Raw genomic sequence first — 57,671 nt, 5'->3', positions numbered from 1 at the left:
AATTTGTCGCGTTAATCATCCGATTTTACAGGAATTTAGGAAAATTCTCGATAAAAATTTTAATAACAATATTAATGTATCTTTTATTTTACAATTGTTGCTTGTTTCGGCCCGTTATTGTTTACGATGCCTTGATGATATTAATCGAAAAGTTATTGTATCTGAAAAATTAATACAAAAATCAATCAAGAACAGTGAAGTATATACTTTACTCAATATAAATAAGAGCCTTGTTTATTTCATAAAGGCATTAAAAGTAAATCTTGTGATGATGAGAAAATTGTCAAGAGTACTTGAAATGAATGAAGAAAATGGAAAACGGATGCAAGCCACTCTTAATGAGATGCAACAAGCTCTTGATACATCAAAAATTTACAACGAAAATTTAAGCAATATGATGGACGCATATTCTGCGGCGATTGAAATTAACCTTAGTATTGTAGTGAAAGTTTTAACTGCATTTACGATTATCTTGACGTTTCCGACGATGGTCGCAACGATATATGGGATGAATTTCCCGTTGCCAAGGCAGGATGAAGAATACGCATTATTAGTACTTATGTCCCTTTCTATAGTCATTAGCTTGTTGACAGGTTGGGTGTTTTATAAAAAACGGCTATTTTAGAAGAGAAAGTGAGGAAAAAAGATGCTTACGATATATCAAAGTAATTCAATAGGTCAATTACAGCAGGTATCTGATATTGTTCACAACACGTTGCTCTATCTTGTGGATCCGACAGATGCTGAAATTTCTCAAATTTCAAATAAACTTAATATTCCGAAAGATTTTATTCGTGATTCCTTAGACATCAATGAGCGACCTCGGATTGAAAAAGAAGATTCGTCAATGGTCATCATTCTCAATTCTCCTGTGGCGATAAATGAGGAACGTTTGTACGAGGAAATCCCTTATCGTACGATACCAATCGGGATTATTCATGTAAAGGACCATTTAATAATTGTCACAAAAGAAGACAATCCATTATGCAGAGACATATTTTCAGGAAAGTATGGAACATTTCATACGCATATGAAGACTCGAATAACATTGCTACTATTTGAAGCAATTGCTCAATCGTATCTCGATATTCTTAAGCGTATAAAAGTGCAGGTTGGACGATTACAGCAAGAATTAAAAGAATCACATAACAACCGAGAGCTGTTCGGTCTGATTCATATTAATAAAAGTTTGGTATATTTTTCGACATCTTTACGAGCTATGCGCAATGTGTTTTTACACCTTTCCAAAGGGCAAGATATAAAGCTATATAGTGAGGATGAGGAGATGCTGCATAATGCGCTAGTAGATCTTGAACAAGCAGCGGAAGTAACGGAAATGCGTAGTCTTAGTTTAAGTAATCTAATGGATGCATACGCAGCAATTACGCATAATAACTTAAATAGCGTTTTGAAAATATTGACTACTCTTACACTTGTACTAATGATTCCAACTATAATTGGAAGTGTTTTCTCAATGAACGTTTCATTGCCATTTGAAGAACAGCCAATTATGTTCTTAGTAGTTATTGGAATAATGATGGGAATCAGTGGAAGTCTTGTCTACGTATTTTACAAAACAAAATTTTTACGTTTTTAATATTTTCGTACCGTAGAAAAGAAAGGATGTGTCCCAAAATGCTTTTAATATACAATAGTAATTCCGAGGGTAAATTTGAGCAGACATCAAATATTGGGTATAACAGTTGGCTACATCTCGAAGCGCCAACATCCATTGAAATTGAACGTGTGGTGGCAGCTCTTGCTGTTCCTAGTGATTTTTTGACTGATTCACTAGATTTAGAAGAACGCCCACGAATTGAAGAGCGCAACGGAGCGGTCTTGATGGTTATTCATGTCCCGTACGATCAATTAGATGTCGACAGCTCTTCTCAAGACGTGAAATATCGAACAATTCCTATGGGGATTATTCACACGAAAAATCATATGATTACGATATGTAAAGAAGAGCTACCATTCATGAAAGAACTTTTTAATGGAGAGATGACTCTTTTTGAGACGCATCTGAAAACGCGCAACACTTTAAACGTATTAAGTTTAACGGCTCGAGCGTATATTCATTTTTTAGCGACAATTGAACGGGAAATCACATTAGCAGAAAAAGAACTTGCCAAGTCATATCGTAATAGTGAGTTATACACACTACTATACTTGAATGAAAGTCTTATATATATGGTAACATCACTTAAACAGATGAAATTTACGATGCAAAAAATATTACAGGCTAGCAATCTCGAATTAGATGAAGACGATGCAAGCGTTTTAGACGACGTGCTCATTGAAATAGATCAAGCGTATGAAGTGACGGAAATTAATCAAACTAATTTAAATAATATTATGGATGCATATGGTAACGTGATTCAAAACAACGTAAGTCAAGTCCTTAAATTACTTGCTTCATTTACAATCATATTATCAGTGCCGATGTTAATTGCCAGCATTTATGGGATGAATGTGCCTCTACCTTATCAAAATGCATCTAATGCATTTTGGGTAGTAATCGTCGTAATGGTTTTGTTAACAGGATTGTCTACTTTCGTTTTTTACAAAAAAAATTATTTCTCTCGGTAGCATAGTGGGATAGAGTATCCCATTTTAATTGAAGGATTTTTTGGCCAAGATAAAGACGACATAAGAGTGAAGGTTAGACTCCTTGGGAAAAATGAGCTTAGTTATGTTTAGCAATTATAGTGCCAATTGACAGAAGAAAATATTTTTTTTATAATTCTCGTTAGAAAATAGTAAAAAACGATGATGGAATAAGTACGTATTTGTGCGTGTAAAAGAAAGGGATTTCTTGGCTGAAAAAATCCTCACAATAGCAAATACCGAAAGCTACTCCAGAGTGCAGTTAATCCCTGCCGTTCACTTACGTTACAAGTGCTAAAGAGGTAAGTATACTTTTACTTACAACTAGGGTGGTACCGCGAGACAAACACAAGTCCTCGTCCCTTTTTGGGGATGGGGGCTTTTTTATGTCTATTTGCGTGAAAGTTTACGCCGAAGCAAAATTGATTTGCGGACTCATTTCGTATTTTACAAAACATATTGGGAGGAACTTTTCATATGAAAGCAGTAGAAATTCGCCGCATGTATTTAGAATTCTTTAAAGAAAAAGGTCATCATCATGAGCCATCAGCACCACTTGTGCCAATCAATGACCCATCATTACTTTGGATTAACTCAGGTGTTGCAACACTTAAACCATATTTCGATGGTCGTATCATTCCTGACAATCCACGTATTACAAATGCCCAAAAATCAATTCGTACAAATGATATTGAAAACGTAGGTAAAACGGCTCGACACCATACGTTCTTTGAAATGCTAGGTAACTTCTCAATTGGGGATTACTTCAAAAAAGAAGCTATTCATTATGCTTGGGAGTTCTTAACGGATAAAAAATGGATGGGCTTTGATCCGGAGCTTTTATCTATTACGATCCATCCTGAAGACCAAGAAGCGTATGATGTTTGGCATAACGAAATTGGTATTCCTGAAGAGCGTTTAATCCGACTAGAGGGGAACTTCTGGGATATCGGTGAAGGTCCATCTGGTCCTAACTCAGAAATTTTTTATGACCGTGGGGAAGAATACGGTTCAGATGAAAATGATCCAGAAATGTATCCAGGTGGTGAAAATGAACGCTATCTTGAAATTTGGAACTTAGTGTTCTCTCAATTCAACCATAATCCTGATGGCACATATACGCCACTTCCAAAACAAAATATTGATACTGGTATGGGTCTTGAGCGTATCGTATCAGTTGTTCAAAATGTTCCAACAAACTTTGATACTGATTTATTCATGCCTATTATTGAAAAAATCGAGCAATTAGCAAATCGCAAATACAAACGTCCAAGTGAAGTAGCGCTAAGTGAAATCTTCGGTTCAGAAGAAGATATTAATACTCCATTTAAAGTTATCGCAGACCATATCCGTACAGTGGCGTTTGCCATTGGTGATGGTGCCCTTCCTTCAAATGAAGGTCGTGGTTATGTATTACGCCGTTTACTACGTCGTGCTGTGCGCTATGCAAAACAAATTGGCATTGAAAAGCCATTTATGTTTGAATTAGTACCAACTGTAGGGGAAATTATGAATGATTTCTACCCAGAAGTAACGGAAAAATGCGAGTTTATCCAACGTGTTATTAAAAATGAAGAAATTCGCTTCCATGAAACATTAGACGGTGGTCTTGCTATCTTTAACGAAGTAGTAGAAGCTCAAAAAGCAGCTGGACATGACTATATTCCAGGTGCAGATGCATTCCGTTTATATGATACTTACGGTTTCCCAATCGAATTAACAGAAGAGTATGCGGAAGAAGTAGGCATGAAGGTAGACCATGAAGGCTTTGAAACAGCAATGGAAGAACAACGTGAACGCGCACGTGCAGCTCGTCAAGATGTGGATTCAATGCAAGTACAAAACGAAGTGCTAGCAAACTTGACGGTTGCGAGTGAATTTGTAGGCTATGATACATTAGCGACAGACACAGAAGTTGCAGCGATCATTGTCAACGGCCAAGTATCAAAAGTAGCATCTGAAGGGCAAGAAGCACTAGTTATTTTAGCTAAAACACCATTCTATGCTGAAATGGGTGGTCAAATTGCGGATAGCGGTGTTATTTCTAATGATAGTTTTACTGCTATTGTAAAAGATGTACAAAAAGCTCCGAATGGTCAGCCGCTTCATACTGTACTTGTAGAATCTGGCGAAATGCAAGTTGAAGATGCTGTGAAAGCAGTAGTTAACCGTGAAGAACGTAATTTAATTATTAAAAACCATACAGCAACACATATTATGCAACGTGCATTAAAAGATGTACTGGGCGACCATGTTAGCCAAGCTGGATCATATGTAGGGCCTGATCGTTTACGTTTTGACTTCTCTCACTTCGGACAAGTGACAAAAGAGGAATTACAACAAATTGAACGTATTGTAAATGAAAAAGTGTGGGATGATATAGAGGTCGTTATTGAAGAAAAAGGCATCGATGAAGCGAAAGCTATGGGAGCAATGGCGCTATTCGGTGAGAAATATGGCGATATCGTTCGAGTTGTTTCAATTGGCGACTACTCTATTGAGCTTTGCGGTGGTATTCACGTAAAACGTTCTTCTGAAATTGGCTTCTTCAAAATTGTTTCAGAAGGTGGTATCGGTGCAGGTACTCGTCGTATCGAGGCTGTGACAGGTAAAGTTGCATATGAAGCAGTAAAAGAGGAAGAAGCTTTATTAATCGAAGCGGCAGCATTATTAAAAGCAAATCCGAAAGATCTTGTAACAAAAGTACAAGCATTGCAAGCTGACTACAAAGATTTACAACGCGAAAATGAGGCATTATCACAAAAAATCGCGAATGCACAAGCGGGCGCTATTGTGGACGCAGCGCAAACTTTTGGGGATGTAACTGTTCTATCTACTAAAGTTGAGGCGAAAGACAACAATCAACTTCGTCAAATGATGGATGACTTGAAAGCTAAAATGCCTAAAGCTATTATCGTTCTTGGTGCTGTCGATGGCGAAAAGGTTATGCTATGTGCTGGTGTAACAAAAGATTTAGTTGGTGGCAATTACCATGCAGGAAATATCGTAAAAATGGTAGCAGAAGCATGTGGTGGTAAAGGTGGCGGTCGTCCAGATATGGCGATGGCAGGTGCAAAAGATGCATCAAAACTTGATGAAGCACTACTTTCTGTGTATGATTATGTTAAATCCATTTAACTTCTTTCAGCAGGTGTCCAAACATCCGCTGAAAAAGAGGAACTCAGGCTAAAACCTTCACATCCTGTGAAAACGCCTGAGTGACCAACATCGTGTTGGCCCAAAGCCTCCGGACGCAATTATGCCGAGGCATAATTGATAATACGCCAAAACATGTTATAATAAAGAGAAATTGGAGATGAGCTTTTGCACATCTCCTTATTTCTGAAAGCGAGGTGCTGGTCATGAGTTCATTTGATCAAACTATGAAATTTAATTTTCCAGAAGAATCAATGGAACAGGAAGTCAAGCAGGTAATGTTGAAAGTACATTCTTCATTAGAGGAAAAGGGATATAACCCTATCAATCAGATTGTCGGTTATTTACTTTCTGGTGATCCGGCGTATATTCCTCGCCATCAGGATGCTCGTAATTTAATTCGCAAGCTTGAGCGTGACGAAATTCTAGAAGAGCTTGTTAAGTTTTATATTAAAAAGAACAACGAGGACTAGAAATGAGAATTATGGGATTAGACGTTGGGTCAAAAACCGTTGGCGTTGCTATTAGTGATGCTTTAGGGTGGACGGCCCAAGGTATTGAAACCGTAAAAATTGATGAAGCTAACGGCGAATTCGGCATTGAACGTATAGCTGAGCTAGTAAAGGAATATGCTATAACAGAATTTGTTGTAGGATACCCGAAAAACATGAATAATACGGTAGGACCGCGTGGTGAGGCTTCTGAAAACTATAAAAAGCTTTTAGAAGAAACATTTTCACTACCGGTCAAGCTTTGGGATGAGCGTTTAACTACGATGGCTGCTGAGCGTATGCTAATCGAAGCAGACGTGAGTCGCAAAAAGCGTAAGCAAGTCATTGATAAAATGGCTGCTGTGATGATTTTACAAGGCTACTTGGATAGCAAAAATTAATTGATGAGGTGACAAGCACATGGCACACGAACATAACCATGAAGAAGAATTACATGTACAACACATTACAGTGATTGACGAGAACGGAAATGAACAGCTTTGTGAAGTAATTCACGTACATGAATCAGCTGAATTTGGCAAATCATACGTATTTTACTCTATGGTAGGCGCAGAAGAAGATGAAGATGGCTCTGTAGAAATCTTCGTATCTTCATTCGTTCCATCTGAAAATGGTGAAGATGGTGAATTAACACCAATCGAAACTGAAGCAGAGTGGGATATGGTAGAAGACGTATTAAACGCTTTAGAGGATGAAAACGAGGAATAATCATCGTAATCTTTAAAAGTGTGGAACAAGGATGGCAACAAGCATTCCTTGTTCCTTTTTTACTTTTGAAAGAATAAAGCTGTTTCATCACCAAAAGTTGTGGAAGACATTTTTTTAACTTCTTTCAGCAAATGTTTTTTGTATCGAAAGCGTAGCGACAGGTACAGAAGTCTCCACCTATATAGATGGTGAAATGAATGTGGATTTAAGTTACTTTTCAGCTGGTGTCCAAACCCGCTGAAATAGAGGAACTCAGTCTAAGAACGCCACGTCCTGTGGCAACGACTGAGTGACCAACATCATGTTGGCCTAAAGACTCCGGACGCAATTATGCTGAGGCATAATTGATTATATGCCCTGTATATTAGTTGATTGGAGTGGAGGCTGGGCGACTCCTTGGGGATCAGCGATTAGAGGAACGAAGGCTAAAACCATCACGTCCTGTGATAACGCCTTCGTGACCAACATCGTGTTGGCCCGAGACCCTGGAGCGAGCAACGCGAGTGAAGCGGCTCATCGGACGCCCCCAGGAAAGCGCCCAGCCGGAACGGAAATCAACCATACGTTATGGTGTTGAGCCATATGGCTGTGAGGTTATGTGAGACTATGACGAATCTAGTGAATTAAAGATGATATTTTTGTGTTACCAAAAAAATGACTCGTATCAAAGTTGGAAACATAATTAAGTCTAATTAAGGAGGAAATTATATGAACGAGGAAACGCAAGAATTTCTTATAGTTGGAGAAAATGGCAAGGAGCAAAAGTGTCGTGTTGTTTTCACCTTCGATGCAGAGGAAAAATCATATGTATTGTTTTCGTTAATCGACGAAGAGGGCAATGAAATTCCTGGAGACATTTCTGCTATGACATTTGATTATGATGATAACAATGGAGAAATGACAAATTTACAGCCTGTTGAAACAGATGTAGAATGGGAAATGATTAACGAGGTAGTCCTGACACTTCTAGACGAATTTGAAGAAGAGCCGCAGTTATTTACAATAACAGATGACAATGGGGCAGATCAGGTATGTGAGGTTATTCATACATTTTCATCTGAACAATTTGGCAAATCCTATGTACTATATGTTCTAGCAACGGACGAGCCAATAGAGGAACGCGATATTTTTGCTTCTCAATACGTATCGGGAAATGATGGAACGATTGATGATTTATTACCGATTGAAACAGATGAAGAATGGGCATTTGTTGAAGATGTATTAAATGAATTGTAATTAGAGCTCTGAGTGGTAAATGCTACTCAGAGTTTTTTTCTTTTCAGTTGTCAAGTCGAATTGTATTGGAATGTAAGCGTTTGTACTTATAGTTAAAAAAAGTATATTAAAAATTGTATTTCTAGTAACATCAGATGAGGCTGTCAAAGGTTTTGGTGTCAGTTTGTTGACTAAACCTGGGAAAATTAACTTTGATTTATTAGATGAATTATCTATTTCTGTTTGTCGTGATAGTTGATTTCTAGTATGATAATGGAGTGATAGGGGGGAAACCCGTGAATAACGGTTCAAAAAAACAAGAAATGTTTTCAAAAATGCAAGAAAGAAAATCCGAGGTAAAAATTGTGAGAAAAATCGTTGCTATTGTTGCAATTGCTTTTGTTCTAATAGGAGGGATTGTTGGTTTACTTGGCTATAATTATGTAAAGAGTGCCTTAAAACCAGTGGATCCAGATGCGACTAAAACAATATCAGTTGAAGTACCAATTGGCTCTACTCTAAGCTCTATTTCAACTCTACTAGAGGAAAAAGGGATTATTAAAGATGCTCGTGTTTTTAAATACTATGCTAAATTTAAAAATGAATCCCAGTTCCAAGCAGGAAACTATGGTTTAACACAATCAATGACATTGGATGAGCTAATCGAAAGTTTAAAAACCGGGAAGGTCTACCGTAAGCCAGTCTTTACAATGACAATTCCTGAAGGTTTAACACTTGAACAAATTGGTAATATTGTGGAAAAGAAAACGCCGTACACTCAAAAAGAATTTATGGACTTAGTAACAAGCGAGGCGTTTGTACAAAAAATGAAGGCTAAATACCCTGAGCTTGTAACGGATGCAGTTTTAGCTGATAATATCCGATATGATTTAGAGGGCTATTTATTCCCTGCAACTTATTCTTATTTTGAAGAAAAACCATCATTGGAATCGATTGTAGACGAAATGGTAGGAGCAATGGACAAGGTTGTGAAAAATTACAACGATGTTTTAACTGAAAAGAAAATGTCAGTACATCAATTATTAACATTTGCTTCATTACTGGAAAGAGAAGCTACTGCCCAAACAGATCGAGAAACGATTGCGAGCGTATTCTATAATCGTATCGATCAAGGGATGCCATTACAAACAGATCCAACTGTTTTATATGCACTTGGTTCCCATAAAGATCGTGTACTATATGAAGATTTAGAAGTAGATAATGCCTATAATACTTACAAAAATAAAGGCTTACCACCAGGTCCTATTGCGGGTGCTGGAAAAACTTCAATTGAAGCAGTGCTTAATCCAAGTAAAACGGACTATCTCTACTTCTTAGCGGATAAAAAAGGTATTAACCACTTCTCAAAAACGTACGATGAACATTTACAAAAAGTAGATAAATATATAAAAAAAGCAGAGTAAGTACTTTAAATAGCAAAAATAAATAGCAATAATGTGGATAGAAGGAAAGAAAAATAGCTTTCCTTCTATTTTCATGCTATTATAAATTGTGATTTTTAATCGATCCGCATGGAAAAAATTCAATCTGTCCGTTAATGCGGAATAATATACGTGGTGGCAATTGTTTTGAGCTTATAAAAACAATTGCTCATTTTTGTATGACGAAGTACCAAGACATCACGTTTGGTCTTTTTCTTTTTGTTGCTAAATGATGAAGTACAGACAACGAGTATTGCTCGTTGCCTTTTAACTTCTTTCAGCGGGTAAACATCCGCTGAAAGAAGTTAAAGCCTCCGGCGGATGTCATGGAATCGGAAAGGAATTCTTAGGGGATGTTAGCCTAAAATCATCGCATCCATGCGATAACGGCTAACTGACCTGCATTGGTAAAAACGCCACGTCCTGTGGCATTACCAAAATGACCGACATCGTGTCGGCCCTCGTGCAGGCCCAAGCACAAAGCCGATTCCAGACACAATTATGCCGAGGCATAATTGATATGAGGGTGAACTGAAAAATGGAATTATCAGATGCATATATACAATCATTTATTCAACCACGTAATGAATTGCTTTTAGAAATGGAAGCATTTGCGGAGGAGAATCATGTACCGATTATGCAACTTGCAGGCATTGATGCACTAAATCAACTGCTACGTATTCAAAATCCATCGAAAATTTTAGAGATTGGTACAGCAATTGGTTATTCTGCAATAAGGATGGCAGAGGCTTTACCAAATGTGCATATCGTTACAATCGAGCGTGATTTAGAGCGTGTTACGAGAGCAAAGGCTTATATTGAACGTTCCATAGTATCAGATCGTATTACGGTCATTGAAGGTGACGCCTTAGAGGTGAATGATGAAGCAATTCAAACGACCTTCGATGCTGTTTTTATCGATGCTGCAAAGGGACAATATCAACGCTTTTTTGAAAAGTATGCACCTCTTGTAAAATCTGGCGGAGTTCTGTATATCGATAATATGTATATGCATGGCTTATCAGATTTGGATTTAAAAGATGTACCGCGTCGTAAGCGTACAATGATTCGCAATTTAAAAAACTTTACCGAATGGATTATGCAGCACCCTGATTACACAAGTGCATTTTTACCAGTCGGTGATGGTTTATTATTATGTTTGAAGAGGTGACTATTATGAAAAAACCTGAATTGCTTGTTACACCGCAATCAGTGGACCATGTTAAAGCACTTTTACAGGCTGGAGCAGATGCTTTTGTCATTGGTGAACAACAATTTGGTCTGCGCTTAGCAGGAGAATTTTCTGTTAGTGAAGTGGAAGAAGCTACAAAGCTAATTCATGCAGCGGGTAAAAAGGTTTATGTTGCGGTAAATGCGCTATTCCATAATGAAAAATTGGATGAGCTTGCCGAATATTTAAAAGAAATGCAACGTATTGGTGTTGACCGTTTAATTTATGGTGATCCAGCAGTATTAATCATCCGTCGTGAGCAAGGTGTAACAATACCGCTACACTGGAATCCAGAAACGACTGCAACGAACTGGTTTACGGCAAATTATTGGGGAAAACGCGGAGCAACTCGTGCAGTGCTTTCACGTGAACTTTCTTTAGATGAAGTGCTAGAAATTAAAGAAAATGCAGAAGTAGAGATTGAGGTTCAAGTACATGGAATGACATGTATGTTCCAATCAAAACGTCCATTACTAGGCCATTATTTCTTATATCAAGATAAAGTAATGGAAATTGAAAATCGTAAGGAAAATCGCAATATGTTCCTTCATGATGATGAACGTAATAATAAATATCCAATTTATGAGGACGCTAACGGTACTCATATTTACAGTCCAAACGATATGTGTATTATTGACGAGCTTGGCGAATTATTCGAAGGTGGCATTGATGCACTGAAAATTGAGGGTGTTCTTCAAACACCTGAATATGTGGTCACAGTAACAGAAGCTTATCGTCAAGCAATTGACACATATTATGACGAATCAGAAGATGCGTATGAAGATATTAAAGATGATTTATTAGCTAAAATTGAAGACATTCAGCCTGCCATCAGACCTCTTGATACTGGCTTTATCTTCAAGGAAACAGTTTATTAGGAGGTGGCAAGAACATGGCATTAGTATTAGAACAAAATGACAAAATCCGTGAGATTGTTGACGGTAAACGTGTCATTACAAAAAAACCAGAGCTACTTGCCCCTGCAGGTAGTTTAGAAAAATTAAAAGTAGCAGTTCATTATGGAGCAGATGCTGTATTTATCGGTGGACGAGAGTTCGGTCTACGTTCAAATGCAGACAACTTCTCAATTGAAGAAATGCGCGAAGGTGTTGAATTCGCCAATAAATACGGTGCAAAAATATATGTTACGACAAATATTTTCGCCCACAATGAAAATATGGACGGCTTAGAGCAATATTTACAAGATATTGAATCTGCGGGTGTTACAGGCATTATTGTAGCGGACCCATTAATCATTGAAACATGCCGTACAGCTGCACCAAAGCTTGAAATTCACCTTTCTACACAGCAATCTTTATCGAACTGGAAGGCAGTACAGTATTGGAAAGAAGAAGGCTTACATCGTGTAGTATTAGCACGTGAAGTTGGCGGCGAAGAAATGAAGCTGATGAAAGAAAAAGTCGATATTGAAATTGAGGCTTTCGTTCATGGAGCAATGTGTATCGCCTATTCTGGTCGCTGTGTACTTTCAAATCATATGACTGCTCGTGACTCTAACCGTGGTGGTTGCTGTCAATCTTGCCGCTGGGACTATGATTTATATGAGCTAGAGGATGGCGAAGAAAAGGCACTTTTCGATGATAATCACGCACCTTTTGCGATGAGTCCAAAAGACTTAAAGCTGATTGAAGCAATTCCACATATGATTGAGCTTGGTATTGATTCATTAAAAGTAGAAGGTCGCATGAAATCAATTCACTATGTTGCTACAGTTGTTTCAGTGTACCGCAAAGTGATTGACGCTTATTGTGCTGACCCTGAAAATTTCAAAATTAAACGTGAATGGCTCGAGGAACTAGACAAATGTGCTAACCGTGATACTGCCGAAGCATTCTTCCATGATGCTCCTGGCCACGAGGAGCAAATGTTTGGTGTACATGGCCGTAAAACGACTTATGAGTTTGCTGGTTTAATTTTAGAGCATGACCCTGAAACGAAAATGGTTACAATGCAACAACGTAACTATTTTAAGCCTGGCGATGAGGTAGAGTTCTTTGGACCAGAAATCGAAAATTTCCGTTTTACAATGGGTGAAATTTGGGACGAGGATGGCAATAGCTTAGATGCCGCACGTCATCCACTACAAATTGTTAAATTTAAATGTGATACACCATTAAAACCGCATAACATGATGCGAAAGGAGAATAATTAATGGCAGCGAAGCGTCCAGTCGTCATCGGAATCGCTGGTGGCTCATGCTCGGGAAAAACGAGTGTGACCCGTGCTATTTATGAAGTTTTCCGTGACCATTCAGTAGTTGTAATTGAACAAGATTTTTATTATAAAGATCAAAGTCATATAACGTTTGAGGAGCGTCTAGGTACAAACTATGACCATCCGTTAGCGTTTGATAATGATTTGTTAATTGAACACATAAAAAAATTATTAGTACGTCAACCAATTGAAAAGCCTGTATATGATTATGTAGAGCATACAAGAGCAAAAGAAGTTGTTCATGTTGAACCTGTAGATGTTATTATATTAGAAGGTATTTTAGTGTTAGAAGATGCAGATTTACGTGATTTAATGGATATTAAATTATTTGTAGATACGGACTCAGATTTACGTATTATTCGTCGTATAATGCGTGATATAAAAGAGCGTGGACGTACAACAGATTCTGTAATCGACCAATATTTATCGGCAGTGCGTCCAATGCATAATTTATTTATTGAGCCGACGAAACGTTATGCTGATATTATTATTCCTGAAGGCGGGGATAATGAGGTTGCAATTGATTTAATGGTAACGAAGATTAAAACTATCCTTGAAACCGACAACGTATTGTAATAAGATAGAGTGGTATTGACAATATTTACATGCAAATCTGTACATATTTCAGAAAGGCATGCATACTATTAGGTCAAAGAGTAATTTGAAACCGTTTAAAAATAATAAAATTCGATTAAGTGAATCCTACTAGGCACTTAATCGAGTTTTATGTTTTTATATTGACGAAAACAAGGAGTGAAGAACTTTGGCAAACGAAAAACAATACCCAATGACAGCTGAAGGTAAAAGAAAATTAGAAGAAGAATTAGTAAAATTAGAAACAGAAACACGTAAGGAAATCGTAGAACGTATTAAAATCGCTCGTGATTTCGGGGATCTGTCTGAAAACGCTGAGTATGATTCTGCAAAAGAAGAACAAGCCTTTTTAGAAGGTCGAATTTCTACATTAAAATCAATGATTCGTAACGCAGTTATTATTTCTGAGGATGAAACAGACAACAGTGTTGTTTCACTAGGGAAAACGGTTTCATTTGTAGAAATTATTAATGGAAAACCATCAACGGATGAGGAATCGTATACGATTGTTGGTTCGGCTGAGGCAGATCCAATGGAATTCCGCATTTCTAATGAATCACCAATTGCTAAAGGCTTGCTTGGTCGTGCTGAAGGCGAAGAGGTTGTCGTACAAACACCTGGTGGTGAAATGAAAGTTAAAATTATTTCAATCAAATAATTTTTGTACAAGCAGTTAGCTTATCTTTTGAAAGGAGAGCTAGCTGCTTTTCTCTTCATCCAGCAAATGTTTTTTAAGCGACAGCAATTACGCCAAGGAGAAGTTGCTTCTTGAATCGATATTCTATGTAAGTTTTCACATCAATGGTAAAATCCTGTTCATCACTAAAAGTAGTTGATGACTTTTGTTAAAACGACTACTATGTAAATAAGTTGATCTTCGTTACGACTGGGCGACTCCAGGAAGCTTTGCTCTGCGCGAAAGCGAAGCGTCAGCGGCAAATGTTTTATCTGTGCGAAAGCGTAGCGTCAGCAACAAAGCGCCCAGTCGGAACGGAAATCAACCATACGTTTTGGTGATGATCCAAAAATCATTGAAAATATGCCGAGATATTTCTCTATTAAAAAATATATGAGCACAATTATTTTGCAAGTACTGTTGAACTTGATAGAATATTGGCTAGAGAGGGGGAGACTTCATGAGTGAACGACAAACTCGAAGCAGTCGTCATTTGCAGCCATCTCGTAATAAAAAGCTAGATAAACTATTGAATGTTTTAATTGGTATTGTCGTGATATTAATTATTATAACAGCAACATTTGTGTTTAAATGGCAGGATGATGCAGGAAAGGCTGAGAAAAACGAGCCGAAACAGGAACAGAAGAACGATAAAGAAAATGTGAAGGAAAAGCCTTCTAAAGAGCAAAAAAATGATGAATCAGCTCAAGAGGAAAAATCAGCAAAGGAAGGGTCTACAGATGGAACTCAAACATCTGAACGGGACGCTACTACTGAAAGTACTTCAGACAACCCAATTGTTGACAAGGTCATAACAAATAAAAATTGGGAACCTACACCTACAACACAAACAGGTCAGCATGTGTCTTCTTACGATGGTAAGTCAGTAGACTGGGCTGAAAAGGTAGCAACAGTTACGGCCGTTACAGGCATCGAAAAGGACAATATGATTATCTGGCGTATGGGAAATAACGGTAGCGCCAATTCTGCTATTGCAACAGTTTCAACGAAAGATAAGACAAAAATGTATCGAGTTAGTATGGAATGGGTCGACAACGAAGGCTGGACACCAGTAAAACTTGAGCAACTAAAAACACTAAATGGCGCCTATTGACGAAAATAACTCGTTTGTTTATTTTTTAATAGAGTTGAATAAAGAAGGGAAGTAACATAGACATGAAAATTGCAGTAATCGGCGCAATGGAAGAGGAAGTAGAGCTTTTACGAGCTTCATTAGATCAGGCAAAAAGCTCAACAATTGCAGGCAGTGAATATACAACAGGAACTTATAAAGAGAAAGAGGTAGTTTTGTTAAAAAGCGGTATTGGTAAAGTGAATGCTGCAATGTCAACTACTATTCTATTACATGAATTCAAGCCTGATGTAGTCATTAATACGGGCTCTGCAGGAGGCTATGATGAATCTCTTGAAGTAGGCGCAGTCGTTATTTCAGATGAAGTTCGTCATCATGATGTAGATGTAACGATTTTCGGTTATGAAATGGGTCAGATGGCTGGTATGCCAGCAGCTTACAAATCAGATGAAAAACTTATGAAAGTGGCTGAAGAGGCAGTAGAGGCTGTTGGAGAGCACCAATATGGTATTGGTTTAATTTGCTCAGGAGATGCCTTTATGAATGATCCTGTTCGTGTAGAAGCTGTCCGTCAGCATTTCCCACAAATGAAGGCAGTTGAGATGGAAGCAGCAGCCGTTGCACAAGTATGCTATCAATTTGGTACTTCGTTTGTTGTTATTCGTGCTTTATCAGATATTGCTGGAAAAGAATCGAATATTAGCTTCGATGAGTTTTTACCAATAGCTGCAAAACATTCAACACAAATCGTATTAAAAGCTATCGAATCGTTATAAAAATTTTAAATCAGTGGGGTTTTCTTCATCCCCACTGATTTTTAGTTTTCACCAATCTAAACTACACAAAATAGTCAAAATGAGTGCCTTTGAATGTGAGAAAAATCACAGTTTAAAAGTCTCGCTAGTGCTAAACTGTTGTTAAATAAATCTCTTCATATTTAGATGGGAGGCATTCAAAATGCTATTTTTAACAGCGGGTGCAGTCATTATAACAATGTTACTCGGTACACTTATTTCAGTAGAACTATCAGAATCTGTAGAATTTCATTAAGAGAAAAAGCTCTCTTGCGACATTTAATGACGCAAGGGAGCTTTTTTTAGCTTAATGATTTATGCTAACTTCTAAGGATGGGCTAATTACCGGAAAGTTCGGTATGACATTTGTTAAAACGTTCCCTACAAGTTGATTGGTGTGGAGGTTGGACGCTCAAAGGAAAGCGCCCAGCCGGAGCGGAAATCAACTCCACGTTATGATGATAAGCCTAAGGGTTACTTTTGTAACAAAAAATACAAGATTACTCGCAGAATAATGTAATGGATTTATTGTAATTTTATAATTATCAATTTACAATATATTACTCAATTATCTTTTGATCTCGTTTATATAATTGATAGAGTTTAATAAGTGCTCGCTTTTCAATGCGAGATACATAGCTTCGAGAAATATTTAAACGTGCAGCGATTTCCTTTTGTGTGAGTGCATCCTGCTGGTTAAGACCATAACGAAGTGTGACGATTTCGAGTTCACGTTCGTCAAGCATATGCAAATAATGGTATAGTTGTGCAACATGTTCTTTATGTTCAAGTTTTTCTGTTGCACTCTCTTCATCGCATTGTAAGAGATCGCGGATTTGTAGGGCATTACCATCTTTATCTGTACCGATTGGCTCAAATAGGCTAACATCTTTTTGCACTTTTTTCTGTGTACGCAGATGCATTAAAATTTCATTTTCGATACAGCGGGCTGCATAAGTGGCAAGACGGGTTTTTTTGTCGGGAGTATAACTTTCTACAGCTTTCATAAGCCCAATAGTGCCGATGGAAATATAATCATCAAGCTGTTCATGCTTTGGGTGGAATTTCTTCACAACGTGTGCGACAAGTCTCATATTGCGTTCAATTAGGTCAAGACGCGCTTGCTCATCACCGCCTAAAAATCGTTCAATACAAGCAGCTTCCTCTTCTTTTGAAAAGGGTTTATGGAATGTTTGCCCCTTTAAATAGCCAAGTAACGCTGGGATCTCAAGCCATAACTGCAACATAGATGTAAAAATTCCGCTCATTGAATGATTTCATCCTTTCCCCATTTTTCGACAGTATATGTTATGAAACTGTGTTAAATGAAAAAAAGTGCAACAGCAAATGCGCTGTTACACTTTTTTTAACGTGATTGTACTAATCATTAGTAATGCTAGTATTGGGAATAGGAAAAGATAAAATGCCGGGTGGAACGTATTAGATGCAAAATACGTTAAAGTTAAGATCGTACCTGCAGCTGTAATTGGTAACCCTGTAAAATAGCCGTTTGCTTCAGTAATATTAAAGCGAGCTAATCTCATCGCACCGCAGATGATGTATAGTACTGTCATCGTCATGCCGACGAAACCAAAGTCGACTAAGACAACTTTATACATTAATAATGCAGGCGCCACACCAAATGATATAATATCACTCATAGAATCTAATTGTTTACCTAGATCAGACACTTGTCCGAGCGCTCTAGCTACCTTTCCGTCATAGCGATCAAGAAGGGCTGCGATAAAGATAAACAAGACACTGTAGCTATAGTATTCGTGTAGTGTAGCCATTATGGCCGCGCCGCCGAAGGACATATTACTGATTGTGATAAAGTTTGCTGCTTGCGATTTCATTTTCTTAACCGTGGTATCCACCAACTTGTGATAAAAAAACAAGGGGGATCACTCCTTTGCACTTAAGATATTGTACCATTATACTTCGAATGCGAAAAAATTGACAGTCTAAATTAATCGATAGGGGTTTTGTTTTATGAAAGAAAAACTATATCAACGCTTGATTGAATTAACGAATGGAAAGCAATCTTCCCATCTTTTGCAATCTATTGCAAAAGCAAAGTGGAGTAAACGTATTATTCCAAGTTACATGAAGGTATACGATATTAATCTTGAAGAAGTTTCAAAAAAACAACAACATTTTTCAAGTTTACATGATTTTTTTACAAGAGAGCTTTTAGAACATGCACGTCCAATTGAACTAAATCCCACTACCTATGTAAGTCCAGTGGATGCCAAAGTGGAATCATTTGGACGTATCGAATGGGATATGACGTTTCTTGTAAAGGGTAAGCCTTATGCTTTACAAGATTTACTTGGCAATACAGAACGTGCTTCACAATATGCAGATGGACACTATATCGTGTTTTACTTGAGTCCTGCAGATTATCACCGTATTCATAGCCCGATCGATGGGGAAGTGCTAAGACAATATACACTTGGTCAAAAATCCTATCCTGTTAATCAGCTCGGTCTTACATACGGTAAAAAACCAATTTCACACAATTATCGTTCAGTAACGGAGCTGAAAGTGGCTAATAATCAGCAGGTAGCATTTATTAAAGTTGGTGCTACCTTTGTAAACTCTATCGTGCTTACTAATACAACAACACAGTGGCGTAAGGGTGAAGAAGTCGGCTATTTTTCATTCGGTTCAACAGTAGTTATGCTGTTTGAAAAGGGTGCAATAGAATTTACGGAAAATGTTGTACAAGGAAGCCCAATTCGAATGGGTGAAGCCTTTGCAAATATGCTATAATGGTCGAATAATACGTTTAGATTAGGGGTCGCTATTTTGTATAATTTTTTATTACCAGATGAATTTGTCACGAGTATTTATGAAATTACACCGGAAAAGCTTCAAGACTTAGGCATTAAAGGTATTATTACGGATTTAGATAATACGCTTGTGGAATGGGACCGTGCAGATGCAACGGAAGAACTTATTATTTGGCTGCGCATTATGAAAGAATCAGGCATTCGTGTTATTATTGCGTCGAATAACAAAGAAGCACGTGTAAAGCAATTTGCTGAGCCATTAGGTATTCCTTATATTCATAAGGCGAGAAAGCCACTTCGTAATGCCTTTTATAGTGCAATTATTCAATTAGGGTTACGACCACAGGAAGTAGTAATGGTAGGAGACCAACTACTAACAGATGTAATGGGCGCAAATCGCTTAGGGTTGCATACGGTACTAGTAAAACCAGTTGCACAATCAGATGGGCTCGTAACTAAATTCAATCGATTTATTGAACGTCGTGTGTTCAATAATTTGAAACGAAAAGGAATCACTACTTGGGAGGAAAAAGAATGAACGAAATGCCAAATTGTATTGGCTGTGGTACAACAATTCAAACAGAAGATAAAACAGCAGTTGGGTTTGCACCCCCATCATCATTAGAAAAAGACGTGGTCATTTGCCAACGTTGCTTCCGTTTGAAAAATTATAATGAAATTCAACCAGTGTCATTAACAGATGACGACTTTTTACGCATATTAAACGGTCTTGGAACACAGCAAGGCTTAATCGTAAAAATTGTTGATATATTTGACTTCAATGGGAGCTGGTTACCAGGACTTCACCGCTTCGTTGGGAAAAATCCTGTGTTATTAATCGCGAATAAAGCCGATCTATTACCGAAATCTGTGAAACCGAAAAAAGTGATTAATTGGCTAAAACGTGAAGCAAAGGCTCTTGGTCTACAACCTGTCGATGTACTTTTAGTGAGTGCCCATAAAGGTAAAGGAATGGCTGAAGCGATGGAAGCCATTGATGAGTACCGTAATGGACAAAATGTGTACGTTGTAGGTTGTACAAATGTTGGGAAATCCACGTTCATTAATCGCATTATCAAGCAAGCTACTGGTGAAGGTGAGATTATTACAACTTCTCATTTCCCAGGTACTACTTTAGATATGATTGAAATTCCATTAGATGATGGTAGTGCATTATATGATACACCAGGAATTATTAATCACCATCAGATGGCACACCATATTGACGCTAGCGAATTAAAATATATTATGCCTAAAAAAGAAATAAAGCCAAAAGTATATCAACAAAATGCAGGACAAACATTATTTATCGGTGCTCTTGCTCGTTTTGACTTTATTCAAGGAGACCGTTCGGCATTTACGGTACACGTGGCAAATGACTTACCAATACACCGTACAAAGCTTGAGAAGGCAGATACATTGTATGAAGAGCATAAGGGTGAATTACTGGCACCTCCAACTGCTGAATTTATAGAACAGCTACCGCCATTAGTGCGTCATGAGTTCTCTATCAAAGAAGCGAAAACAGACGTTGTATTCTCTGGTCTTGGATGGATTACAGTGCAGCATGCCAATGTTGTTGTAGCAGCTTATGCACCAAAGGGTGTACAAGTTTCAATTCGCCCATCACTAATTTAGGATGTACAAGTAGAGAAGAGGGACTAGGAAATGAAGAAATGGTTTGCGGTTATTGGTGATCCAATTGAGCATTCGAAATCTCCAGCAATGCATAATGCTTGGTTCGAGGAGCTGTCGATAGATGCGACGTATATTCCAGTGCGTGTAACTTCTGAAAATTTGGAGTCAGCGGTTGCTGGTTTGAAAACTTTAGGTGCAAGCGGCTGGAACATTACAATCCCACATAAAACAGCGATCATTCCTTATTTAGATGAGCTAGATGAGTTGGCAGAAAAAATGGGAGCTGTCAATACGGTTGTCCGAACAAAAGAAGGAAAATTAAAGGGATACAATACAGATGGTGTTGGTTTTGTGCGTTCGCTAGAAGAAGCGGTTGGCAAGTCACATAAAGACAAGCCAGTGCTTCTTATTGGTGCGGGCGGTGCTGCTCGTGGTATTGCTTTTGCTATGCAGCAGCAAGGTTATACGAATTTAACCATTGCCAATCGCACAGTGGCCAATGCTCAAGCAATTGTCGATGAAATAGGTATAGGAAATGCTATTTCTTTAGCAGAGGCTGAGGAATCATTAGCTGATTTCGGCATTTTAGTGCAAATGACATCGGCTGGACTTGCTACGGGCAATTTTTCAATGCCATTTTCATTAGAACGACTTGCAAAAGGCGCAATTGTGGCCGATATTGTGTATAATCCATTAATGACGCCTTTTTTAAAAGCGGCTGAGGAAAAAGGAGCAACCGTCGTTACGGGTCTTGGAATGTTCGTTCACCAAGGAGCTATTGCTTTTGAGCATTGGCTTGCTGAATACCCAAATACAAATTCAATGATTGCGCAATTAAAGGCGCAATTAGGAGGAAATTAATTTTTATGTTAACAGGTAAACAAAAACGTTTTTTACGTGCAGAAGCACATCATTTAACACCGATTTTCCAAGTAGGAAAAGGCGGCGTTAATGATGAAATGACAAAGCAAATTCGTGAAGCATTAGAAGTACGAGAGTTGATTAAGGTACGTATTTTAGATAACTGTGAGGAGGACAAGCATGAAGTGGCAGAAGCACTTGCTAAAGGTGCTCATGCAGAGCTTGTGCAATTAATTGGACTGACAGTTGTATTATATAAAGAGTCACGCAATCATAAAAAGATTGCATTACCAAAAGTAACGAAATAAGGTGAGACGATGAAAAAGGTCGGTTTACTGGGAGGTACATTTAATCCACCACATAATGGACATTTAATGATGGCTAATGAAGTACTGCATGCATTGGATCTAGATGAAGTTCGCTTTATGCCAAATGCGTTGCCACCACATAAGTTCGCACGTCATGATGCTAGCGATGTGGAACGCCTTGAAATGGTAAGGCGTGCAATAAGTCCATATCCGTATTTTTCTGTGGAGTCGTATGAGGTGGATAAGGGTGGCGTATCCTATTCATATAAGACGCTTTCTGCGATGTGTATAAGAGAGCCTAATGTGAAATTTTACTTTATCATAGGCGGCGACATGATTGATTCGCTTCATACATGGTACTGTATTGATGAATTAGTGAAGCTTGTGCAATTTGTAGGAGTAAAGCGTCCAGGAACAGAGGCCACAACAGAGTATCCATTAGTAATGGTGGAAGCTCCCCAAATCGATTTATCGTCCACACTGATTCGTGAACGCCTTGCCACTGGGGGAACGATTACTTTTTTACTGCCTGAAGCGGTAGAGACGTTCATACGAGAGGAAGGTCTATATGGAACGCGAACAGTACTTGGCGGCGATTAAGCCACGCATGCCTGAGAAGCGCTATATTCATACCATTGGTGTAATGGAAACAGCCATTGAGCTAGCAACATTATATGGTGAGGATGAAAAAAAGGCTGAGATAGCTGCCATCCTTCACGATCTTGCGAAATATGCAGATATCGAATGGATGGAGAAAATCGTCCGTGATGAAAAATTAGATGCTCGCCTTATTGGCTGGGGTAGTGAATTACTGCATGGTCCAGTAGGTGCATATATTGCAGAAAGCGAATTCGGCATTACAGATGAGGATATGTTAAATGCTATTCGTTTTCATACAACAGGACGCGTAGGCATGAGCCGTTTAGAAAAAATTATTTTTGTTGCAGATATGATTGAACCTAATCGTAAATTTGATGGTGTTGATCGTCTACGAAAAAAAGCAAAAAAACATTTGGATAAAGCGATGAGTGCTTGTGTGCGCCATACATTGGCATTTTTAATTGACACAAAACAACCAATTTATCCATTATCAATAGAATGTTACAACGATATGATGAAAAGAGAGGACAGTGAAGGATGACTTCAACTTTATTACAATCAGCTTACAAAGCAATTGACGACAAACATGGTGAGGATATTGTCGTTTTAAATATGCAAGGCATTTCACTTTTAGCGGATTACTTTATTATTTCTCATGGTAATTCTGACCGTCAAGTGCAAGCAATCGCACGTGAATTACAAGAGGTAGCAGTAAAAGAGGGGTTTGAAATTCGCCGCGTAGAAGGCTTCGATGCAGCACGCTGGGTTCTTGTAGACCTAGGAGATGTTGTAGCGCATGTATTCCATAAAGATGAACGCGCTTATTATAACTTAGAGCGTCTATGGGGCGATGCACCTCAACTAGACATGCCAGAGGCTTAAGTGTGAGTAGTTACGAACGATTTGCGCACGTGTATGATGAGCTGCAAACCGATATCCCTTACAATCTTTATGTGGACTGGGTTTTGCAGCATGCACCGAGCAGTCAATTTCCAAATCTCTTAGATATCGGCTGTGGTACAGGTGTACTTGGCCTGTTGTTTGCGCAGGCAGGTTACAAGGTGAGTGGAATCGATTTATCTGAAAATATGCTCTCAATTGCCGCAGAGCGCTTTGCTGATGCAGGATTACATGTGCCTCTCTATTGTATGTCGATGGATGAATTAGAGGGCTTTGAGGCGCTTGACGTTGTAACGATTGCTATTGATTCACTGAATTATGTAGTGGACGACAAAGCTGTTTATTCAACATTAGAACGTATTCATGGTGCTTTACGAGATGGAGGCCAACTGTTTTTTGATGTGCATTCGTTATTTAAAATGAATGATATATTTTTAGACGGCCCGTTTACGTATGACGATGGTGACATTAGCTATGTATGGCATACGGAGCCAGGTGATTTTGAACATTCCGTTGTCCACCAAATGACGTTTTATGTGCGTGATGCTGAGAGTGATCTGTATGAACGCTTCGACGAGGAGCATAACCAACGCACATTCTCAATTGAGCAATATATGGCATGGCTTCAGGAAATTGGCTTTAGACACGTAGAAGTAACAGCTGATTTTACAGATGAAGGTCCTGAATATGAAAGTGAACGCATTTTTATCCGTGCGGTAAAATAGTAAAACAGCTTGCTGGTAAACTAACCAGTGAGCTGTTTTTGTTTTTCATTGCCGAAGATCACTTAAATCTTCAATGGGAATTAACTCCATTTCTTCAGACAAATTTAAAAGCTTTTTTTGTTGGATAAGAGCTTTTTCGTCAAGTGGTCCATAAACGATATGAGCATGCATATCAACGACCCAAAATGCAAACTGTTCTTCATTTGGCTCAGCTACACCACCATTTATACTTTGTAGAGTCACTTGTTTGGCAATAATATAATTGTCATTCCACCAAATATCTGTTATTTTCGGAGGCACATAGTTATAATTAATTACATTATCATGTACCTCTACTTGCTCTACTACTGGTTCTTCTCCGTATATGCCGATTTGATGTGCAGATAAACGATCGATTCGATATCCATTTGGTAGTGGGATTGTGTAGTCTGCTAAACCTGCACAACCAACTAATATCAATAGCATAATTGAATTTATGACTAAAAGTATTTTATTCTTCAAATGAACCCTCCTAACTAAAATTAATGACGATTTTTTCCAAAAAAAGTGTTTCTGTGGATCATCACCGAAACGTGTGGTTGATTTCCGTTCCGACTGGGCGCTTTCCTGGGGGCGTTCGATAAGCCGCTTCGCTTCGCTGCAGGGTCTTATCTGAAACGCTGATCCCCGAGGAGTCGCCCAGTCTCCACTACAATCAACTATTTGCATAGTAAACGTTTTAACAAAAGTCATCCACAACTTTTGGTGATGAACCGTTTCTGTTTCTTACTATCAATTGAAAGGGCTGAAATTATGTGGCATTTAACATTGCAAGAGAAAAAAGCGTATGAAAGTGCGATGAAACTATTTATTTACGAATCTGATGAGGAGTGGACACAGAGTCTTGCCTACGCAAAGGAAAATGATTTTGATTTATATAAGGAAAAAAAGCAGGAGTTAGATGAATTACGCGATAGTTTAATGAACTATTTACCACTGCGATTTCAACCATATGTTTTAGATGGTACGTTGAATACACCAGAAGTTTCTAAGCATGTACGGGAAGATTTTTTACGATGGAGAAATGAACAGGAGCAGCTATTTGAAAATATTCTCGATGCAGCATTTGAGGAAAAGCAGAAAACGTTAGCTTATATGAAACCAATGGAAAGAGAGGTCTTTGAGCAAAGCCTTCATGATGCAAAGATAGTTAGTATTCGCCGTAATACTACTCAAGTGGAATTAACATTTGATATGGCAGGAGGCTTTACTGCAAAATCAATTATTTCTCTAACGTTTAACAATGTTATAAGTGAGGTAGGTCAAGTAGAACTAGAGCAGTTTTATATTTATGATGAGCTCAGAAAAACAGCGAATGGCATTGCACTCCGTGTTATTTTTGATTGTCCAGAAGTAGAATGGACGATTGAAGCAGAGGAGTTAGACGCTGAATTTTATTATCGTTCAAAAACATATAATGATTTTGCTGAAAACGGTAATTTTTCTGCGTACATTCAAACATTACAACTAGAGAATGGTTTAATCTTTATTACGCCGCAATTGAAAAAGCAAGTGGTTGGGCTTCAGCAACAAGCACCGTTTTTAATTTTTGAAAATAGCTATCTATATGAAAATGAACATGGAGTTTTTGTAGATTCAATACGTGTGGCAGACAAGTTAGATGATTGTATTCATTTTTTACATACAGAAACATATGAAGACCCGTATGCACATTTTAGTGAGCCAGTGCCAGTACAGGACTTGGAGGAAGCAGCCCTCGGTACAGATTTAGAGTTAAAGGTTCGCGCATGGAATACGATGTATGCCAATCCAGTACAGCTCGCGGAGAAGATTAATGATATATTAATGCAGATGAATCCAGGTCAAGAGGATGATATGATGCAACGTGTGTTTATTCGCCATTTTAACAAAGAGGGAATCTTAACGACTAAGCTTCAAGCGAAATTTAAGGACATCTTAACAGAATAACGCTTGTAGAAAGTAATGCTGAAAAGAGGCTGGGACAAAACAAAAGTGCGAGAAATCAATTTAGAAACGTTGATTTCTCGCGCTTTTTTGATGTAAAAATTTTTATACGCAAATTATTAGTGCGGTCAGATAGTGTTACATGAAGGTAGATGTCGATATTTTTCGAAAGTTGGTAGATAAATTAAAAAAGTTGGTTGATAAATTAAAAAGTTGGTTGATAAATCGATAAAGTTGGTCGATAAACAATCAAAAGTTCTCGATAAATCTCAAAACTACAGCTCAAATTTCTACACTATGACCATAAAAACAAAAGTGACGGATAGAACATCAGAACAAGTGTTCTTCGTCGAAATGTTTGAGAAAGCAACACATTGTGTTCACCTCCACATTTTGATGCATGGCGATCTTAACTAAAGTCTAGGGTCAACAGGATCACTTTCGAGTGCTAATGTCCCGAGTACACATTCATGAATACGGCCAGTCGATTCACCTTTAACAAAACGTTCTATTCCTTCTAGTCCGAGTGCGAATTCACGCAATGCATGCTTCATTTTTTTACTTGGATTACGTTCCTTCAGTTTCGTTAAATGTGAAGGCTCTAAATAGTCCATACCATAAATAATTCGTAAATATTCACGACCACGTACTTTAATTGCAGGCTGAATGAGCTTGCCATTATATTTTGTGACAAATATTTCTGGTTTAATAACAATTCCTTCATGACCAGCAGCAGTCATTTCCTCCCACCAAGTAATGATCTCCTGTTCAGAAGCGTCATCCGTAATGACTTTAAACTCTGTTTCAATAAATAGTGTTGAATTTTTGGCAAAAAGTCGATTCATTTCCATATGCCATATATGTGGTTTATGGAAAAACGTTTCCGAACTATGTGCTAATACATGGAAGGGTGCAATTTGAACTGCTGAAGCATCCTGGATATCCCAACAAAAATTTTGATAAACCGTTGAAAATCGCTGTGCATTTTCAAGTAACCCCTTATACTCCTGAAGCCATTCTGAAACATCGATTTGTGCTGTGTCACGTAGTTTCTCCATAAGCTTTGTACGGTCCATTAGTGCTTGCTCAGCTACATGTGCATACTGCTGATCGATTAGTTGTTGCGCTTTTAAGTTCCAAGGTAAAATTTCCGCATCAAGTAGTACGAAATTTGTATTAAACTGTTCGAAATAATTTTTCTCCATTAATTCTGTATGAAGTTGTTGCAAAATTTTTTGTTCTGTCTCTTTATCGAAAAACCGTCTTCCTGCTCTAGTTGTAATAATACCAAGTGTTTCTGTATCAACATATTCCTTTGCAATAAGCGCATCTTTAAACAGTAAGAGAACAGCGCGACTGCCCATATGTTTTTTCTCGGCAATCATTGTCTGAACACCGTGCTTTTTATAATAGGCAAATGCCTCAGAAGGGTGTTCCAACGTATCTGCTATTGTAGATGTTTGTGGTGTTGGGCTCATCGTAGGTGGAATATAAACTAGCTGTTCTAACGGCAGTGCATAATGAGAAACACTGTCGATCGCTGCCTTTGCATGAGCACCGCCTATTTGTACATTGTTAAAGTATGCAGTTTCCACTGTGAACCCTTCTAAAAATGCCCCGATATTTGGCGGGTCAAAACGTTGAGCTTTTGCTTCAAGTAGAGGATTTCGTTCGATACCGGCATAGTTTTTATACGCCTTTACAAACTCAATTGTCTTTTCAGGGTAACGAAAAGCAGTTAGCTGACCGCCAAAAACAACTCCTTGATCAATATTCAACGTATTATTTTGCTTTAACGGATGAATTTTAGGATCATGCCCCCAAATAATAAGCTGTGATGTTTGATGATCTATAAACCAATCATTACGAATAGGTTTTCCAGATTTATCTTGCCCCTGAACATCACCGTAACGACAGAAATCAGAAATTCTTGTCGATTGTTTGCCTATATAACGGTCACGGATACCTGCGTGTGTAACAACAGCTGAAGAAATGCCATTATTCACTAACACATAGTGAGAAGGAGCAGCAAGTAAACATTTCGCGAGACGAGCTTTTAAGGCTTTTGTTTTCTCCGCTCCGTAATCTTCTTCATAAGCATTAAATTCAGCTTCAACTAGCTCATCCCCATGATGTAATGTTACTTTGCGTCCATCTAACCAACGAGCGATTTTCCAGCCATGATTACTGTCAGACATATAGGCAAGCCCACGTTCTATATGGCGATCAAAAAAGTCCATCGTTGCGATTGATTTTGGTCCTCGGCTCATAATATCACCAACTGAAACAAAGCGTCGACCTTGTGGATGAATATAGTAACCTTCCTCATTTTCTTCGTAGCCTAGCTTACTAAGTAATTCGATAAATTCATCGAAGCATGCATGAATATCTCCAATAATATCAAGCCCAGCCTCTACATTTAACAGTAGCGGTGACTCTTGTCTTGATAATGTTAGTCCATCCGTCTCTGTCACAATATAGGTTTTAGTAAACGACTCTTTTTTAATAAATCGTTTTTCTGCTTTTAATAAGCGTGCCTGTTGTTTAATACGTTTAGTACCCCTTGGATCTTGGCGCAAAGTATCTCGATGTAACAATTCTTCAAGAGGAATGTCCAAGACAATTGCACTTACAGGAACATGTAGTTTTTTTCCTAGCAAGATATATTTTTGACGTTCCTCTGATTGTAAATGTGTAGCATCAACAAAGGTACATTTATTTAATGAGCTTCTAGCCTCTAAGACACGTTCCATAACAGCAAAGGCTTGTGCTGAAATAGCGAAATATTCATCATATAATAAATCTGCTTCTTCCTTTGAATGATGTTGAAAATCGATATAATCCGTATCTGAAACAAGTGTCCGATAAGCATCAGAGCTAATAATTTCAGAAGGAGAAAGCATACCTGTATTAACCCATTGTTGTAAAAGAGTGGATTTTCCACTATTGGATGGACCAATTAGCAGAACAATCCCTGTATGTGGAATCTTGATGTTCATACATTCTCCTCCTTTTTCGTATAAATGCACATTTGGGTAGGTTGTCCGTAAATATCATGTTGATCGCCGATGCCAGTAAATGAAAGCTCATATTGTTCATTACGATTCATCGCATGACACCACTCTTGAAATTGTTTGCGTGTCCATTCAAATCGGTGATCATCATGACGCATTTCATCTAATTCGTAAACAGCATTGTATTCAGCATTTGGTGTTGTCACAATTAATGTTTGAGGACTATATTGAGTTAAAAGCATCGCCATGATTTTAGGCAATCGCTCCTCATTAATATGTTCAATGACTTCACATAAAACGATGACGTCTTTATGTTGTAATCGTGCATCATAATAAAATAGCGAGCCCCATGTAGGCTTTGGGGTTACAAATGCATCCTCTAAGCCTTCAAAACGCTTGATCGCTTTTTTCATTGCAGCTTCACTTGGTTCAACCGCAAGCAACTCGTCAATTCCTTTAACGTAGGCAAGTAAACTAGAAAGCTTTCCTTCACCAGAACCCAAATCAACGATTGATGATTTTTGAGGTAAATTTTTAATGGTTTCAACAATTTTTTCGTAGCGTAATGTATTGAGTGACCGCGTTACATTTTGTGGTGTTGTGTTACCATCATATAAATGGGAGAAACGCAGGGCTTTTTTATAAATAAATTCTTTCATTGGATGTGTATCTAACCAGCCTTCTCCGTATCGTTTAAGCTTATCGACTTCCAACTCATCGATAAAGTAGTGCTTATAATCATCTAATACAGGGATCAGTACAAAAAGATGCTGTAGTGCTCGTTGTAGCGTAATGTCCGCAGATAATGTGAGAAAACGCGCACGATGGTCGTTATTCAAAGCCTCGATGTTGACAGTATAGCCAAGAGGCTGAAACAATTCATTTATCGTTTCATTTGTCATAGCTGAAGCGATTGGACCGAATTCAAATGTGAATGAAAATGCTTGAGCTACCCATTCAATATATTGTTCTTTTGGTTTACCATTTAACGCAGTACCTAAAGCAGAACGGATCATGGATAAAAAAATACTACTAGCGGCGAATTCACGATCATTAATATAATGTGAAATGTCAAGTGCATTGTCATTTTGAACAAGTGCGAGTGCATTTGGTGTAACAAATATTGTCACAACAAGGTTTGTCTCAGAAAGCTCGTGATAGACAAGACGAACTAAATGATCTTTTACACGTCGTTCGTATAAATTATTCGGATTTTTTGATAGTAAGTAGGAGATAGCTTTCACATTTTCTCCCTTTGCCTGTATTGTTAGCTGCATATTCTTCCTCCATTCAGTACGCAAAGGCATAACGTGTCTTCTTTATTGTGGCTCATCACCAAAAGTTGTGGATGACATTTGTTAAAACGTATGCCATGTATATAGTTGGACCCAGGGAAGTGCCCAGTCGGTACGGAAATCAACACCACGTTATGGTGATGGACTATTATTCAAAGCATAACATAATTTTACATCATTATGTCAGCGCATCATAAGCAAAGGGCAGGGATGCCTTCGTTTTTGTCTTAATAGATAAATTATCTTTTCAACGCATGAATGATATTGTATGATGAAATAGACTCCATATGATTACCTTTTGCAAAGGAAAGGATGTTATTTGATGATCCAATCTTTTTGGCAAAAGTACAAAAAAAGTATGTTGATCCCCGGCATACTGGTTATCAGTGGACTTAGTTACTTCTTTTTTTCGAGTTCTGACTCTTCACCTCCCCAAGAAGAGCTCATCGAAACAATCCAACCTATTGAACAACATGAAATGAAAGAATCTGTTGATGAAGCGGTCATACAGCAGGTATTTGTTGATATAAAGGGTGCTGTTATGTATCCAGGTGTCTATGAGCTACAGACTGACCAGCGAATTATAGATGCGGTAAAGCTTGCAGGTGGCTATACGCAGGATGCTGATACGCAATTCATTAATCATGCGCAAAAAGTTGAGGATGAGATGGTTATTTACATTCCTATAAAGGGTGAAAAGCCTGAAGAAATGACCTCTAATATCTTGACGATGCCTACTAGCGGAACATCACAAAGTAACAATGGTATGAAAGATCAAAAGGTCAATTTAAATAAAGCAGATGAAGCAGCACTTACGACATTATCAGGTATTGGTCCATCAAAGGCTCAAAGCATTATTTCGTATCGTGAGGAGAATGGTGGCTTTAAAACAATTGAGGACTTAAAAAAAGTGAGTGGTATTGGCGAAAAAACGTTTGAGAAGCTGAAGGATTTCATCACAGTTAAATAATGACAGTAAGTTTTGAGATATTGACGATTCTTTTCAAAAAGGGCTACACTATAGTATAAAAAGACTGTTGCAATAAACGGACAGCTAATTAATGTAAATTTATGGAGGTAGTCGTATGGAGCGAATTACTTGGGATCAATTTTTCATGGCGCAAAGCCATTTACTCGCATTACGTAGTACATGTACAAGGCTTGCAGTAGGAGCGACTGTCGTTAGAGATAAGCGAATTATTGCAGGTGGCTATAACGGCTCAATTACAGGTGATGAACATTGTATTGAAAATGGTTGCTATGTTGTTGATAACCATTGTGTGCGCACAGTGCATGCTGAAATGAATGCACTATTACAATGTGCTAAATATGGGACGCCTACAAAAGGTGCAGACTTATATGTTACACATTTCCCATGTCTACCATGTACAAAATCTATTATTCAAGCAGGTATTGAACGTGTGTATTACGCAACGGATTATAAAAATAACCCTTATGCACAAGAATTATTTGAAAAAGCAGGTGTAGAGGTGGTACACGTTCCGTTTGATGAGCGTAAAATCGACTCCTTAAGCGACGAAAAATTAGCTTTGTACATAGATATGCTAAATGAGCTTCGTGAGAGTGGTATGCCTGCAGAAAAATTGCTCCCATATGAACAGAAGGTGAGTGCATTATTTGGCAAAAAGCTTTAAAGCATAAATGGATTTACGTAGCACTAGCTGTACTTGTTGCTGCAATAGCGGCACACAAGTCAGCTTGGCTACTCGCTATTCTTCCGCTTTTCGCGTTATGGCTTGAATTGAAAGGTGAAACACGTTTAATTTCAGCGCTTGTTATCGTCAGTGGATTTCTTTCCTATTTCTTCATCATTACATTTCAATTGACGGAATCTCCCCCTCTACCGTCAACATTTCAAATAACTTGGTCGAGTGAATATAAAATAAATGGTCAAAAGCTTAGAGGCTTTGTCAAAACGGAAACAGGTGAGAAGCTGTATGTCGTCTATACATTTTCATCAGAAGAAGAGAAAAGCTTTTATGAAACCACTTCATTGACAGGTAGGACCTATCAAGTTCAAGGAGAACTTATAGCACCTCCTACACCCGCACATTCGTATGCGTTTTCTATGGAAAAATATTTGATCAGTAAAGGGGCTAGAGGAATATTTGAAGTTTCAAGCTGGACCTTTATTGAAGAGAAAAAATCTATTCGTTCGTTTCTTGCTAAACAGAGACACTCTATGAAAAAACATATTGAAACAACATTCCCGGAGTCACTAGTTGCAGAGGCACAAGCACTGCTAATAGGATTACAGGATCAAGTCGATCATGAGCTTCAAAGAGCCTATCAAAAGCTTGGCATCACCCATATATTTGCTATCTCTGGTCTGCATGTGGCACTTATCTCATGGTTGTTTTTTGAAGGCCTTCTACGTATAGGCGTACGGAAGGAAATGGCGACCTTAGTGTTACTCATCATCTTACCTATCTATGGGGTGATAGCTGGTGGTGCTCCTTCCGTATGGCGCGCTGTATCTGTCGTAGAATTAATCATGTTGATGCGTTACGCTAGGTGGCGCATATCTATTGATGATGCTCTAGCCATTAGCTTTATTTGCTTTGTCCTACTTGAACCAGGTGTCATATATCAGATTGGCTTTCAATTGTCATATTTAGCAACGGCTAGTCTCGTCTATTCAGGTGTCATTTTAAGACTATCCACGAACTGGTTAATCCGTTCATTTTTAGTTACATTTGTGTGCCAGCTTCTTGTTTATCCAATACTGCTCCATCATTTTTATGAAATTTCTATTTCTTCCTTTTTAGCAAATATAATTTTCGTACCACTGTTTTCCTTTGTTATTTTGCCTTTTAATATTGCCATGTTTGTCATAACGATTATATCGATGCCAGTAGCCAAAGCTTTATTTGATGTGTACGAGCCGCTCCGCGTTTGGCTTACAAAGTTTATTTTATATCTTCAGGAATTGCCGTTTCAGCTGTGGTCGCCAGGGAAGCCTGCTATATGGCTTATTTGCGTGGCTTTGATAAGTGTCTTAGCGGGTTTCTATTTTATCGAAATAAAACAATATGGTAAATTTGCAGTTGTTATGTTCATTCCTGCATTGTGTATTCATTTATCGCCGATGTTGTTTAACGAAACGAAGCTGACATTTTTAAACGTTGGTCAGGGTGATTGTACAGTTATTGAATTACCGTTTAGAAGGGCTGTGTATGTTATTGATTCAGGTGGCTTACTACGCTTTGAGCAGGATGTATGGAAGACGCCAGACAGCCCATATGAGGTCGGGAGACAAGTTGTTGTACCGTTTTTGAAAGGAAAAGGAATACGAGACATTGATATTTTTATCGCCACTCATGCGGATGCCGATCACGTAGAGGGCGCTGAAGAGATTTTGCAAGAGATTAACATGCATGAAATTCATCTCACTCCTGGATCAATGGACAAGCCTGTAATGCGGGATTTATTGATGGAAGCCAAAAAGCAAAAAGTTCCTGTGAAAGAAAAAATGCAGGGAACAGCGTGGCGTATAGGAAAAACTAGTTTTCATTATTTATGGCCCCGTGACACTCTTTATGAGGGGAATGATGATTCAATCGTTTTATATATGCAACAGGGATCATTTCGAGCATTGTTAACGGGTGACTTAGAGGAGCATGGTGAACAGGAGCTTATACATCTATACAACAAGCAATTAGCGGATATGACATTGTTGAAGGCTGGACATCATGGCAGTAAAACATCAAGTATTGAGCCTTTTGTAGAGCTGTTACGGCCTGAATTAACCATTTTCAGCGCTGGGCTCAATAATCGCTATCGTCATCCGCATGATGAGGTTGTGGAGCGTTTTACAAGTCGGAATTTATCTATTTTAACAACTGGAATAGATGGGACGATTGAAGTAAGAATTCGTGAAAATAGTTGGTCTATGCAAAAGGAAAAAGAACTTGTCCAATGAGCAAGGTCTTTTCCTCGTACATTACATTTAATTATCTAGATGCTACTTCTACTACTATTGCGATGATAAACATAACTGCAAACATTCCGAATGATACACCGAAGCCAACTCCAGAATCGATTGCATCGTTACGGCGACATTGTATGTTTTTTCCTTCAAATGGATTCATTGTTATCCCTCCAATTCTGTTATTAATTATAAGACATCGTTTTCATAAAAGCTATATCGAAACGGAGAATTTACCATATGGCAAAGAATCGACACAATTCGATCAAAGTCACAAAGGAATTCAAATCATGTATACTAGTAGTATTGCTAGATGGAGGGAAAATTATGATTTCAACGGTTTGGAATACAATTAAAAAAGGAGAGCTCTCACCAGTTTATTTACTAGTGGGTGAGGAAGGCTATTTTATAGATGAAACAGTTAAACGCTTAAAAGAAGCGATAGGACCCGAAGAAGAGATAGAGATGTCAACATTTGATTTGGAAGAAGTGCCAGTGGATGTCGTTATGGATGAAGCAGATACAATTCCTTTTTTCTCTGAGCGCAAGCTGATCATTGCCAAAAACGCATCCTTTTTAAAGGCAACCGAAAAAGGCAAAGAAAAAATTGACCATGATATAAAACGCTTAGAAGCATGGCTTGCAAACCCTTCTGATTTTTCAGTAACAGTTTTTATCGCACCTTATGAGAAGTTGGATGAACGTAAAAAGGTGACAAAAATGATGAAAGAGCATGCGTTATTAGTCCAAGCTGAAACACCAAAGGAGCAGGACTTAGCTGTGTGGATACAAAGTATAGTCAAAGCAGAGGGCAACAGCATAACACAAAATGCGATTGAGCAGCTTGTCGCAATGGTGGGACCGAATATGCTACAGTTGCAAATGGAAGTTGAGAAGCTAACGCTTTATGTAGGAGATGGTGGTGAAATAACAGCTACGCTAGTCGAGGATTTAGTGGCAAAAACGTTAGAGCAGGATGCCTTTAAAATGTTAAATGCTTACTTTGCGAATGATTCTGTAGGAGCATTGTCTATTTATCACGATTTACTACGACAAAAGCAAGAGCCTATCATGCTTGTTGGATTGCTTGCATCAAATGTGCGTACGATGTCCAATGTATTTTATTTATTAAAAAAGGGCTATCATCCACAGCAAATCGCAAAAAATTTAAAAATACATCCTTATCGTGTCAAGTTGATGGTAGAGCAGCGTAATCGTCCATCAGAGGAAAGCTTATTGAAGGCTTTATATCAGTTAGCAGAGGTCGATTTACAACTGAAATCAACAGGAGGCAATCGAGAGCGTTATTTAGAACTCTTTTTATTGCGCCAATTTTAAGAGTATAGCGATAAGAAAGCATCTATTTATGAGCTGTCCGATGCAATATGGGCAGCTCTTTAAAATAAGTACAATAGTGGGAAAATGAAGTTCCGACAAGGTGTCATTGTTTTTCTTATAAATTAAAAAGATCAGCACACTCCTAATAGAGTATACTGATCCTTTATAACAATTACGCTTTTTTAGCAAGGCGAGACTTTTTACGAGCCGCCGCGTTTTTGTGGATAAGTCCTTTTGAAGCTGCTTTATCTAAAGATTTGTAAGCTGCTTGTAAAAGTTCTTGTGCGTTTTCAGCTTTAGCAGCAACAGCGTTTTCAGCTTTTTTCACTGTAGTACGCATTGCAGATTTAGCTTGAGAGTTAGCAGCGTTAGCTTTTTCGTTAACTTTTACGCGTTTAATCGCAGATTTAATGTTTGGCATATGTTTCACCTCCTAAAATAGGTACGAGATGATATCTTCTCATTGATTTCTTGTGTCAATACAACAAAAATCATTTTAACAAACGCTTGGACAAATTGCAATAGATAAATGCAAAGAATATTTACTTGACAGTTTGAACAAACTACAGTTGAGGTGAACTGTATGCAAAATTTTAATTGGCAACGTACGGATTTAATTGATGAGTCTGAAGAGGTTGTTTTACATCAAACGAAAGAACAAAAAGAAACGCTTAAAGAGTCGAGTGGGATTCAAATTGAAGATCGGACTGCTGGTCGGGTAAAAATCACTGATGTGCTCGTTAATGAAGAAGGTGAGAAGCAAATTGGTAAGAAGAAAGGGCAATACATTACACTTTCTGTGCCTACTTTGACGTTAGAAGATCAGGATGGATTTGACCAGCTTGAGAAAGAATTGCTGATGAATTTTCAAAAAATGCATGAATCCATGTCATGGAAAGAAGATGACAAAATTTTAATTATTGGTCTAGGTAATCGTACAATTACGCCAGATGCTATAGGACCATATCTTATTGATCATTTGCATAGTTTAGATGTAATTGATGAAAAATTCGTTATGTATGCGCCAGGAGTAACGGGGCAAACAGGATATGAAACTGGTGAATTTGTAGCGGCGTTGGCAGAGCGTCTTAAGCCTAAATTAATTATTGTTGTAGACGCACTTGCAACAAGAGCCAGTAATCGCTTATGTAAAACAATTCAATTAACGGATACAGGGATACATCCTGGTTCAGGCGTTGGAAATCAACGTAAGGAAATTTCATATGAGATGCTGGGTATTCCTGTTACTGCAATTGGTATCCCAACAGTAGTTGATGCACCTGTATTAATTGCGGATGCTGTAGAGGTAATGCTACGTTCTATAGCTGCACGAGTGTCAGAGCGGAGTAAACCATCTTCAAAATTGTCATTATCGTCTTGGCAACCAGATATAAATAAAGAACTAGATATGTCTTTAGTAAAGCCGATTTTTGGTGAGTGGGCTACGTGGTCTAAAGAAGAGCGTCAGCAACTATTTGCAGAGACTTTCGCAGGTTCGCATACACAGCTGATGGTCACGCCAAAGGAAGCTGATTATTGGGTAGATAAGTATGCAAAATTCGTGTCATCTATGCTTATGAAATGGGCAACTAATCTATAATTTTTTTCGTTCTAAAAGGTACACCCCCTCCATACGATAAGGGGAGGAGGGTGTGACTTTGCTAAAAAAACTACAGTGGTCATTTGGTTTATTATTGTTCTTTTTCGTATTACCTGTCATTGCTGGGCAACTTCCGTTCAACAAGCAAGCATCGACTCCGATTAAAGAACCAGAGGATAAACAAGTCGTGTTTGCCGCTACTAATTTACCTGAACAAAGTGCACTGGAGCAGACAAAAGAGCAGACGCAAGATCAAACACAAGATCAGCCAAAAGAGCAAATGCAAGAGCAAACGCAAGATCAAACAAAAGATCCATTTAAAGTCTTGTTATTATTTACGCATTCACAAGAATCATATCAACCAATAGTGAAAGCTGTTAGCGGGAAAGCGGCCTATTATGATGAAAAAACAAATATTTATAATTTAAAAGATACTATTTCTAAGCATTTTAGCATGAATGGTATACAAACGGATATTTTAGATGTTGATGTTATGAAGGAACTCAAACTTAAGGGAAAAAGTTTTCCGAATTCTTATAACTTTGTACGTCCTTATTTAGCAAAACGTTTACAGGAGCAATCCTATGATTTAGTGATTGATTTTCATCGAGATTCTTCCAAGAGAGATGCGACAACCTTAACACATAACAACGAGTCATACGCACGGATTGCAATTGTCATTGGTGCAGAGCATAAGAATTATAGATGGAATACTGCTTATGCAGAAAGTCTATCTGCTGCTATGAATGAAATGGTTCCAAAGATTTCTAGAGGTGTTATATCTAAAAGTGGTGACAATGTAGATGGACGTTATAATCAAGATTTAACAAAAGAAATGATCTTAATCGAACTAGGTGGAATAGACAATACAAAAGAAGAATTGAATCGTACAATTGCTGTAATAGGAAAAGCTATTGCAAAATCCTTCAATACAGGAAAATAAGAATAATCAGCGTCTTCTAATTAATTCAAGTGGATAGAAATAGTGAATCAACATACCTGCTAGATTAAAATACAATAATATTGGAATTGGTGAAAAGCTGGACTTTTTATATCCTCCTTTTTGCCAATTTTTTTTTTTTTTTTAAGGGGGTTGCACTTAATATTTTTGGACAAAGTATGGAAATTGGATGATTGTTAGCCAAAAATACCAGGAATTTTTTTTGGGGAAAATAGTTGTAAAGCCTTTTAATTATTCATTTCTTGTCTTATAATTTTTTGAGTCAAACACATAAGATGTGACTATGAGTTGTAAAAGTTTTGTAGCGGCATATGCAATAGGCGAAATACGCTTTCAAAGCATCTACCATTTTGGAGATGCTTTTTTGATGGATAAAATATGAAAAAGATTCACCTTTATTTTAAAGGATGAAGGGAAACATACATATGAGAAGTTATTTTTTCGAGTTGTTTATGTGATCAAAAGAATATTTAAAGATATCATTTTTATGTAAACTTTTATTTATACTCATCCGTCATTTATATAAGTGAATGCACCGAATCATTAGTTAAAAGGGGACGATAATTGGTTTTATACTAAAGTTTACACAAAGGTTTGTAGATTATCGGAAGAAGAGGAAGGAATATTATGTCAGGCAAGGCAGTCAATCATAATCGTCGTTATATCCCTGGATTAGATGGGATTCGAGCTTTAGCAGTACTAGCTGTGATAGCTTATCATTTTAACTTCAAATGGGCCAGTGGTGGGTTCCTAGGAGTTGATATCTTTTTTGTTTTATCAGGTTACTTAATAACCTCTACTATTTTGCCTTCAAATGGAAATAAGTTAACGGTAGGGCTAGGGAAATTTTGGATTGGGCGGTTTCGACGCCTAGTACCTGCTGCGTACGTTATGATCATTACTTCATTCGCGTGGGCAACCTTATTTCATAAGGAACTTCTTAATACATTGCGCGGAGATGCAATATCCTCTATTTTTTATTCAAGTAATTGGTGGTTCATTTTTCATAAACTCTCTTATTTTGATAGTTTTGGATCCCCTTCACCTATAAAAAATTTATGGTCTTTAGCGATTGAGGAACAATTTTATCTTATTTGGCCAATTCTGTTAATGCTAGGGCTTTATATTGTTAAAAAACAGAGTAAATTAGCCATTTTTATCTTTATCGGTGCATTATGTTCAGCTGTGTTAATGGGCATACTGTATGAGCCAGGAGCTGATCCTAGCCGTATATATTACGGGACAGATACACGTTCCTTTGAATTACTTATAGGCTGCTGGCTAGCGCTCGTTTGGCCGATGAAAAGATTATCTTCTCAAAAACTATCTACTGACCATGTCAATAAACTAAATGCTATAAGTTTGATAGCTTTTAGTATTTTCATTGTAAGTATTATTTTTGTCGATGAATATCAAACTTTCTTATATAGAGGAGGCATGTTCCTTTTCTGTTTGAATGCAGCGATATTAATAGCGTGTGTATGCCATCCAATTAGCATTTTAGGAAAATTACTTTCTTTGAAGCCTCTACGTTGGATTGGTTCAAGATCATATGGAATTTATCTATGGCATTACCCAATCATGGTGTTAGGTACTCCTGTCCAGGAGATAGGTAATCCTGTATACTGGCGTGTTGCTTTACAGCTAGTTCTTATTTTGATTATTGCTGAATTATCGTATCGTTTTATCGAAATGCCAATACGTAAGGAAGGGTTCGCCTCCTATTATCGACAGTATTTTGTATTTAATAAAAATAGATGGGGCAGCTTTTCGTTTGCTAGAAAAATTTCTACTGTGCTTGTTCCTCTATTCCTTCTAGTATTTCTTACTGGAATGACAGGCGTTGTAGGAGAAGAACAAAAACAATCAAATGAATCTAAGCCAACAGAAATTAAAATAAATGCTGGAGAACAATCTAAGCATAATGATTCCGTAGCGGAAAAAGAAACATCAGAAAGCGATTCATCGAATGTTCAGAATGAAGAAGCTGACACTAGCACGCAATCGGACGTAGAAGAACCTAAGCAAGGAGAACATGCTACTACTGCTAACTCTATAAATGAATCCTATAATGGAATATTAGCTATTGGAGATTCTTTAACGATAGATATTGCTACAAGCTTACATAATATCTATCCGAACATTACAATCGATGCAAAGATTGGTCGCCAAGTTTCACAAGCTGTAAAACTAGCACCAAATTACGCTAGTTATAATCAGCCAAATAAAGCAGTTATTATTCAGCTTGGCACAAATGGTTTCTTTACGAGTGATCAAATTGATGCACTACTTGAATCTTTCTCCAATGCCGATATTTATTTAGTGAATACTCGAGTACCGCGTCCATGGGAAAGTAAAGTAAATTATTCATTACAACAAAAAGCTCAAGAGCATGATAATATTACATTGATTGATTGGCATTCAGCTGCTATCAACCATCCAGAATTTTTTGCTCCAGACGGCGTACATTTAGAACAAAAAGGTGTTAATTCGTTAACAAAGCTTATTCAACAAACAATAAACATATAATTTAGTAATGAGATAACCAGCGTGCACCATGTCTAGGTGTAGCTGGTTATTTTTTGTTAAGAATAGAGGTAAAATCTTTAGCATTCTTTCTCGTTTTCACATTGATTCGCAGAGGAAATGGTACACTATTTAGAATAACCATTGATTTAACAGCATTTATGCCGTTCTATTGTTGTGGTTTGTATAAGGTTCATAGTATAATTCATACTAGTTTGAAGTTTCAAGAATCCCCTTTGTATCAAGGGCTCAGAGCGTTTGGGACTAGTTGTTAGCCCCAAAATTTGCCCGACTTGCCAATAAGCTTTGACTAAACAATGTTACAGACTGCTCCTCTAATTCCTTCAATACATGGCCGTAAATCTTATAGATCATGTCTACGGTGTTTCCTAAACGTTTAGCGATTTCTTTTACGTTTTGTCCCTCATTTAATAAAATGGTTGCATGGGTATGCCTTAAACCATGAATTGTAAAATTGTTGAATCCAGTTCTTGTTTTTAATTTATTGAAATGGTAAAGTACATTGCTATTAGAAATAGAATAGCCTGTATATTCATTGATAAATACATAAGTTTCATTTTTAAGTTTGTGGCTGTTTTTAAAGAGTATTTGTTTTCACCATTTTTTTCTAAACTCTCAGGAAGTCCGTTCAGAAGATTTATCAACCACTAAACAACGAAGTATGGTTGACCGCTTAAAAGCAAGAGAACAACGAATGAAAGGGTGATAGCATGCTAACAGACAGCCAATTTTGGGCGTACTTACATGCAGAACAAGAATTAGAAGAAATCGAACGAGTATATCAAGCGGAGCGACAGGAAGCTTATGGAGGTATTGCTCCAACGATAACAGGTTTCGATTATGGTAGCGGACGCATTTACAAATTGGCGTGTCATGTTGAAGAGTATGCTATTTATCTGGTGGAGCTTTATGAAAAACGAAATCAACGCATGGAAAAAGTGAAAAAACGAATTGAAGTATTAGAAGAAGCAGTTTCCCTTCTCTATGATGACGAGCGAGCACAATATGAGACTTGGAAAGCAAATCCTGTTGATTTATACCCTGATGTATTAAAAACGCTGAGAGAGTGTGTGAGCTTTGTTTTAGAACGTGACCAAATAAAAGAAGAGGCTTACGAATTGTCGGTGACTGAATGGGATGCACAGATAGAAGCAATGGATGAGGATGAGTTATTTTCGGATTATGGGGATCGTGACGGTTCATTCGATAATGAAATCAAGAAACGACAGGAGAAAGAAAAGCAGTATGGACGGGTTGATTTATCTGAAAGAGCGTTACAGAACTATGCTGATAAGTTTATAGTAAAAGACCGCTTCCATAAGGCAGCCTCTTGTTATTAGTATTTTAGGTACTATACATGTTCCGTGAGTAACTACATAGAAAGGAGTAGCGTACATGTTTTGTGTCATTCAGAAAATACAAAAGAAGAAGCCGGATCCGTATGGCACACGTAAAGAAATCATTGTTAGTGAGACAACATTTGGCTTTGCTGGTGAAGAACCTAAGACGTCATACGGTTACACATACAGCGATGAACGTTTTGAAAGACCTGTATTAGATGCTTATAAAATTAGTATTCATCACAGCTACCGAGAGAATGGCAAAGTGAAAAAGAAACAATGGGCTATTTGTACAATGAGCTACTATGATTTATTGGAATATAGTTTGTATGATTGTGCGGATTCTAAAATAAAAAATTTATCTTCTGAAGTAGATATGAGCGAAGAAGTAATTTATCAAATAATTAATGAGAAGCTTGATCTACTCATTGCAAAAATTGAAGAAGAGTTTCAACAAACTGAAGAGTACAAAGTGAAAAAAGAACAAAAAGCAATTCTTGATGCACATAGAGCAACCGAGGTAGTCTTTGAAAAGGAATATGGATCAGATGAATATCGGTATTGCTATGACGTATTTGGTACGTTGCGTAACCCAGCTTACTTAGAGGAATTAAAGGTTAGAAAGAAAGCACAGGAAGAATATGCGAGACGTAGTTACGAGGAAAGTTTCAAACGTAACTACAGTAATTATTCGGGTAATAGTAGTAGTTACTATACAACTTCACAAAGTAACTACAACGAGGATGAAAAGAAGATGCTACATGAAATTTACCGAATGGCTTCAAAAAAGTTTCATCCAGATGCGTGCGGTGATGATGGTAGTAAGATGAAGCTTTTAACCAATTTAAAAGATCAGTGGGGGCTATAAACGAGGAGAACAAGATTTCGTATTCCTATAAATCTACTAAAGAGAGATAACTTGTTAAACCCTACAACAGTCCAATATTAACTTGAAAGAAAGAGAGGAGAAAGAACATTGTTAATCGCCACAAACTTTGCTGGTACACATGCAGAACCTTTTTGTAGGGTTGTATATTACGATACAACAGCGACATAGTAAGTAAAAAAGACCAAGATCATTTGCCGTCTTGGTCTTTTTTAGGCTATTCATTTCAATTAATTGTTATCTCTTAACTCTTCAAAATTTTTCTTTTCTATTTTATAGTCATCTTCTTTTATAAGGCCTGCCTTATATTGGGCATCTAAAAATTGCAATTCTTTACTCCAAACTTTATCAATTAATTGAGAGTGCTTTTTACGCTTCTCAGCTGTTAACTCATCTAGTTTTTTTGGTTCTTTATTTGGATTTTTAGTATTATCAACAAGGATCCCATAGTCAAATTCTAATTCCTCTACTTGTTTATGCAAATCATCTAATTGTTTTCTTTGTTGTTTAAGTGAATTTCCTTCTGACATTGTAATAGATGGATTTATTGACTTAAGATACGTAAGTTCATCTTGTGAGATTCCCGTTTTTGTACTTGCTAAAGCAGTTGTTAATCCTCCTATTGAGATAAGGATAGCTAATGATGTAATGATTGTTTTTTTCATAATGATTTTCTTCCCTTCATTGTTAATTATTTGTTATTTCTTTAAATCTTAATTCGATTTCATCTAATTCGAATGAACAACATATTCTATGGTTCTCTTTATCCAGTACTCTATAATGTTGAGAAAGAATATTTTGTTGTATTTTATAACCGTTGAATTCTCTTAATTGTCGCCACCATACTTTCCCTCCTAGAGTCTTTGGAAGGCTTATTTCGAAGTGTGTAAATGCAACTGTCTTAATGACTTCGTTAACATCCCCACCAAACGTCATTTGAATGATTTCACTATGTTCAAAAAGTGTTGCAATACAAACCGCACCTGCCCATGTTAGGGAGCTTCTACCTTTTTCAATTTCAATCAGTGTTTTCTTTGATAGACCAACAATTTCAGACATTTTTTCTTGTGAAAAATTATTTTCTATGCGAATGAGTTTTAATTTATTATTTATCAAATTTATAAATTCTCTTTTATCCATATTACATCCTTTCTTCTCTTATGGTGTAATATTACACATTAATGGAGTATTAGTCAATAAAGGTGTATAAATTATTTTTTTATAAAACACTTACTTAAATAAGAATGTTAGTGAAAAGAGCATACGTTCTATTTTTGTGAGTGGCGTTTATATTGCCCCAAAAAAATAATAATGTTCATTCGGGGGCTATAAAAGAAACATGAGACTTAGCTAGTAAAAATGGGTATGTACAAGAATGTTATCTTTATGTAAGTTATTAGATGGTTCATTTACTATCCGATTTAATAAATAAGGGTTTAAGAAGAAATAATATTTTTTAGAATGGGAACTTCTAAAAATATAGAGGAGGATTAACGTGTGGAAAATTTATGGCTACTTAAAAATAAATCAGACAACAGAAATAATAAATTTGTAGATAAAATACCTAGTTGGATATATCTTTTAATATGTAGTGTTGGTATCATGGTTCTCTTTTATGGAACGCAATTAATAGTGGGTGTTCCACTTCAAACTATCTTTAATTCTACTTCAGAAACTGGTTCTATCTATCGTTTTGTAGGAGTCATTTGTGCTTTTATTGGAATATGGTTGTTGCTGCTAGTGTATGTTTACATATTTAAGAACCCGATTTCTAGTATAGGATTTACCAGAGATCGGTCATATAAGATTATTTCGAATATACTTAGTGGTCTAGCGATTGGTATGTTTATTAATTTTGTAGGTATCTATATATACTCTCTTATATTTAATGTTCAAATCGGATTTACAGAACAAATCTCTAATTTTAATGTTTATCTATATGTTTTATTATGTTTTGTTACTTACCTTATCCAGGGCGGCGCAGAGGAACTTGTTTTTAGAGGGTTTTTAACGAAATGGCTCGTGAAAAAATACAATCTTTTACTTGTCTTTCTTTTTACCTCTATTCTATTTTCTCTCATGCATTCCTTGGGTGGATTTAATCCAATATTTTTGACGTATGCTCTTTGTTTTGGATTTTTATTATTTTTAGTTGCTGTTGATAGTAATTGTATATATAAAAGTATGGTAATTCATGGGGTTTATAACGCGTCCGAGACGTTGTTTAAATTTAACGATGACAGTATGGGGAAAGAGCATTTATTCTATGCTAATGCTAACATGGGGGCTTATCAGGATAAGGCCTATCTTATCATCTCAGCAATAATACTTGTATTCTGTGTATATTATTTAATAAAACTGCACAAAAAGAATCCAAAATGGTATTTCATGAGAAGCAACTAGTATTGATAATTATAGTTTAGGAGATGCCATAATTATTAAGTTATGATCTAAAGATGTGATTCTAATCCGATAATTACACTATTTTCAATATATATCCTTAATAAGATTTTTCTAGAGTTATCAGAAATAGTAAATACGTCCTTTCTTGAGCCGTTGGAAGAAAGGACGTATTTTTGTATTTTACGAGTTTGGAATTATATAGCTATGTTTCACTCCAGATGTATCAGGGGATGATGGTAGTAATGTAGGTTTTTGTCCAAACTAACGGAAATAGGGGAAGTTAGTTATAAAGAGAAGAAGCGGTTTAGATCGAAAAATGATCTAGCCGCTTCTTTTATATAACTGATATTGTTTTTTTGAAAAATATATGAAGTCACATTTAAATGTTTAAAGTGGGGCTTGCCTGCGATAATCGTACTATACTCGGAATTGAGCTGCCATGTCTCTTAACTCTTCTGCCAAGTTTGCAAGTGCATAAGCAGATGATGAAATTTCCTCCATAGATGCCATTTGTTCTTCAGTTGTAGCAGAAATACTCTCTGTACCAGCTGTAGTAGATTTAGTTATGGAATGGATTGTATTCATACTACCAACAATTTCTTCAGTTCCTGCGGCCATTTGCTCAACCGCTGCAGATACTTCTTCTACTTGCATCGTAACACTTTGAATGGCACCTTGAATTGAAGCAAAAGTTGTACGTGTATTTTCTGTTGTTTTAATCCCTTCATTAACTCCCGTTGTTACTAACTTCATTGATTCAACAGCCTTTTGAGTATCTTTCTGCGTCTCTGAAATCAACACTTCAATTTGGTTTGAAGAAATAGCGGACTGTTCTGCCAATTTTCTAACCTCATCTGCAACGACAGCAAAGCCTTTTCCATGCTCGCCAGCACGTGCGGCTTCAATTGCGGCGTTCAGGGCAAGGAGATTTGTTTGTTCAGCAATTGCTGTGATTGAATCAATAATTTGACCGATTTCATTAGAACGTTTGCCTAACACGTCGACAACTTCGGATAAGCCATTTACTCGTTCTGTGATGTCCATCATTTGTTGATTCATTTGATTCGCGGCATCTATACCATTTATCACTAAAGATAAAGAATCACCTGAAAGTTCACTTACAGCTTGAGCATTTCCAGCTACTTGTTGTACACCTGTTGAAAGCTCATTGACGGTATTGACGGTGTTAGAGACATTGTTTAGTTGCTCTACTGATCCATGAGCGATAGTTTCCATCGTATTTGCAACCATCTCTGTTGCTTTTGTAGTTTCTGCTGCATTAGCATTCAATTCTTCAGATGCTGCGGCTACATGATTAGCAGTTTCGGTCACTTTTGTTACTGTATTACGAATATTATTAATCATCGTATTAAATGATTGGGTTAATTGACCGATTTCGTCATTGGATGAATAGGTACCTTGCACAGTCAAATCACCGTCGCCTGCTTTTAACATATTAGCTTGCAACTCTTTAACTGGATTTACAATTAAACGTCCAATCCATAATGCTAATGTAATAAAGAAAATAATGGCCACAACAGAGAGAATGGCAGAAATAAGCATAGTAGTGGATAGACTTTGTTTATTTTCTTCATTTAGCTGATCGGCATCTTCAGAACATAGAGTCATAAGATTGCGTGCATCACTTGCCATATTCTCACCAAAATCAGCTAAAGTTGTGGTGTACATAGAATAGGCTTTGTCTTTTTGGTTCCGACTAGCCAAATCAATAACATCTGCCATGGTGCTCAAATAATCATCGACATTGGATTTAAGAGATGCTAACAGTTTTTGTTCATCTTCATCTCCATTGTAAGAGGCTTCGAATTTCACGATTGAGTCTTTAAGATTTTCAACTCTCTCTGAGATGTTAGTCTGTAGGTCGGCATTACGATTTGCATCCGTAGTAATCATGAGCTCTAAAACGAAAGAACCCATCGCACGAATGTCATTTCGAGTTTGACCGATATATTGAATTGGCAAAAGTGATTCATCGTACATTTCACTAGATCTTTTTGCCATATCGTTAATGTTATAAAAACCACCACTTGAAATAATTAGCAAAAAAATAACAGCGGACGTAATGAGAGTTAGAATTTTCTTTCTAATTGATAAGTTTTTCAAAAATATTTCCCCCATTGGCTCAACTTTCTTCAAAAGCTATTGTAAGAAAAATGGTACTTACTAATAATTTTGGATATATTGAGTAATTTAGATTCGGTAATAATATACCACATCCAAGTCTTTGATAAGAGAAGAGAGAATTATGGGATTTTTATGAAAAATAAAAGGTTACAGCTTATTGCAATTGAGTTTACTGACGGAAAGAATCCTTTATTGAGAGTAATGAAAAACTATACAAGACACGAACCATAAATTTTGAGGTTCGTTAGATAAAGATCCATTTGGAACTCTGCAAAATTGTAGACCACTACTGATCACAAAATTATAAGGTTAAGAAAAAAGTGCAAGAAGAATATAGAAGACGTAGTGAGGAAGCATTCGAGCGTGACTATGAAAAGTATTATAGTGGAGGCGGTGGCGGTAGTAGTTACTCAACTGCTTCATCTAGTACCTACAACGAAGATGAAAAGGAGATGCTGCATGAAATTTATCGAATGGCTTCAAAAAAGTTTCATCCAGACGCGTGCGGTGATGATGGTAGCAAGATGAAATTTTTAACTAAGCTAAAGGAGCAGTGGGAGCTATGAAGAGAAGAGCGGTTTATTTTGGAGTTACTTTACGTTTACTTTTATTCTAACTTTTTTAACATAAACCTTTATCAAATTTGTATTTCTCCTTTTTGACTTTTCTCACGCAATCTTTTACAGTCGAAATGTTCGCAAATTTTCAACATTGGAGGATTATAATGAACATTGAAATAAAAGATACTTTAATCTCTGCAGAATCTTTGCAAGCAAAAGTAAAAGAACTAGCACTACAAATTGAACGTGACTTTGAAGGTGAAGAAATCGTGATAATTGTGGTATTAAAAGGTTCTTTCGTATTTGCTGCTGATTTAATTCGTCACATAAAAAATGAAGTGAAAATCGACTTTATCTCTGCGTCTAGTTACGGCAACCAAACGGAAACAACTGGAAAAGTTAAGTTATTAAAAGATATCGATGTCAATATTACAGACAAAAACGTAATTGTCGTAGAAGACATTATCGATTCAGGCTTAACACTTCACTTCTTAAAAGATCACTTCTTTATGCATAAGCCAAAAGCACTGAAAATCTGTACATTACTTGATAAACCAGAGCGCCGTAAAGTTGACTTAAAAGCAGAATATGTTGGCTTCCAAATTCCAGATGAATTTATTGTTGGTTATGGTATTGACTGTGCTGAAAAATATCGTAACTTACCATATATTGCATCAGTTGTAACAGAAAAATAAAACCAAATATAATTTCCATCGATTTCAGATGAGAGTTTTATTTGTAAACGTAAATTAAATTCAAAACAACAAGCATGCGCTGATTTTTATATTGAACTAGGAAATGTTGAACAAGCTACAATAAAGGCTGGATACAGCTAAGCCTATGCAAGAGGTAATGCCATAAATTAGTTGCAAATGTGAGCATAAAACCATATAAAGAAAATCGTATGGAAGAATTAAAATCTGAACGTATAGCTGAGACACCACTTCTAAATTTTCGAAGTCGTTAGTGAGATATTAGTGGATTGCCTATATCAAGGCTAGTATTTTGAAATACAGCTTCTATTGAGCATACAAGAAGGCGTGACAACTAATGGTCCTATAAACACAAAAAGCATCCGCTCCAAAGAGTAGATGCTTTTTTGTGTTGCTATTAGATTTTGTCACCATTTTTTAAGAAGAAAAAGCCTTCAAATTCAACCTCTAACACGTTAGAAATTTTTCGTAAGTCTTGTTCGCTGAAATTTTCCTTCTTCAATTTCGTATTAATATTTTGCCTTGATTGCCCTAGTAGTTCGGCTAAATCTTGAACAGACATATCTTTTCGATTCAAAAGAACTTTAATTTTTTTCTCCCTTCGTTAAAACATTTTACATCTCCATAAAAGGGTGACATCAACTTTGGAGATGCGCTCAAATTTGAGCTTATTATTTGAGAATTGGAAATTAAACTACGAACAAATAGAAAGTAATGGATATAATATAGAATAGGGTATAAGCGCATGATATTCCCAAAGTTCTTATAGAATAATAATATAGTACTTAACTGAAAATTCTGGAGGAAATATAATGAGTCAACATAAAATACTAATCGTTGAAGATGATTTAGATATTAGTAACCTCATATCGAGATATCTTCAAAAACAAAATTATAGTGTTCACGCTGCTTTTAATGGAAAAGAAGCGTTGGAAATACTTACTTCTAATGATTATCACTTGATTATATTAGATCTTATGCTACCTGAAATAAATGGTTACACAATTATAGAGATCATTAGAAAACAAAAAAATGTTCCTGTATTAATTGTATCTGCAAAAAGCGATGAAATAGACAAAATTGAGGCATTAGATTTAGGGGCGGATGATTATATCACTAAACCCTTTACCGTTGGAGAACTATTGGCAAGAGTAAACGCACAAATACGCCGTTTTGTACTTCTCAATGGTTCGAATCAAGAATTACATAATATGCTGAAATTTAAAAATTTACTTCTGAATTTAGAAACCTACGAGGCATTCAAAGACGATTTGCCTATTGCTCTATCAGCTAAAGAGTTTGAAATCCTGAGGGTATTTATTGAAAACCCCAATAAAGTTTTTTCAAAACCTCAGCTTTACAGGGCAATTTGGAAAGATGAATATCTTGGGGAGGACAATGTTATCATGGTACAAATTAACCGCTTGCGTTCCAAAATCGAAGATAATCCATCAAACCCCGATTATATTCAAACAGTTTGGGGTATCGGTTATAGACTCAAAAAGGATTAGGTAATTTTTTGATGTAAGGGGATATCTTAATGGAGCTAGAGTTTTTATTGATTATAACGAGTTTCTTACTCATAGGATTCTTTTATCTATGGCTCAGAACTGTAAGAAGAATAAAAAAGATAAATAATATTTTAAAAGAGGTTTGCACAGGAAACTTTAATCAGTATTTTCGTGTTGAACCTACCTCAAAGAATATTAGAGAACTTAGCAGTTATTTAAATAGAATCATTAAAGAAGTAAACGATCTAGAAGTTAAAGCAAAGCGGACAGAAGAAGAAAGAAGAAAAATGGTTTCTAATATATCACATGATTTACGTACTCCTTTGACTTCTTTATTAGGATACATTGAAGTGCTTCAGAATGATGAGATATTAGAAGAAGAGAGAGGAGAATGTTTAAACATTGTTCAAAGAAAAGGGAAAGATATGTTAGACTTGATCGAATATTTTTTCGATCTTGCAAAAATAGATGCAGGAGATATAACTATAGAAATAAAAAAGATAGATTTATCGGAAGTTGTACAAGATACTCTGCTCGACTTTTATAATGATTTTGAAAAAGAGGACATAACACCTCAAATCAATATCCCTTGCTCTCCTCTTTATGTCCTTGGTGATCCGATGAGCATTAAAAGGATATTAGGTAATTTATTATCCAATACATTGCGTTACGGTAAAAAAGGAAAATTAGTGGGCATCGAACTAAGAGAAGAAGAAGATTGGATTTGGGTGGATGTATGGAATAAAGGAGTAACAATAAGCAAAACTCAAATTAATCATATTTTTGAAAGGACATATACTGGAGAATATTCAAGAAATCCAGAATCCAGGGGAAACGGACTGGGACTTGCCATCGTAAAGAGATTAGTAGAAATGCAAAATGGGAATATTACTGTTACAAGTGGGATTGAAGGTAAAACAGTTTTTTCTTTTTCTCTAAAAAAACCAATTAAAGCTATGTAAGAAAAATGTAAGACTTTTATTAAAACGTAGAAAGATTTAATTGATATAGTTAGTTTTGTAGAAAGGAGGGTCCTAAATATAATATGGACTATATCTTAAAGACCTATAATCTAACAAAGAAATACAAAGACATTACAGCCGTAGAAAATGTAAATATGACGATTAAAAAAGGTGATATTTATGGGTTTATTGGAAAAAACGGTGCAGGAAAGACTACGTTGATTCGTATGATTACAGGACTGATCAATCCTACATCTGGAAATGTTGAAATATTCGGCCATCCAGTTTCCAGAGGAAATAAAGCTTTTCTTGAGAGGATAGGAACTATTATTGAATTTCCTGGGTCATATCAAAATCTAACTGCAAGGGAAAACCTTGAAATGCATCGCAGACTAATGAGAGTATCCGATAAAAAAAGAATAGACGAAGTATTGGAATTGGTAAATCTGCAGCATGTTTCTAATAAAAAGGTAAAAGGTTTTTCACTTGGTATGAAGCAAAGATTAGGGATTGCTCGCGCGCTACTTCATAAACCTGAATTTTTAATACTTGATGAGCCGACGAATGGCCTTGATCCTGTGGGTATTAAGGAAATAAGGCAATTAATCATAGATTTGGCTAAAACTCATGGAATAACAATTCTAGTATCCAGTCATATCTTGAGTGAAATTCACCAAATGGTAACAAGAATCGGGATTATTAATAATGGGCATCTACTCGAAGAGGTAGGGTATGAAGCCATAAAGGAAAGAAACCGACACTTCATCGAAGCAAAAGTAAGCAATGATAAAAAAGCAGCTTATTTATTGGAGAATCATTTTGCGATTGAAAATTATTCTATAATAGAGCCAGGAATTATTCGGATTTACGAAAGTTTGGAAAATTCCCCGGCTATTAATAAAATATTTGTGAAAAATGGCATTGATGTAGCTGAAATAAAAATTTCTAAAGATACCCTAGAGGACTATTTCTTGAAATTAACTGGGGGTGAGAATAATGCTTAGCATTTTATATTCTGAAATTGTAAAACTTAAAAGGTCGCTTGTATTTATTGTTATCCCGCTTGCGGCTATTATAACTGCGATATTAAGCGGATTTAATGCAAAGGATTGGCATAACGCTTTAATAAATAATGCAGTATTTTGGTCAATATTAATGGGGCCAGCTATCGCATCCTTGTTCACCGGTTATGTTTTTGCAAACGAATATCTCGATAAAACGATAAATAATTTATTAGCCTACCCCTATGCAGCTTATAAATTTTTTATCGGAAAGATGTTAGCAATCTTTATTTTGATTACCACATCGATAACAATGTCGTTCATTTTTACAATAATCTTTGGTTTACTTACTAATATTCCGGGTCTAAACATAGAGATGGTAATTAAATATATTCAGTTCTATGTTATTTTGATTATTATGGAATTTGCATTTGTACCTATTGCCGCTTTCCTTACCATTTTAAGCAAAAATTATATTTTAAGTACAGGATTTGGAGTAGCTACCTCACTAATAGGTGGAGTATTAGCAAGCTTTAAACTTGGACACCTGTTTCCCTCTACGGCTGCAACTATGACACTATATAGTATAGCAGGTAAGCTTGGATTCTCAGAACATAGTCTACAAATATCTGTACCTTCTATTAGCTCTTTAGTCTTTTATTTCGTCATTCCATTAATTGTCAGTTTAGCTTATTTCCGTAAGATGGATGTACATAGTGGGTCATAGTATTAGAGGAAAACAACATTTATACATGAAGAATTTAAAATTCCATTATATAAAGATAAGTTGGATGTTTCTTTAAAGATATTTTTTTAAGAATGCACTTAAACTAAGGCTATAGGAGCAATCTAACTCTGACACTACCGTTAAATTGGGGTGAGTTGAGGTATCCCTTCTTAGTGGTACCCCATTGGTACTAGTTGATTTACTATACCCAAAAGCTGCGTTGAAACACAACCTCTATAGAACTTATCGACATGACATTATAACTAACAAACCAAAATACAAAAAGTATCTGCTCAAAAGAGTAGATGCTTTTTGTGATGCTATTAGATTTTGTCACCATTTTCCAATATGAAATTAATTTCATATTTAACATCTAATACTTCGCAAAACTTCTTTAAATCATTCTCACTTAAATTATCCTTAGAAAGTTTACCATGTAGGTTTTGTCGACTGGTTCCCAAAAGATCAGCTAACTCCTTAACGGTCATATTCTTTCTTTTAAGAATAACCTTTAATTTTTCTGTTGCCGTTAACATTTAGTTCTTCCTTCTCTCTATTGTAAGTATAACAAAATATTTACTAAAGTAAAATAAAAATAAAATAAGTTAAATATATAATCGACAAAAGTAAACTTTTTATTTTACTATTTGTATAACGATAACTAACAAACAACCATCAACGGTTAGTCGGTGAATGGACTAGAAATAGCCGACATGCAACATAAAGGTAGGTGAATGTATGAAGGTACTATCATCACAAGAACGCCAGAAAATAACATGAGCCATGCTAAAAGGCTATATGAAGTTGCTCACACAGCAAATTTAAAAGCGACTCAGAGAAGAGGAGAAACTATATGCGTTTACAAAACACACTTGATTATCTCAAAGAACAATTCTATACAGCTGGAGAAGAATGGAAAGAAGCGAAAGATAGTGAGTTGCTAACAGAGTTGAATGCGTTAGTAGCGGCTATCAATGCGATTGAGGTTTATTTGTATTACTGTAATAACAGATTGCGTATAAAAAGCATGTTGGAAAGTAAAATTGGATGAAAAGAAGAAGGGCTTGTTATGTCGGACCTCAAAAAGAAGTCACCTATGAAAAATAAGGGAGACATATAAAAGATATGTATTTTAATCTCATGTAATAGATTTTTAGTTTTTTGGTCATAATTGTGGAAAAGATAGTTAACTTTAGTAAATTTGAGCTTTCGAAAAGGTTGCTTTGAAAACAAATACAGAGATTGGGTGAGAGGCGTGAAAAGTAAATATTATAGTGATAGTTTCTTGATTTATAGTGATTACACAGCAGGTATTTTAACTTTGCAACTTATATACAAAACGGAAGATAATGTACTACATGAATGGAAAGAAAAAGTTAAGAGTGAACGTGAAGCTACTATTTCTTTAGAGGCCTATAAACGCTTTATGTTTGAAGAGGATGGTGCTCTGGTATATACGGTGAAATATGCAGCTAATCTTTTTGAAATAGACTATAAAGGGAAAGGTTTAATCGAAGTTACTGAGTTGATAAAACAAAAAGCAGCAGAGTTGGAAAAGAAGGAGGAAACGATATGTATTCTGTAACTGATCATCCACGTTTCAATGAATTGTGGGATGCGAAAGCAGCAGCTGATAACGCTATAACCGAAGTATTAGTTACTAATGGGTTAGAAGAAGAAATTAGCAAAGTGATTGCATACCGGGAAGCACACAAAGCACTAATAGAAGTTTATGAAGAAGTTGCCTATGATAATGGCGCGTTGGACACGATTAATCATATTAAAGAAATTCTAAGAGAAAAAAATACGTATAAGATGGAGGAAGCAAAATGAATGGATTCAAATTAGAAATAGCGAATGACAACGAGTTTCTAGGGCTATTAGAAGGTGACGAGGTGCTTGTTTCAACAGTAGAACAGCCTCGAAGCAACGGAAAGGACTTAGCAGTATTTAAAGCGGCTGGGGAGCGTTTTGTTAGTACATTTACCCGCTTTGGCTTTTCCTATGAACATTATTTATACAGCTTTTTATACAGGAAGCGCAAACACTTGATACATCAATATTTACACGTTTATGGCTTACCGTTTAGTGTGCATAAAATCGTGTATATCCCTTAACATTGTAAATCCGCATTTTCCTAACGGTACTCCTTATGGTATATTAACTTCAACGATTTATTACGTCATGGTGTAGGGCAATCATTCAGTCGGCAGAGGTGAACAGAATGAAGAATAGCAGGCGAAAGAACTGGGGGACTTTGCAGTATCACATCTCAATGAAGGATCAGGAATTTCAGCTTGAGCCCTACTCGAAACGTTTGTTTGATGTGATCAAGATGGGGCTGCTTTTTGCAGCAGCCCTTTATGTCGTGCTGCTTGTGTTCGAGCTGCTTACCTTGATCGGCTCTTGGAGCAGCAGTTCTTTTCTCGGAATGCAGCGTCTCAATGCATGGATTTGCGGCAGCGTGTTTGTCCTAACCATTGTTGGCGCCTTTCCACGCCTTGCCAAACGTTCTGAGCATAAGCCAGAGCAACTGCGTTTTGAGGATGGATCGCTTTGTTTTCGTCTCAACGGCAACGATGTTGCATGGAGAAGCAGCGACATTCTGGGAGTGAACCAGCACTACCGCCGCAATAACTTGATCACTTCGTGGATGTCCGTATACGATGTACGCACTGCCAAAGGGATATACCGGCTCGATTTGGAAGACTATGCGCGTGAGGTGGTTGTGGCGAATTACTTGCTAGACTGCAACCGGGAGCGCAATGCGGAGAAGGTACGCAAATGGCAGACAGCTAAACAAGCGTTTCGTACGTCGGATCGGGTGACGTTCGGTACGAAGCGGAGGCTCGTTGTCTTCGAACAGCAGCCCCCTTGTATGACAATTGGACATAAGCGGCTGGAACTATCGTCCGTTCGTCGGATTGTCGTCGATCCGACGGTGGAAGGACGCGGGAGATTGAACATTCATGTGGCGGTTATACAGCAGAACGGCAAGGAAGTGGCCCTATCGTCACTGCGTTACCGTGCCATCGAAGACGACTGGGATTCGTTTTTACATCATTTGTTTGCAATCGCAAGAAGGGCCAATGTCCCTGTGGAGTTGAAGACGGAAAACCGTCGTGATGTGTCGCTTGGCCCGTCACGAAACAAAACATATCCAATATGGAACGGCAAGGAAGGAAGCAGCAAATGACTAGAGTCATAGAAGTAGCGAATAAGCCGTCAGAAAAAGGTTAAATCGACCCTATCTAGACGCTATTTTGACTGTGACTTGACGCCAATTACAAGTGCACTTCAACTTGACATAGGACTACAACCATAAGGTTGGCAAGCATTTTAACTGGACATATCGGGGCTTAGCGTGCATTATTTTCCTTTTCGTGAGCTGACCCCTTTTAGGTGTCGTCTACGAAAGTACCATATCTAGAAAACAAGCAGCATAGATCATTTTTTTGAAAATGGCCAGTTCATTGTTTCTTTATTGTACCTATTTTTAGGATACGGAAATCCATGATCATCAAAATTTACTAAAATGCTTGAAGATACCTTGCGTTCATCTAAAGCCTATAGCTTAACTTGATGGGTATGTGGTATGACGGCTTCAACCTTTTTTCCTCTAAAGATAAATAAAGCTTAAGTCAACTTAAACATCAACCATTTTTTAAATAATTCTGATCTTCGTTCAACTTTTCTAACCATTTTTCAAGCGTCTGTTTTATCTCAAACCTATCCCTTGAACTAATTTCCATTAGCGTATCCCATTTCCCATTAGTGATTGCTAATCCATACTCGCCGCTCGCTCTTGAATCTGGATACCACCCTAAAACAATATGTATCCTTCTATTTTCATCTTTAGGTACATTCCAACTCCCTTTTTCAATTTCCATTTTACTTATTTGAAGTAGGTCTTGTGTAAAGAATGTCCAATTTGTTAAGAAATCATCTTCATTGGGGTCTGATATCGGTTCAACATCATAAAACCTATTATAATAAATAGCGAAACCTTGTGGTATTCTTAGTTCCATTAAATTCATGTTATCATTCCAATCTAATAAAATTCGTGTTTTATTTACTTTTGTTATTTTTGGACCTCTGTCAAGATAGTAGACACAGAATTTAATAATTTAACGTATTAAAGTAGTACTGGCATTCAAAATCAGATGGCGTGCTGTATCCGATTGATGAATGCGTTCATGGTTGTAATGTCGAATACTATACATCTGGAGTTCTTCCTTTCTCTCTCTAGTATGTGGTAGTGGTACTAAACACTTCGAGATTTGGGGAGGTACTCCTTTTTTTATGCCTTAAAATTTCAAGCCCAGTAAGGCTTTCGATTTATGAAATTGATTCAAACAAAAGGTTTTTTGATCCCGCGGTTCATCGTCCCTAAAATTGAAGCGACTAACAGTCTGTAAGCTCCCATAGATCGGGGAGCTTACAGGGGTCACCTCACATGCCCATCAAGCTAAGAAATTCAATGTCACCCAAAACGAAAAAAATGAACCGATCTGTCATTGCTTAAACTCCTTAAAAAATTATATTAAGCTAATCTTAGAATAAAGAGAAAAAGGCATCAATAACAAATTTTTGGCTCATCACCAAAATCCGGGGATGACAAAATCAATGACCTGTTTCCAAACGTAAACGGAGGAAAAGATGGG

At 36.9% G+C, this 57,671-nt stretch carries 61 protein-coding genes and 1 other annotated feature (1 of these 62 cut by a window edge); of the genes, 47 read left to right on the top strand and 14 right to left on the bottom strand.

Going from position 1 to position 57,671, the window contains the following annotated elements:
- From AMS59_RS16075 to mtnN, 16 genes are all read left to right on the top strand, one after another.
- On the top strand, positions 1 to 625 hold the 3' portion of the coding sequence (locus AMS59_RS16075) for a magnesium transporter CorA family protein (RefSeq protein ID WP_053484756.1). The gene continues 305 nt to the left of window position 1, outside the view; the window shows 625 of its 930 coding nt (coding positions 306-930); its start codon lies off the left edge, out of view; it ends in the stop codon at positions 623 to 625.
- Between the two features lie 21 nt (positions 626 to 646).
- Positions 647 to 1,597, top strand: a complete 951-nt coding sequence (locus tag AMS59_RS16070) for a magnesium transporter CorA family protein (RefSeq protein WP_053484755.1) — start codon at positions 647 to 649, stop codon at positions 1,595 to 1,597.
- Between the two features lie 38 nt (positions 1,598 to 1,635).
- The gene (locus tag AMS59_RS16065; protein ID WP_053484754.1) at positions 1,636 to 2,589 is read left to right on the top strand and encodes a magnesium transporter CorA family protein; all 954 of its coding nucleotides are present in this window, start codon (positions 1,636 to 1,638) and stop codon (positions 2,587 to 2,589) included.
- Positions 2,590 to 2,760: 171 nt separating this feature from the next.
- Positions 2,761 to 2,974 (top strand) — a binding site (T-box leader).
- Positions 2,975 to 3,084: 110 nt separating this feature from the next.
- The gene (gene alaS / locus AMS59_RS16060) at positions 3,085 to 5,745 is read left to right on the top strand and encodes an alanine--tRNA ligase (protein WP_053484753.1); all 2,661 of its coding nucleotides are present in this window, start codon (positions 3,085 to 3,087) and stop codon (positions 5,743 to 5,745) included.
- A gap of 224 nt (positions 5,746 to 5,969) precedes the next feature.
- A complete protein-coding gene (locus AMS59_RS16055; protein WP_004226839.1) occupies positions 5,970 to 6,236 on the top strand; it encodes an IreB family regulatory phosphoprotein in 267 nt (88 codons plus the stop codon).
- Positions 6,237 to 6,238: 2 nt separating this feature from the next.
- Positions 6,239 to 6,655 carry a Holliday junction resolvase RuvX gene (gene ruvX, locus AMS59_RS16050; RefSeq protein WP_053484752.1) on the top strand — a complete coding sequence of 139 codons (417 nt, stop codon included), beginning with the start codon at positions 6,239 to 6,241 and terminating at the stop codon, positions 6,653 to 6,655.
- Between the two features lie 19 nt (positions 6,656 to 6,674).
- A complete protein-coding gene (locus AMS59_RS16045) occupies positions 6,675 to 6,983 on the top strand; it encodes a DUF1292 domain-containing protein (protein WP_053484751.1) in 309 nt (102 codons plus the stop codon).
- A gap of 708 nt (positions 6,984 to 7,691) precedes the next feature.
- Positions 7,692 to 8,219 carry a DUF1292 domain-containing protein gene (locus AMS59_RS16040; RefSeq protein WP_053484750.1) on the top strand — a complete coding sequence of 176 codons (528 nt, stop codon included), beginning with the start codon at positions 7,692 to 7,694 and terminating at the stop codon, positions 8,217 to 8,219.
- Between the two features lie 275 nt (positions 8,220 to 8,494).
- Positions 8,495 to 9,622, top strand: a complete 1,128-nt coding sequence (gene mltG, locus AMS59_RS16035) for an endolytic transglycosylase MltG (protein ID WP_053484749.1) — start codon at positions 8,495 to 8,497, stop codon at positions 9,620 to 9,622.
- 556 nt (positions 9,623 to 10,178) lie between these two features.
- Positions 10,179 to 10,811: an O-methyltransferase gene (locus AMS59_RS16030; protein WP_053484748.1), complete on the top strand. Its 633-nt coding sequence runs from the start codon at positions 10,179 to 10,181 to the stop codon at positions 10,809 to 10,811.
- A 5-nt stretch (positions 10,812 to 10,816) separates the two neighbouring features.
- On the top strand, positions 10,817 to 11,749 hold the full coding sequence (locus AMS59_RS16025) for a peptidase U32 family protein (RefSeq protein ID WP_053484747.1): 933 nt from the start codon (positions 10,817 to 10,819) through the stop codon (positions 11,747 to 11,749).
- Between the two features lie 14 nt (positions 11,750 to 11,763).
- Positions 11,764 to 13,044 (top strand): U32 family peptidase, encoded by a 1,281-nt coding sequence (locus tag AMS59_RS16020; protein ID WP_053484746.1) that lies wholly within the window; start codon positions 11,764 to 11,766, stop codon positions 13,042 to 13,044.
- Complete coding sequence (gene udk / locus AMS59_RS16015; protein ID WP_053484745.1) at positions 13,044 to 13,682, top strand: uridine kinase; 639 nt, start codon at positions 13,044 to 13,046, stop codon at positions 13,680 to 13,682. The genes AMS59_RS16020 and udk overlap by 1 nt, the downstream gene beginning before the upstream one ends.
- Positions 13,683 to 13,869: 187 nt before the next feature.
- Positions 13,870 to 14,358: a transcription elongation factor GreA gene (gene greA / locus AMS59_RS16010; protein ID WP_053484744.1), complete on the top strand. Its 489-nt coding sequence runs from the start codon at positions 13,870 to 13,872 to the stop codon at positions 14,356 to 14,358.
- A gap of 478 nt (positions 14,359 to 14,836) precedes the next feature.
- Positions 14,837 to 15,490, top strand: a complete 654-nt coding sequence (locus AMS59_RS16005) for a YrrS family protein (RefSeq protein WP_053484743.1) — start codon at positions 14,837 to 14,839, stop codon at positions 15,488 to 15,490.
- A gap of 62 nt (positions 15,491 to 15,552) precedes the next feature.
- A complete protein-coding gene (gene mtnN / locus AMS59_RS16000) occupies positions 15,553 to 16,245 on the top strand; it encodes a 5'-methylthioadenosine/S-adenosylhomocysteine nucleosidase (protein WP_053484742.1) in 693 nt (230 codons plus the stop codon).
- Between the two features lie 578 nt (positions 16,246 to 16,823).
- Here mtnN and sigK read toward each other — a convergent pair.
- On the bottom strand, positions 16,824 to 17,531 hold the full coding sequence (gene sigK / locus AMS59_RS15995) for an RNA polymerase sporulation sigma factor SigK (RefSeq protein ID WP_053484741.1): 708 nt from the start codon (positions 17,529 to 17,531) through the stop codon (positions 16,824 to 16,826).
- Between the two features lie 87 nt (positions 17,532 to 17,618).
- On the bottom strand, positions 17,619 to 18,119 hold the full coding sequence (gene pssA / locus AMS59_RS15990) for a CDP-diacylglycerol--serine O-phosphatidyltransferase (protein ID WP_053485102.1): 501 nt from the start codon (positions 18,117 to 18,119) through the stop codon (positions 17,619 to 17,621).
- 136 nt (positions 18,120 to 18,255) lie between these two features.
- Here pssA and AMS59_RS15985 point away from each other — a divergent pair, with 136 nt between their 5' ends.
- From AMS59_RS15985 to AMS59_RS15945, 9 genes are read left to right on the top strand one after another with little or no spacing between them, the layout of a single operon-like run.
- Positions 18,256 to 19,038, top strand: a complete 783-nt coding sequence (locus AMS59_RS15985) for a phosphatidylserine decarboxylase (protein WP_053484740.1) — start codon at positions 18,256 to 18,258, stop codon at positions 19,036 to 19,038.
- Positions 19,039 to 19,074: 36 nt separating this feature from the next.
- Complete coding sequence (locus tag AMS59_RS15980; RefSeq protein ID WP_053484739.1) at positions 19,075 to 19,596, top strand: YqeG family HAD IIIA-type phosphatase; 522 nt, start codon at positions 19,075 to 19,077, stop codon at positions 19,594 to 19,596.
- A complete protein-coding gene (gene yqeH / locus AMS59_RS15975) occupies positions 19,593 to 20,696 on the top strand; it encodes a ribosome biogenesis GTPase YqeH (RefSeq protein WP_053484738.1) in 1,104 nt (367 codons plus the stop codon). Before AMS59_RS15980 ends, yqeH begins: the two co-directional genes overlap by 4 nt.
- A 30-nt stretch (positions 20,697 to 20,726) precedes the next feature.
- Positions 20,727 to 21,557: a shikimate dehydrogenase gene (aroE, locus tag AMS59_RS15970; protein ID WP_053484737.1), complete on the top strand. Its 831-nt coding sequence runs from the start codon at positions 20,727 to 20,729 to the stop codon at positions 21,555 to 21,557.
- 5 nt (positions 21,558 to 21,562) lie between these two features.
- Entirely contained in the window at positions 21,563 to 21,865 is a 303-nt protein-coding gene (gene yhbY / locus AMS59_RS15965) for a ribosome assembly RNA-binding protein YhbY (RefSeq protein WP_053484736.1), read from the top strand.
- Positions 21,866 to 21,874: 9 nt separating this feature from the next.
- Complete coding sequence (locus AMS59_RS15960; protein ID WP_053484735.1) at positions 21,875 to 22,465, top strand: nicotinate-nucleotide adenylyltransferase; 591 nt, start codon at positions 21,875 to 21,877, stop codon at positions 22,463 to 22,465.
- A complete protein-coding gene (yqeK, locus tag AMS59_RS15955) occupies positions 22,434 to 23,006 on the top strand; it encodes a bis(5'-nucleosyl)-tetraphosphatase (symmetrical) YqeK (RefSeq protein WP_053484734.1) in 573 nt (190 codons plus the stop codon). Before AMS59_RS15960 ends, yqeK begins: the two co-directional genes overlap by 32 nt.
- Positions 23,003 to 23,347 carry a ribosome silencing factor gene (gene rsfS / locus AMS59_RS15950; protein WP_053484733.1) on the top strand — a complete coding sequence of 115 codons (345 nt, stop codon included), beginning with the start codon at positions 23,003 to 23,005 and terminating at the stop codon, positions 23,345 to 23,347. The genes yqeK and rsfS overlap by 4 nt, the downstream gene beginning before the upstream one ends.
- Positions 23,348 to 23,349: 2 nt before the next feature.
- Positions 23,350 to 24,090 (top strand): class I SAM-dependent methyltransferase, encoded by a 741-nt coding sequence (locus tag AMS59_RS15945; RefSeq protein ID WP_234007824.1) that lies wholly within the window; start codon positions 23,350 to 23,352, stop codon positions 24,088 to 24,090.
- Positions 24,091 to 24,135: 45 nt separating this feature from the next.
- Here AMS59_RS15945 and AMS59_RS15940 read toward each other — a convergent pair whose 3' ends face one another.
- Positions 24,136 to 24,591 carry a DUF3997 domain-containing protein gene (locus AMS59_RS15940; RefSeq protein WP_053484731.1) on the bottom strand — a complete coding sequence of 152 codons (456 nt, stop codon included), beginning with the start codon at positions 24,589 to 24,591 and terminating at the stop codon, positions 24,136 to 24,138.
- Positions 24,592 to 24,882: 291 nt separating this feature from the next.
- Here AMS59_RS15940 and AMS59_RS15935 point away from each other — a divergent pair, with 291 nt between their 5' ends.
- Complete coding sequence (locus AMS59_RS15935; protein ID WP_053484730.1) at positions 24,883 to 26,058, top strand: DUF4085 family protein; 1,176 nt, start codon at positions 24,883 to 24,885, stop codon at positions 26,056 to 26,058.
- 410 nt (positions 26,059 to 26,468) lie between these two features.
- Here AMS59_RS15935 and AMS59_RS15930 read toward each other — a convergent pair whose 3' ends face one another.
- Positions 26,469 to 29,054 (bottom strand): polynucleotide kinase-phosphatase, encoded by a 2,586-nt coding sequence (locus AMS59_RS15930; protein ID WP_053484729.1) that lies wholly within the window; start codon positions 29,052 to 29,054, stop codon positions 26,469 to 26,471.
- Positions 29,051 to 30,346 carry a methyltransferase domain-containing protein gene (locus AMS59_RS15925; protein WP_053484728.1) on the bottom strand — a complete coding sequence of 432 codons (1,296 nt, stop codon included), beginning with the start codon at positions 30,344 to 30,346 and terminating at the stop codon, positions 29,051 to 29,053. Before AMS59_RS15925 ends, AMS59_RS15930 begins: the two co-directional genes overlap by 4 nt.
- 340 nt (positions 30,347 to 30,686) lie before the next feature.
- Between AMS59_RS15925 and AMS59_RS15920 the strand changes: the two genes are divergently transcribed.
- The 3 genes from AMS59_RS15920 to AMS59_RS15910 all read left to right on the top strand — a co-directional run bounded on the left by AMS59_RS15920 (position 30,687) and on the right by AMS59_RS15910 (position 34,307).
- Entirely contained in the window at positions 30,687 to 31,334 is a 648-nt protein-coding gene (locus AMS59_RS15920; protein WP_053484727.1) for a helix-hairpin-helix domain-containing protein, read from the top strand.
- A gap of 115 nt (positions 31,335 to 31,449) precedes the next feature.
- The gene (locus tag AMS59_RS15915) at positions 31,450 to 32,019 is read left to right on the top strand and encodes a ComE operon protein 2 (RefSeq protein WP_053484726.1); all 570 of its coding nucleotides are present in this window, start codon (positions 31,450 to 31,452) and stop codon (positions 32,017 to 32,019) included.
- 107 nt (positions 32,020 to 32,126) lie between these two features.
- Complete coding sequence (locus tag AMS59_RS15910) at positions 32,127 to 34,307, top strand: DNA internalization-related competence protein ComEC/Rec2 (protein ID WP_234007823.1); 2,181 nt, start codon at positions 32,127 to 32,129, stop codon at positions 34,305 to 34,307.
- Positions 34,308 to 34,338: 31 nt separating this feature from the next.
- Here AMS59_RS15910 and AMS59_RS24405 read toward each other — a convergent pair whose 3' ends face one another.
- A complete protein-coding gene (locus tag AMS59_RS24405; protein ID WP_082337542.1) occupies positions 34,339 to 34,476 on the bottom strand; it encodes a YqzM family protein in 138 nt (45 codons plus the stop codon).
- 164 nt (positions 34,477 to 34,640) lie between these two features.
- Here AMS59_RS24405 and holA point away from each other — a divergent pair, with 164 nt between their 5' ends.
- Positions 34,641 to 35,651, top strand: coding sequence for a DNA polymerase III subunit delta (holA, locus tag AMS59_RS15905; RefSeq protein WP_053484724.1), 1,011 nt, complete (start codon positions 34,641 to 34,643; stop codon positions 35,649 to 35,651).
- Between the two features lie 172 nt (positions 35,652 to 35,823).
- On the opposite strand, the gene rpsT is transcribed toward holA, so the two are convergent.
- Positions 35,824 to 36,072: a 30S ribosomal protein S20 gene (rpsT, locus tag AMS59_RS15900; RefSeq protein ID WP_053484723.1), complete on the bottom strand. Its 249-nt coding sequence runs from the start codon at positions 36,070 to 36,072 to the stop codon at positions 35,824 to 35,826.
- Between the two features lie 162 nt (positions 36,073 to 36,234).
- Between rpsT and gpr the strand changes: the two genes are divergently transcribed.
- The 3 genes from gpr (at position 36,235) to AMS59_RS15885 (ending at position 40,741) form a co-directional block, all read left to right on the top strand.
- Entirely contained in the window at positions 36,235 to 37,251 is a 1,017-nt protein-coding gene (gene gpr / locus AMS59_RS15895; RefSeq protein ID WP_053484722.1) for a GPR endopeptidase, read from the top strand.
- Between the two features lie 52 nt (positions 37,252 to 37,303).
- Positions 37,304 to 38,194, top strand: coding sequence for a stage II sporulation protein P (gene spoIIP / locus AMS59_RS15890; protein ID WP_234007822.1), 891 nt, complete (start codon positions 37,304 to 37,306; stop codon positions 38,192 to 38,194).
- Between the two features lie 645 nt (positions 38,195 to 38,839).
- On the top strand, positions 38,840 to 40,741 hold the full coding sequence (locus AMS59_RS15885) for an acyltransferase family protein (RefSeq protein ID WP_053484720.1): 1,902 nt from the start codon (positions 38,840 to 38,842) through the stop codon (positions 40,739 to 40,741).
- A gap of 261 nt (positions 40,742 to 41,002) precedes the next feature.
- Here the strand turns inward: AMS59_RS15885 and AMS59_RS24400 are convergent, their stop codons facing one another.
- Positions 41,003 to 41,347: a tyrosine-type recombinase/integrase gene (locus tag AMS59_RS24400; RefSeq protein ID WP_082337541.1), complete on the bottom strand. Its 345-nt coding sequence runs from the start codon at positions 41,345 to 41,347 to the stop codon at positions 41,003 to 41,005.
- Between the two features lie 122 nt (positions 41,348 to 41,469).
- Between AMS59_RS24400 and AMS59_RS15880 the strand changes: the two genes are divergently transcribed.
- Positions 41,470 to 42,099 carry a hypothetical protein gene (locus tag AMS59_RS15880; RefSeq protein WP_053484719.1) on the top strand — a complete coding sequence of 210 codons (630 nt, stop codon included), beginning with the start codon at positions 41,470 to 41,472 and terminating at the stop codon, positions 42,097 to 42,099.
- 55 nt (positions 42,100 to 42,154) lie between these two features.
- Positions 42,155 to 42,967: a hypothetical protein gene (locus AMS59_RS15875; protein ID WP_053484718.1), complete on the top strand. Its 813-nt coding sequence runs from the start codon at positions 42,155 to 42,157 to the stop codon at positions 42,965 to 42,967.
- A gap of 248 nt (positions 42,968 to 43,215) precedes the next feature.
- Here the strand turns inward: AMS59_RS15875 and AMS59_RS15870 are convergent, their stop codons facing one another.
- Positions 43,216 to 43,650: a hypothetical protein gene (locus AMS59_RS15870; RefSeq protein WP_053484717.1), complete on the bottom strand. Its 435-nt coding sequence runs from the start codon at positions 43,648 to 43,650 to the stop codon at positions 43,216 to 43,218.
- 22 nt (positions 43,651 to 43,672) lie between these two features.
- On the bottom strand, positions 43,673 to 44,125 hold the full coding sequence (locus tag AMS59_RS15865; protein WP_053484716.1) for a helix-turn-helix transcriptional regulator: 453 nt from the start codon (positions 44,123 to 44,125) through the stop codon (positions 43,673 to 43,675).
- Between the two features lie 357 nt (positions 44,126 to 44,482).
- Here AMS59_RS15865 and AMS59_RS15860 point away from each other — a divergent pair, with 357 nt between their 5' ends.
- Positions 44,483 to 45,388 carry a CPBP family intramembrane glutamic endopeptidase gene (locus AMS59_RS15860; protein ID WP_053484715.1) on the top strand — a complete coding sequence of 302 codons (906 nt, stop codon included), beginning with the start codon at positions 44,483 to 44,485 and terminating at the stop codon, positions 45,386 to 45,388.
- A gap of 417 nt (positions 45,389 to 45,805) precedes the next feature.
- Here AMS59_RS15860 and AMS59_RS15855 read toward each other — a convergent pair whose 3' ends face one another.
- On the bottom strand, positions 45,806 to 47,512 hold the full coding sequence (locus AMS59_RS15855; protein WP_053484714.1) for a methyl-accepting chemotaxis protein: 1,707 nt from the start codon (positions 47,510 to 47,512) through the stop codon (positions 45,806 to 45,808).
- Between the two features lie 341 nt (positions 47,513 to 47,853).
- Between AMS59_RS15855 and AMS59_RS15850 the strand changes: the two genes are divergently transcribed.
- The gene (locus AMS59_RS15850; RefSeq protein ID WP_053484713.1) at positions 47,854 to 48,099 is read left to right on the top strand and encodes a hypothetical protein; all 246 of its coding nucleotides are present in this window, start codon (positions 47,854 to 47,856) and stop codon (positions 48,097 to 48,099) included.
- A gap of 158 nt (positions 48,100 to 48,257) precedes the next feature.
- On the top strand, positions 48,258 to 48,788 hold the full coding sequence (hpt, locus tag AMS59_RS15845) for a hypoxanthine phosphoribosyltransferase (protein WP_053484712.1): 531 nt from the start codon (positions 48,258 to 48,260) through the stop codon (positions 48,786 to 48,788).
- A gap of 415 nt (positions 48,789 to 49,203) precedes the next feature.
- Here the strand turns inward: hpt and AMS59_RS27030 are convergent, their stop codons facing one another.
- Positions 49,204 to 49,395 (bottom strand): helix-turn-helix domain-containing protein, encoded by a 192-nt coding sequence (locus AMS59_RS27030; protein WP_369814337.1) that lies wholly within the window; start codon positions 49,393 to 49,395, stop codon positions 49,204 to 49,206.
- 223 nt (positions 49,396 to 49,618) lie between these two features.
- Here AMS59_RS27030 and AMS59_RS15840 point away from each other — a divergent pair, with 223 nt between their 5' ends.
- From AMS59_RS15840 to AMS59_RS15825, 4 genes are all read left to right on the top strand, one after another.
- Complete coding sequence (locus tag AMS59_RS15840) at positions 49,619 to 50,317, top strand: response regulator transcription factor (RefSeq protein ID WP_053484711.1); 699 nt, start codon at positions 49,619 to 49,621, stop codon at positions 50,315 to 50,317.
- A 29-nt stretch (positions 50,318 to 50,346) separates the two neighbouring features.
- Complete coding sequence (locus AMS59_RS15835) at positions 50,347 to 51,279, top strand: sensor histidine kinase KdpD (RefSeq protein WP_053484710.1); 933 nt, start codon at positions 50,347 to 50,349, stop codon at positions 51,277 to 51,279.
- 83 nt (positions 51,280 to 51,362) lie between these two features.
- Positions 51,363 to 52,283, top strand: a complete 921-nt coding sequence (locus tag AMS59_RS15830; RefSeq protein ID WP_053484709.1) for an ABC transporter ATP-binding protein — start codon at positions 51,363 to 51,365, stop codon at positions 52,281 to 52,283.
- Complete coding sequence (locus tag AMS59_RS15825) at positions 52,276 to 53,007, top strand: ABC transporter permease (RefSeq protein WP_053484708.1); 732 nt, start codon at positions 52,276 to 52,278, stop codon at positions 53,005 to 53,007. Before AMS59_RS15830 ends, AMS59_RS15825 begins: the two co-directional genes overlap by 8 nt.
- Positions 53,008 to 53,330: 323 nt before the next feature.
- Here AMS59_RS15825 and AMS59_RS15820 read toward each other — a convergent pair whose 3' ends face one another.
- Positions 53,331 to 53,543, bottom strand: coding sequence for a helix-turn-helix transcriptional regulator (locus tag AMS59_RS15820; protein ID WP_053484707.1), 213 nt, complete (start codon positions 53,541 to 53,543; stop codon positions 53,331 to 53,333).
- Between the two features lie 317 nt (positions 53,544 to 53,860).
- Here AMS59_RS15820 and AMS59_RS15815 point away from each other — a divergent pair, with 317 nt between their 5' ends.
- The 5 genes from AMS59_RS15815 to AMS59_RS15795 all read left to right on the top strand — a co-directional run bounded on the left by AMS59_RS15815 (position 53,861) and on the right by AMS59_RS15795 (position 56,203).
- Positions 53,861 to 54,058: a hypothetical protein gene (locus tag AMS59_RS15815; RefSeq protein ID WP_053484706.1), complete on the top strand. Its 198-nt coding sequence runs from the start codon at positions 53,861 to 53,863 to the stop codon at positions 54,056 to 54,058.
- A 204-nt stretch (positions 54,059 to 54,262) separates the two neighbouring features.
- Complete coding sequence (locus AMS59_RS15810; protein ID WP_053484705.1) at positions 54,263 to 54,592, top strand: hypothetical protein; 330 nt, start codon at positions 54,263 to 54,265, stop codon at positions 54,590 to 54,592.
- Complete coding sequence (locus AMS59_RS15805; RefSeq protein ID WP_053484704.1) at positions 54,580 to 54,840, top strand: hypothetical protein; 261 nt, start codon at positions 54,580 to 54,582, stop codon at positions 54,838 to 54,840. The genes AMS59_RS15810 and AMS59_RS15805 overlap by 13 nt, the downstream gene beginning before the upstream one ends.
- Positions 54,837 to 55,124, top strand: coding sequence for a hypothetical protein (locus AMS59_RS15800; RefSeq protein ID WP_053484703.1), 288 nt, complete (start codon positions 54,837 to 54,839; stop codon positions 55,122 to 55,124). The genes AMS59_RS15805 and AMS59_RS15800 overlap by 4 nt, the downstream gene beginning before the upstream one ends.
- A gap of 107 nt (positions 55,125 to 55,231) precedes the next feature.
- Entirely contained in the window at positions 55,232 to 56,203 is a 972-nt protein-coding gene (locus tag AMS59_RS15795; protein WP_053484702.1) for a hypothetical protein, read from the top strand.
- Positions 56,204 to 56,660: 457 nt separating this feature from the next.
- Here AMS59_RS15795 and AMS59_RS15790 read toward each other — a convergent pair whose 3' ends face one another.
- Positions 56,661 to 57,044: a hypothetical protein gene (locus AMS59_RS15790; RefSeq protein ID WP_053484701.1), complete on the bottom strand. Its 384-nt coding sequence runs from the start codon at positions 57,042 to 57,044 to the stop codon at positions 56,661 to 56,663.
- Positions 57,045 to 57,671 lie beyond the last annotated feature (627 nt).

The organism is Lysinibacillus sp. FJAT-14745 (assembly GCF_001275675.1).
GTDB lineage: Bacteria > Bacillota > Bacilli > Bacillales_A > Planococcaceae > Lysinibacillus.
This window is presented reverse-complemented; position numbering and strand designations above follow the sequence as displayed.

Coding starts and splice junctions, on each gene's coding strand:
- AMS59_RS15960 (WP_053484735.1), top strand. CDS start 21,875: ATGAAAAAGGTCGGTTTACTGGGAGGTACATTTAATCCACCACATAAT.
- AMS59_RS16020 (WP_053484746.1), top strand. CDS start 11,764: ATGGCATTAGTATTAGAACAAAATGACAAAATCCGTGAGATTGTTGAC.
- AMS59_RS16040 (WP_053484750.1), top strand. CDS start 7,692: ATGAACGAGGAAACGCAAGAATTTCTTATAGTTGGAGAAAATGGCAAG.
- AMS59_RS15885 (WP_053484720.1), top strand. CDS start 38,840: ATGTCAGGCAAGGCAGTCAATCATAATCGTCGTTATATCCCTGGATTA.
- AMS59_RS15920 (WP_053484727.1), top strand. CDS start 30,687: ATGATCCAATCTTTTTGGCAAAAGTACAAAAAAAGTATGTTGATCCCC.
- yqeK (WP_053484734.1), top strand. CDS start 22,434: ATGGAACGCGAACAGTACTTGGCGGCGATTAAGCCACGCATGCCTGAG.
- ruvX (WP_053484752.1), top strand. CDS start 6,239: ATGAGAATTATGGGATTAGACGTTGGGTCAAAAACCGTTGGCGTTGCT.
- AMS59_RS15805 (WP_053484704.1), top strand. CDS start 54,580: ATGTATTCTGTAACTGATCATCCACGTTTCAATGAATTGTGGGATGCG.
- AMS59_RS15800 (WP_053484703.1), top strand. CDS start 54,837: ATGAATGGATTCAAATTAGAAATAGCGAATGACAACGAGTTTCTAGGG.
- AMS59_RS15930 (WP_053484729.1), bottom strand. CDS start 29,054: ATGAACATCAAGATTCCACATACAGGGATTGTTCTGCTAATTGGTCCA.
- yhbY (WP_053484736.1), top strand. CDS start 21,563: ATGTTAACAGGTAAACAAAAACGTTTTTTACGTGCAGAAGCACATCAT.
- udk (WP_053484745.1), top strand. CDS start 13,044: ATGGCAGCGAAGCGTCCAGTCGTCATCGGAATCGCTGGTGGCTCATGC.
- AMS59_RS15925 (WP_053484728.1), bottom strand. CDS start 30,346: ATGCAGCTAACAATACAGGCAAAGGGAGAAAATGTGAAAGCTATCTCC.
- holA (WP_053484724.1), top strand. CDS start 34,641: ATGATTTCAACGGTTTGGAATACAATTAAAAAAGGAGAGCTCTCACCA.
- AMS59_RS15825 (WP_053484708.1), top strand. CDS start 52,276: ATGCTTAGCATTTTATATTCTGAAATTGTAAAACTTAAAAGGTCGCTT.
- AMS59_RS15840 (WP_053484711.1), top strand. CDS start 49,619: ATGAGTCAACATAAAATACTAATCGTTGAAGATGATTTAGATATTAGT.
- AMS59_RS16045 (WP_053484751.1), top strand. CDS start 6,675: ATGGCACACGAACATAACCATGAAGAAGAATTACATGTACAACACATT.
- gpr (WP_053484722.1), top strand. CDS start 36,235: ATGCAAAATTTTAATTGGCAACGTACGGATTTAATTGATGAGTCTGAA.
- AMS59_RS15835 (WP_053484710.1), top strand. CDS start 50,347: ATGGAGCTAGAGTTTTTATTGATTATAACGAGTTTCTTACTCATAGGA.
- hpt (WP_053484712.1), top strand. CDS start 48,258: ATGAACATTGAAATAAAAGATACTTTAATCTCTGCAGAATCTTTGCAA.
- AMS59_RS15915 (WP_053484726.1), top strand. CDS start 31,450: ATGGAGCGAATTACTTGGGATCAATTTTTCATGGCGCAAAGCCATTTA.
- AMS59_RS16055 (WP_004226839.1), top strand. CDS start 5,970: ATGAGTTCATTTGATCAAACTATGAAATTTAATTTTCCAGAAGAATCA.
- AMS59_RS24405 (WP_082337542.1), bottom strand. CDS start 34,476: ATGAATCCATTTGAAGGAAAAAACATACAATGTCGCCGTAACGATGCA.
- AMS59_RS16025 (WP_053484747.1), top strand. CDS start 10,817: ATGAAAAAACCTGAATTGCTTGTTACACCGCAATCAGTGGACCATGTT.
- AMS59_RS15790 (WP_053484701.1), bottom strand. CDS start 57,044: ATGAATTTAATGGAACTAAGAATACCACAAGGTTTCGCTATTTATTAT.
- rsfS (WP_053484733.1), top strand. CDS start 23,003: ATGACTTCAACTTTATTACAATCAGCTTACAAAGCAATTGACGACAAA.
- AMS59_RS16065 (WP_053484754.1), top strand. CDS start 1,636: ATGCTTTTAATATACAATAGTAATTCCGAGGGTAAATTTGAGCAGACA.
- AMS59_RS15875 (WP_053484718.1), top strand. CDS start 42,155: ATGTTTTGTGTCATTCAGAAAATACAAAAGAAGAAGCCGGATCCGTAT.
- AMS59_RS15820 (WP_053484707.1), bottom strand. CDS start 53,543: ATGTTAACGGCAACAGAAAAATTAAAGGTTATTCTTAAAAGAAAGAAT.
- AMS59_RS15870 (WP_053484717.1), bottom strand. CDS start 43,650: ATGAAAAAAACAATCATTACATCATTAGCTATCCTTATCTCAATAGGA.
- AMS59_RS15830 (WP_053484709.1), top strand. CDS start 51,363: ATGGACTATATCTTAAAGACCTATAATCTAACAAAGAAATACAAAGAC.
- AMS59_RS15985 (WP_053484740.1), top strand. CDS start 18,256: ATGAAAGAAAAACTATATCAACGCTTGATTGAATTAACGAATGGAAAG.
- AMS59_RS16030 (WP_053484748.1), top strand. CDS start 10,179: ATGGAATTATCAGATGCATATATACAATCATTTATTCAACCACGTAAT.
- AMS59_RS15795 (WP_053484702.1), top strand. CDS start 55,232: ATGAAGAATAGCAGGCGAAAGAACTGGGGGACTTTGCAGTATCACATC.
- AMS59_RS15865 (WP_053484716.1), bottom strand. CDS start 44,125: ATGGATAAAAGAGAATTTATAAATTTGATAAATAATAAATTAAAACTC.
- AMS59_RS15880 (WP_053484719.1), top strand. CDS start 41,470: ATGCTAACAGACAGCCAATTTTGGGCGTACTTACATGCAGAACAAGAA.
- pssA (WP_053485102.1), bottom strand. CDS start 18,119: ATGAAATCGCAAGCAGCAAACTTTATCACAATCAGTAATATGTCCTTC.
- AMS59_RS16070 (WP_053484755.1), top strand. CDS start 647: ATGCTTACGATATATCAAAGTAATTCAATAGGTCAATTACAGCAGGTA.
- alaS (WP_053484753.1), top strand. CDS start 3,085: ATGAAAGCAGTAGAAATTCGCCGCATGTATTTAGAATTCTTTAAAGAA.
- sigK (WP_053484741.1), bottom strand. CDS start 17,531: ATGAGCGGAATTTTTACATCTATGTTGCAGTTATGGCTTGAGATCCCA.
- mtnN (WP_053484742.1), top strand. CDS start 15,553: ATGAAAATTGCAGTAATCGGCGCAATGGAAGAGGAAGTAGAGCTTTTA.
- yqeH (WP_053484738.1), top strand. CDS start 19,593: ATGAACGAAATGCCAAATTGTATTGGCTGTGGTACAACAATTCAAACA.
- AMS59_RS16005 (WP_053484743.1), top strand. CDS start 14,837: ATGAGTGAACGACAAACTCGAAGCAGTCGTCATTTGCAGCCATCTCGT.
- aroE (WP_053484737.1), top strand. CDS start 20,727: ATGAAGAAATGGTTTGCGGTTATTGGTGATCCAATTGAGCATTCGAAA.
- AMS59_RS15935 (WP_053484730.1), top strand. CDS start 24,883: ATGTGGCATTTAACATTGCAAGAGAAAAAAGCGTATGAAAGTGCGATG.
- AMS59_RS15815 (WP_053484706.1), top strand. CDS start 53,861: ATGCGTTTACAAAACACACTTGATTATCTCAAAGAACAATTCTATACA.
- rpsT (WP_053484723.1), bottom strand. CDS start 36,072: ATGCCAAACATTAAATCTGCGATTAAACGCGTAAAAGTTAACGAAAAA.